We start from the raw sequence: 57,671 nt of genomic DNA, 5'->3' as shown, positions 1-57,671 counted from the left end.
GATGGTACGTCGCGGAGCACGACGGAACCTGCGCCGATGCGAACGTTGTTGCCAATTAGCAGATTGCCGAGTACCTTGGCGCCGGCACCGACAACTACATTTTCGCCGACGGTAGGGTGACGCTTGCCGCTTTCCTTGCCTGTTCCGCCAAGGGTGACACCTTGGTAAATTAGGGCAAAATCGCCGATAATCGCTGTTTCGCCGATCACAACCCCCATACCGTGGTCGATGAAGACGCTTTTGCCGATCGTTGCCCCTGGATGAATTTCAATTCCGGTCAAAAAACGAGCAATGTGCGAAATCAAGCGGGGGATGAAGGGAAGTCCCAGCACGTAAAGCCAGTGTGCGAGGCGGTGCAGCACTAGGGCCTGAAGACCGGGGTAGCAAAACAAAACTTCCAGCCAGTTGCGAGCGGCAGGGTCGCGATCGAAAATTATACTGAAGTCAGCTCTAAGGGTCTTTAGCACTTTCAGAGTTACCAATTTTGGTTAAACACGCCACTTTCAATTTTACCGGATGGGGGGAGAGTAGGAGAGGGGGAGAGTTTCTGAGTGGGGAATTGGGCATGGGCAATGGGAACCATTGGTCTACTAGCACTAAATTCGCTCCATACATGTTGCATTTGTAATCGAGTTGACGCTTGAACTCGTAAGAGCCCCGATCGGATATCGCCCCCGCCAGCTTGCGATCGGGCATCATCCCCAAGACATTCAAGTCTTCAATCTTGATTAAATTGAAAGTCTTGGCTAAGTAAGTTGTTAACTCGTGCAGGAAATCTTTAGGAATACAAGCTATTTGCGCGTGAATTCGGCTGATTTTTTTTAATTTTTACGCTGATTTTTTGAACCTTTTGCCTGCTGCGACGCTTGACGTTGTAAAGTAGCAAGCTTGGTTTTCGCACTGGCTATCAACGGTTTTGGTGCATTAGACCTCCTGCGAAAGTCTGATATAATTGTAAAACAGATAAAAATTCAACAATCAAAAATGAATTACGAAAAAGTTAAAAATTCAGGTAGTAATAAATATGTAGTGATTAGATATTTATTGGCTCAAAATATAGTTGTAATGATGGATAAAATATTAAATAGCACCAATATGGTTTTCTAACTTTTTAGAAAATGAAAGAGTCTTTCTTACAAGACGAGAAAATAGAAAAACTCTTTATTACTCTAAGTTTCTCTTGATGTTGGCCATATCAATTCTATCGGTCATTTATTACTTAAAGCATAAAACTGTGCCTATTAATAGCTGAAATATGTTTGTTCTACAGCGGGCGTGCTATCGATGGCATACTGCTATTGTGCAACGCCGCAGTTTTCATTTCGGTAAGGTAGAGGCTGAAAATCTCAAAGGAACTTTTAACTCAAAACCTGGCATAAAAAAAGGGAATAGAGTTGGTAAAGCGGGCGGTTGCAAACCGCTGTCTCAATCACGAATAAGGTGCGGGCGGAGGATACGGAAATTAGTCTAGATTATTTGTTTCCCTAGTCCATAGGTTGCTAGTTCCTAGCACGAAAACCCCTAGCTTGTTGCTCGTTCCCCGTGCCCCGTTTCCTGTTTCTTCTAATAACGTGGCTTGTAATTGCGAGGCGGCGCTAATTGCGCTAAAGACCTACTGCGAACTGCTCACGCCGGAATAGAAATCACGAACTCCGAACCCAGCCCGAGGGAGGAATTCACCACTAATGTACCTCCATGTTTTTCCACAATAATTTGGCGGGCTATAGACAATCCCAATCCGGTTCCTTGACCCACAGACTTGGTGGTGAATAAGTGGTTAAAGATGTTTTCCTTGACTTCGTTCGACATCCCCACTCCATTATCCTTAATCCGAATCACAACCTGATTTTTGGATTCGCTCAGAGCCGTGTGAACCGTGATTTTATTGGGTAGAGCTTTAATTTCCTGAAAACTGCGCCCTTTATTTGACTCCTCCAGAGCGTCAATGGCATTTGCCAGTACGTTCATAAATACCTGGTTCAACTGTCCCGGAAAGCATTTGACTAGGGGCAATTTACCGTACTCTTTCACTACTTCAATGGCGGGGCGGAACTCGCTGGCTTTTAAACGGTGCTTGAGAATTAACAGAGTGCTTTCGAGTCCGTCGTGAATATTGAAAGAAACTGGTCGATCGCTATCTGCCCTCGAAAACGTTCTCAAACTCGTACTGATATTGCGGATGCGCTCGACTCCTTCCTGCATCGAGCCAATCAATTTGGGCAAATCTTCTCGCAAATATTCTAAGTCTATATCCTCAATTTTTTCTTCAACTTTAGCTCCTGGCTTGGGAAAACTATCTTGATATACATCGATTAGCTCGAACAAATCTTGTAGGTATTCTTGAGCCGGTTGCAAGTTGCCGGCGATAAAGCCTACGGGATTGTTAATTTCGTGGGCTACCCCTGCGACTAAATTGCCGAGAGCAGACATCTTCTCACCCTGTACCAATTGCAACTGCATCTGTTTGAGATCCTGGATAGACTGCTCTAGTTTTTGGGCATATTCCTGAGATTGTTGATACAGTCGGGCGTTCTGTAAGGAAATTGCAGCTTGCGAGCACAGGATGTTGAGGATGGCGACGCGATCGCCCGTGAATACCCCTGTTGCTAAATTATTTTCTAAATACAAAATCCCCATCATTTTGCCTCGCTCGCCGATCGGAGTGCAAAGCAGGCTCTGAGCTTGGTGTTGGATCAGGTAGGGGTCAGATGCAAATCTTGGTTGAGTGCTAGCATCATCAAAAACTAGGGTTTCTTTTGTACGTTTGACGTAGTTAATTAGGGTTAGAGGAATTACTTCGCTCTCCTCCACCGGAATCGATCGCAGAAGGCAGTCTTGACCGTTTGTGCAGTGGACGTTTACCCTCCAGTTTCCCTCTTCCTTCAAAATTAATACTCCGCTTTGTGCTCCGGCATTTTGCACTACTACTTGCATCAAAGTAGTCAGCAATTGCTCTAGTTCTATTTCACTAGAGAGAGCTTGAGAAGCTTTGATAACTGTCGGCAAATCTACTACCCCCCAACTGCTGGTGCTACCGACAAGTGTTCTATCTCTGTTAGATAGGGATGATTCACTGCTGGAGGTGTGAGTTGTTTCGGTCGGATTCTGGCGACTTCGATCCGGTTGCAGGATGGGAGCCAGTAATTGGGGATAGCGCTGTTCTAGATGGTCAACTTTTGCTTTGGCTCCCCACTTGGCGTAGGCATAGTAAGCATCAATTAGATAAGGTTGGGCGAGTTTTTCTTTGCCCCATTCTAAGTAGAATTTGGCTGCGAGTTCGTGAGCTAGTGCTTCTTCATTGATGTACTCGTTTTCTTTAGCGAGGGCGATCGCCTTGTCGTACATCTCGATCGCTTCTATTTTTTGGTTTAAAACCCGATGCCGTTGGGCCTCTACTAAATAGAATTTATGCAGGTGATTCATGGGGGCATGATGCGCCCATTTTTTGATTTTTTCTTGATTAGCTTGTACTCGGTCGAGAAGTTCCTGTTGTTCTGACTCTGGAGTCTCAGAATACACCGCCAATCTCACTAGAGAATCGTAGAAATAGAAGATGGCAATAATGAACTGTCCTGTTGCTGCATCTAAATAATTTTCTGCTTGATTAAGATTAAACAGTGCTTGCGAGTAATTTTCAAACGCATAACAAAGCACAACTTTGTTCACATAAAAGTAAAGAAGTGCCATCTGGTCGTTGTTACGCTGATGAAGTGGCAGCATTTTTTCTTCGTCGTATGCTTCTCCTTTAAGAAGACATGGATTTTGGTTTTTTCCCATCATGTTTAAGACGGATTGCCACCAAATTTCCTGATAGTGCAGCGATGTTTCTTGCTTAATTTTAAGAATTGCCTCCCAGTAAGTTGCTATCTCTCGCTCAACAAAGGTCAGTTCGTTGCCAAGAAAATACGAGTAGTAGCTGTACGCCATGATGGCATAGCCAGCATATTCTAACTCTCCTGTTTCCAGCCCAGTAGAGAAAGCTGACAGCAAAGGTTCTAAAGTATTTCTGAGGTGTTCGTTCCAATGTAGAACACCAGCATTTACCGCGTGGCACGTCTTAGTTGCAATTTCTTTAGCATTCAACTTTGATACCAGACTTAAAGCTAATTGACCGAACTGATAGCTTGAATCTATATCTCCTACAACTCCGCCGAGAAGCAAACTATATACGGCATAAGCAAAGGGAGACACAGAAGCATTGCCATATTGAACGGATAAATCGATCTGTTTGCAAACTACTAAAGGCACCAGTGAAGGAACTCCAAAGTAGCAAGGAGAAAATATGCTTGACAGAATTCTTATAGTTGCTAGTTGATGAGGATCGGTCATCTGAGGAAGATCGATTAAGTCTTCCATTCGCGTTCCACTCAAAATTGACGCAGTTTCCCCTAGTGCTTGCCCAATATCAGATGGGTTTGGCGAGGAAGGAAATTCTACTCCCAACAGCTTTAAGACTTGCAGCCCCGTATTAACTGCTTCTAGCAGTTTGTTCTGAGCCATATAAGCTAGAATCTGGACTTCGTACACCTTCACTTTGTCCAGTAACGATATAGCTTGTTGCAATACTAAATCAGCCAATTTCTGCATTCCTTCAAAATCGCCGTTCAGATATGCAGCTTCTGCTGCTTCTTCATGCAGCGCCAAAGTGAGTTGATACTGACTCTCCCAGCTATTAGTTGTCAGTAATTCCCTTCCGGAGTTCAAATATTCAGTAGCAGCAGCGTAGGCTGTTGAAGCTTTAGCTTTCTTTCCAGCAACCAAATTTAATTGGGCTAATTCATGGCGTTCTGCCTGTTCAGTAATTAATTCTGCTCCCACATTTAAGTGGTTGACAATATCGAAGATTCTTTCTTCTCGATCGGCTGATGGCGTATTCTTTAATAACAGTTGACCGATTTTTAAGTGAGTCGATCGCTTTTGGTCTGAGGGAATCAGGGAATAGGCAGCTTGTTGCACTCGGTCATGCAAAAACTTGTATTTCGCTAACTGGTCATTAGTAATTGCTAATTGGTCACATTTACCATTGCTAATTACCGATTCCCCATGACCCTCTGCTTGATAAAACTTATAAATTTCACTAATTGGTAAAATCAGTCCTTCTTGCAGTGCCTTCCATAAAGCGGATGCGGTTTCTACTGGAGATTTTTCATCAACAATTGCCAATGTCCCTAAATCGAACTGATTGCCAATACAGGCTGCTAACTTCAAGACTTCCTGTGTCTGGGCTGGCAACTTTTGCAACCCAAGCGCCACAAACTCAACCACATCATCGGTGATTGCTAGCGATCGCACTCTGGCAATATCGCATTGCCAATAGCGGGAATCAAAGTTAAATTCAATCAGTCCATCTTCGTGTAAAGATTTAAGAAATTGCGTGACAAAAAATGGATTGCCTTTAGTTTTCTGAGCAACTAATTCTGTCAGTGGTGCTGCTAACGCTTTAGAACAATTAAGAGTATCGGCAACCAGAGAATTTACATCAGAGCGATCGAGCGGCGCTAAGGTAATTGTATTCACCTTTGCTTCATTTTTTTGAATCTCCGCTAACGTCAGCATCAACGGGTGGGCTGGAAAAACTTCGTTATCCCGATAAGCTCCTATTAGGAAAAGATAGCGTTTATCTATATCGCTCATTAGCAGTTGCATCAACTTCAACGATGCCCCATCTGCCCATTGCAAATCGTCTAAAAATATAACCAGGGGATGTTCTTTTGTTGTGAAGACTTGAATGAATTTCTCAAACAACAAATTGAAGCGATTTTGAGCGGCACTGCCAGCAAGTTCTGGGACTGGCGGTTGCTGTCCAATAATTCTTTCTAATTCGGGAATTACTTCCACAATCGCCCCAGCGCTATCGCCCAAAGCTGCCAAAATTTCCGATTTCCACTGCTCGACTTTGGCATCTGTTTCCGATAGCAAGTGCCCAATTAAATCGCGAAAAGCTTGGACAAATGCCCAGAAGGGAAGATTGCGTTGAAATTGGTCGAATTTGCCTTTAATAAAGTAGCCGCGCTGCCGCACTATAGGTTTGTGAACTTCGTTGACGACGGCGGTTTTACCAATCCCGGAGAAACCCGAAACGAGCATCATTTCTGTGTTGCCTGCACTCACCCGGTCAAAGGCGGCTAGCAACGAGAATACTTCGCTTTCTCTACCGTACAATTTTTCGGGGATGATGAAGCGATCGCACAAATCTCGCTGCCCTAAATCAAAGTTAACGATTTTTCCTGTCTGTTTCAACTGGTACAAGCAAGTTTCTAAGTCGTACTTGAGTCCCAGGGCGCTTTGATAGCGGTCTTCAGCATTCTTCGCCATCAGTTTGCTGATAATAAGAGACAGCACCAATGGAACGCTACTGTTAACTTTTGAGGCTGCCAGCGGTTGTTTGGCGAGGTGGCAGTGTACCAAATCCATTGGATCGTCTGTTTGGAATGGTAATTTTCCTGTTAGTAATTCGTAGAATGTTACTCCTAGCGAGTAGAAATCTGTGCGGTAATCAATGCCTCGGTTCATCCGCCCAGTTTGTTCGGGAGATATGTAGGGTAATGTGCCTTCGAGGACGTTGGGATTTTGAATTTCTTGAGTTTCGCGCGGCAGCAGGGAAGCGATACTCAAATCAATCAGCTTGACTTCTTTGCTGGTGGGGTTAATTAGAATGTTGGCGGGCTTGAGGTCTTTATGGATGACTCGGTGGCGATGAAGTCCGTCCAGGGCGCTGGCTATTTGAATCGCCACGGGAAAAAACTCGTTAACGGGCAAGCCTTCTAGATGTTCCTCGCTCGCGGATGCAATACTTGAGAGGTAGCTACTTAAGGAAATTCCGCCAAAGTCTTCCATCACCAGAGCATAGCGGTTATGATAGCTCTCCAGGCTGTATGCCTTGACAATGCCGGGGATATTTAAGTTTTTAGCAATGACGTACTGGTTGCGGAAGTGAACCAGTTCGTTGAAGCTGGGAAAGTCATTTCGCAGCAGTTTGATCGCGACGGGTTGCCCGTTTGAACACCGAATGCCGCGATAAACTAGAGTTCGATTTCCGGCGTATATTTGCTCGTTAATGTGATATCCTAGGAAAAGTTTTGTGATTTCAGTCATATCTACGTATTCCTATTGCTTCTGTCAAACCAGAAGCTTCTGAGAGTTACTATCTACTATTTTGGCTCGCTCTGCTGTGGTATTCAGTGAATTACATTTTTCTTAATATACTTTGTGGCTCAACTTATGAAAGCGCAAGTTTAAAACAATACTTGAATTTTTTATGCAAGAGATGTTTATAGTTGAGTTAAGACTAAGTAGAAGATGAAGAAGGCTAAGGCTGATTGAAAGCCAGCAGTTGATAGAACAGGAATTTAAGGGGCTAATCAGGTAATTAAGAGTATTTTTAAAACCGATGCTTGAATGCGATCGCCTATTAAATCTTAATGTCTAGTTTAGGTAAGAATTTAATGTCATTAGTACAATTCGGGCGGAGCGGAATTTCAAGCGGGAAGCATAAGAAATTGAGTTTGTGTGTCAGATTTGGGATAAATTGGGATTCGGAATTCATGAGCTCGCCAGCCGAATTACAGCATATCCCATGTAAATGTAGATCGCGAGAAACCGGGTTTCTAGCAACAGAATCAATCATGATGCGAGAACTTTAAAGAAACCCGGTTTCTGGGGTGTACTTCATAAACCTGGAATACGCTGTATTTGTCCAGATGCCAAAACAAGCTGCGCCAATATCATAAGTGAATCAGGCATTTAATGGCAAAATTCATAAGCAGACTATGGAACTAGCCCAAGTCAATTATATTTTGCCGCTCACATACTTACAATTACCAATTACCCCTTTGATTTTTTTACTTCCAATACCTGCGCCAGTGAAACAAATTCTCCCACAAATTTTGCATAAAAGTGTTGCTGCCCAAGCGCTGCGACTCCCAAGCAGCAGCAGTTTGACCGTTAATTGCCGAAAAACTCGACCAAATATAAGGAAGTTCGCCGATCGCCTCAACCTTCATCCCGTGACGCACAGCCAAAGCGATCGCGTGAATCAACTCAGCAGCTTGCGGCCCCACAATACTCGCTCCCAAAATTTCTCCGTTGCGACGCCCGACAATCTTACAAAAACCAGTTGTCTCGCCGCACATTTGAGCTCTTTCAACATTCTTAAAATATTCCCGACAAACAATGAGATCGTCTCCAAACCTGCGCCTTGCTTGCGCTTCAGTCAAGCCAACCCTCGCCAATTGCGGATCGGAAAAAATAGCCCAAGGAATCCCGCGATAATCTATTTGAAACAGCGGCAAAAACAAAGCATTTTTCACAGCAACCGCAGCTTCGCAATTAGCGATGTGAGGGAACGGATAACCCCCAGCAACATCGCCGATCGCATAAATGCGGCGATTAGTTGTTTGCAGCTTTTCATTTAAAATCACCCCCCGATCGCTGAATTTAACCCTAGCCGCTTCGAGATTTAACGATGAAAAATTGTGTCCTCTACCTGCAGCCAGAAAAATCTCCTCAGCTTCGATCGCCCTAGACCCAGCTTGAATCCACTTTTTACCCTCAATCTCCCTAGCTTGAGTCACCTCAGTAGCAGTCAGAATCCGCACTCCTTGAGCTTCCATTGCAGCTTGAACCAAGCCAGCAGCCTCTCGGTCTTCTTTCGTCAAAATGTGCGAACCCTTCACCACAAGCGTAACAGCAACCCCTAATCGAGCAAAAGTTTGAGCCACTTCGACACCGCTGGGATCGGCACCGATTACAGCCAAACTTTTAGGCAACTCGGGAAGTTTTGCTAATTCCCCGACAGTTTCGGAAGTAAAAAAGCCAGCAGAAGAAAGTCCTTCTATATTGGGAATCGTCGGCAGAGTTGGACAAGCCAGCAAATAACAGAGCGATCGCAATTTCCTGCCGCCGACAACAAAAGCCAAATCCGGTTTGGCAACAAACTCGCCGCTGCCGGAAATAACATCGACACCGCGAGCAGCCAAAACGCCGAGAGAATCAATTTCTGACAGATTAGAAACAACACCCTCGGCCCACTTGAGAACCCCGTCAAACCGCAATTTGATCGGCAGGGACGAATTAGCCGCTTCCCAGCGAACCCCCAATTGCTGGCGGCAGATCTGCTGGGCAAAACGAGCAGCCTCGCTCAAAGTTTGGCTGTATCTCAAACCAAGGTCGATCGACTCTTTCCCCCCGGTCGGCAAATCTTGCAAATTACTGAGGGGTTCCACCAAAGCAACGCGAGCCCGGAAACCAGTTGCAGTCAAAGCTGCATAGCGTCCGGCAGCAGTTCCACCAATAATCACTAAATCATAATCAAGCATAAATAAAGAAGTCAGTAGTCATTAGTCAGCAGTCAGCAGTCATCAGTCAGCAGTCAGCAGTCATCAGTCATTAGTTAGTAGTTTAGGACGATCCGCGCGCTGGGTCAGAAACCCGGTTTCTTCCTAGATACTTCGCTACAAAACGCAAGATTTATCATAGAAACCGGGTTTCTTGGGGATGTCCGCTCAAACGACCAATAAAATCGGTTTGTCAACTTTTATTGTTTGTTAACAATCAACAGTCAACAGTCAACCGTCAACCGTCAACCGTCAACAGTCAACCGTCAACCGTCAGCTAACGACTAATGACTTCAGCAAGTCCAGCAATCAGCCGCAAATTGTCAGCCCTTGAGCGCACAGCCACCCGAAAAAACCGATCGCCCAACTCAGGAAAACTCAAACAATCTCGAATCAGAATCCGGTGTCGTTCCAACAAACTTTTTTGAATTGAAGAAACGGACACCGACGACTCAACCAACAAGAAATTAGCCGCCCCTGAAAAAGGCTGCAAACCCGGCAAATTAGCCAAACCCTCAAACAGCTCTCGGCGAGCAACAGGCAGCCAATCCCAGGTTTGCCGCTCAAAAACAGTATCTCGCACAGCAGCAGCAGCAGCAGCAGCAGCCAAAGCATTCACAGGCCATGGATCGCGCTGCAACTGCCAGCGGCGGAGGATATCGGGATGGGCGATGGCGCAGCCCAACCGCAGTCCCGGCAGAGAATAGAATTTAGTGAGCGATCGTAAAATCACCAAATTTGGAAACTCCTCAACAGCATCGATCGAACTCTCCTGTTGTTCCGGTGGCAGAAAGTCCATAAAGGCCTCATCTACCACCACCAGACCCAACTGCTCCAAATAAGGCACAATGGTCGATCGACCAACCAGCAAACCCGTAGGATTGTGCGGGTTGTTCAGCAGCAAACCTCGTCGACGGGCATCGAGAGCAAGAGGCACCGGGAGACGCAAACAAGGGGAGACAAGGGAACGGTTAGAAACCGACAAATCATCCCTTACTAACCCGCTTCCAGCCTCCCCGTCCAGCGATTTCCGATCCAACTGAGATGTTGCACCATTCTCAATTACTTGTTTAGGAACAGGCAAGATGCCTGTGAAGCGAGAAAATTCCTCTCTCGCTTCATGGGCATCTTGCCCGTTCTTGACAATAGTGCAAGATTGAAGATCCAAAGGACATTTGAGCACCTGCGCCCCGAAAGCCGAAAGAGCCCGCCAGTAATCCCCAAAAGCCGGAGTCACCAAATAAGTCGCCTCCAGCTTCGACAAATCCCAAGCCGCCCAAGTCAACAATTCCGCCGAACCATTCCCCGGCAAAATCCAATCCGGGTCAACATTAAATGCCTCCCCCAAAGCAGTCCTCAGATCTCCATAATCCGGGTCTGGGTAAGCCGTCAGACTGCTCAAGTGTGCTTGAATTGCATCCAGGGCAGACTCAGGAGGGCCCAAAGGATTGATACTCGCAGAAAAATCGAGAATAGCAGAGGGAGGGCAGCCTGCCAGTGCGGCTGCCCAAGTTAAATTACCACCGTGTACAGGTCTAATCAAGGCTCAGTTCGCCAGCTATTCAGCGTTTTTCGGCGGTGCAACTCTGTCCTTAAACAACTTCCCTGCGGAAAATGCAGGAACTCTGGTTGCCGGGATTTCCATCTTGTCGCCAGTTTTGGGATTGCGACCCTCGCGGGCCTTGCGTTCCCGCGACTCAAACGAGCCAAAACCGACCAACGTCACCTTATCGCCATCGGAGACAGCTTCCATGATTGCTTCTAAGGCTGCACTCAACACGGCATCTGCCTGTTTTTTAGTGACACTAGCCTTTTCTGCCACTGCATCAACCAATTCACCTTTGTTCATTGCGCACTCCTTCTGGGTTTGCAAAATACGTCAAACAGATTTCAATTATTAGCTGTGAGTTATCAACTGAATTGGGGTGTGGCTTGGGAGGTTTCGGTTGTTCCCTATGGCTCCTGTCCGCTTCCCCAATTAAAAACTCCTGCTGAATACCAATTACTCTAGGGTAATTGGTCAGAAAAGGAATTTTTGTTTCTAATTGCTGAAAACCTCACAGCATCTAATTTTCACTGCATTATTCTAAAGTCTTGCCGACCGTTATGGATCGGTGGAACCTTTAATTTATATGGATTTGGACAATTTTTTTAATTAATCCCAAAATTTACGTAAAAAAATACCACCTTGGAGAGAAGATTTCTCGCCTAGGTGGATTTCAGAGCAAAAAAAGGAGAAATAGAAAGAATAAAATGTCATTTGTCAAGGGCTAAAGGAAAAATTTTTTCCTTCTTCCTTCTTTGTTTCCCCTCTTTCTTTCCCCGGTGGGACAGGGGTGTTTCATTCTCCCGAAACCTGCCAGGGACTGAAGCCCCTGTCTCATAGCTGAAGTCGTCTTCAGACGACTGAAAGAGTGATTGATAGTCCTCTTGCATAGGACTAATGAGTTCTTTAGTCCTATGCAAGAGGACTTTAGCTGTGAGACAGGGGTTTCAACCCCTGTCGGACTGTCGGACTGTCGGACTCAGGGGCAAGAGCGTGGAAAGTTGACATTAATGCCTGTTTCCTTCCTTCCTACTGCCTCGGTTGGACGGGCTGACCGCGCTGCAACAGTTGGCGGGCGTCGGGACTAATGTTGTTTTGGTAGCCAAAGTTCGATCGATCGCTGTCGTCCAAAATCTGCGGTGTCAGCAATACAATCAACTCCGCCCGCTGGTTGGTCTTATTGGTGCTCCTGAACAGCGAACCGATAATCGGCAAATCTCCCAAAATCGGAATCTTGTTCGCTTGAACCCGTTCTTCATCGCGGATAATCCCCGAAACAATCAAAGTCTGACCGTCCCGCAGGCGAATTAGCCCGGATTGCAACGATCGCTCGCCCAGCAGCGTGATCTCATTGGTGTTCGCGCCAGTCGAAAGCTGTCTAGGGTTGCCAGTGGGTGTCCTGATAATCGGGTTCACCCGCAGAGAGACAAAACCATTATCGTCAACCCGATCGATCGCCACCCCCAACTGCAAACCAGCCCTGTCTTTGACGGCCGTCACCGTTTGGGTACTTGTATTTCCGGTAGTCTGCGTTTGCGACGTGATGTTAGTTATCACCTCATCAGTAATATTCACATTCGCCGTTTCTCCTTCTTGGACAACCAGAGTCGGATCGGTCAGGATTTTGGCATTGTTGCTGGTAATAGTTGCCCGCAACGCCGACAGGAACCTCCTCGGATACTGGAACAGCGGGAACAAGCCGAACTCTGCACTTCCTGAGCCTGTCGTCGATCCAGGCTCATAATCCGTAATTCCAACTCGCGTGGGGTCATTAGTAACTGGGGCTGTCGGCTGGAGGAACACACCTTTGGCGGGGCCTTGGAGACCTTGACCTGTAAACGGCACTATACGCCGGCCGTTCGCATCGTAGAAAACATCCGGGGTTCCTAGCGGGTTGGGGACGATCGGTCGACCGTTGATCCCGTCAAGGGCAGTCCCACTGGGCGGATTGATGCCGCCAAAATTGAGACTTGCCGCCCCATTGTCATTGACGAAGAAATTATTATTAATTCCGAAAGAGAAACTGCTGTTAGTTATGTTGTTTCCCACCAAGTTGATATCGATCACCTTGACGTTGACAGCCACTTGACGGCGGCGCAAATCTAGCTGTGTCAAGAAAGCCACAGCCATGTCAACTTTGCGCGGATCTCCCACCAAAGTGATGGAATTGAGCCGAGAATCCGCCAGCACCGACAGTCCCCTCAGCAGCAGCGGCCCCGTGCCTTCCCTAGCGCCGATCGCCTTAATGTCGGGTTCCCGAATTTCCACATCCCGCGCCGCATTTCCCTGGCCCACGCTTTGAATAGTCACCCGAGTAATCGGCAGTTGAGTTTCCGCGCCTTGAGCGCTCAAAAAGTTAGCTGCATCCGTAGACCGAACTTGATTGAGCCGCAAAGTCCGAATGATAATATTGCGCGAGTCGATCGGCAAGCTAGTACCGACAAAAATCGTCCGCCCCTGGCGGTTAGCTTGCAGCCCGCTGAGCCGCAGCACGTAATTAAAGACATCTTGTACCGACTCATTTTCGATGTCCAAAGAAATCTTTGGCCCTTCATCTGAGCCGGAGGCTCCCGGCTGACCGGGCACTGCGGGCTGGCCCGGTTGAGCAGGGGCTCCGCCACCTGTAAAAGCAATGTTCAAGCCAGCAGCGCGGGCCAGCAGAGCTAAAACGTCCCGGACTGGGGCATCCCGCAGCACCAAGCGGGGGATGCGTTCTCCCGAACTCAGTTCAATATTTCCCGCCCCGGGGGCGATGTTAGACACTGCGATATCTCCCAAGGGCGGAGCAACTGCCCGCGGTTGGAAAGGCGCAGCCTGATTGGTCTGGGATTGTATTTCGCTGGGGAGGGGGGGGCGATCGTTTCTGGTAACAGTAACTTCGGGATTTGGCAGCAGCACGCCTGGGTTTTGCGAGGTGCGGACTGGGGGAGCCGGCGGGGGAGCTGTTTGGCTCAGCGGCAGTCCCGGAGGCGGCGGCGGTGCAGTTTGGGCTGACTGTACTGTACCGCCCTGTCCGGCAACGCTGAGGACGATGCTTTGGCCTTGTCCCGGAACAATTTGTCCGTTGGGAACTCCGTTGGTGCCAGCTACTACAACGCGGATGCTGTTAGCTTCTACCTGGCTGATTTCTACTGAAGAAATTCCCGGAGCGGGGTTATCTTGACGGAAGCTGTTGCCTTCGGGCAAGCGGAGCTGGGTGTTGATAATTGTGGCTTGGTAAGTATTGCCGTTATTGATGGCGAAAACTTGCGGGCGATCGCCCTTTTCTGTCGCCAGGACAATATTTACCCCATTATTTCCTTGACTTACTTGCACTCCTGTGACTTGAGTCGGCGCTGCCAAGACGGGGGCTTGGGCGATCAGAACTCCTGCAACGCTGCATAAGAGTCCTCCACTTAACCGTAGATGCTGTTTCACGTTCTCTCCTCAACTAAAATTTGTATTTGTTGTTCGCAGCCTTTTGTCGCTAGCTGCTAAACTGACTGAAAGATTCTCTAATCGAGCCTTTTTTGAAGGGAGAAGTTAGAATTAAATTCGGCAGAAACTATAATTTTTGATTGCCATCTAAAATAACTTTTTCTGGCTTTCATAATATTTTTTGATTCAACCTTGTCTCTTCTACCTTCTACCTTCTACATAAGTTCCTTTTAGATAAGTGCTAAAAAAGCGACTTTTTTGGAACCATAGCTAATATCCGCCCAAATACCGCTACTTAGCACCAGGACTCGGAGCCGGAGTTGGCGGTTTTTCTTCTTGCTTTAACGGCAGCAGTGCGTGCAAGTCAAAAGCAGTTTTAATTTTAGTTTGCGGCTGATCCACAGGGATTATTTTCCCTTTCAAGAAGTCAACTTGAAGTGCCTGAGTTGATACTAGCAATTCAGATTTCAAATTCCTCACTACTAACAGCGACTGCATCAACTCCAAGTTACGCATAAAATTGCGGGTTTGAGCGAAAGTGCCTTCAAACTCTACCTTAAATTTTTTGCGTCTGAGCTTGCCAGCCAGGGACGGCCCGAAGGACGTATCCCTGAGAATATCAGGGTCTACAGTGCCCGGCGCAGCGGTTGCTGCTGCTGGCGGGATGTCCGGCTCAAATTTGGTAATTTTAGCCTTGAGGTCGTCCCCTTGCACGCCGGCGTTGATTCTATTAACCAGTTGGGTCATGTCAAACAGCAGCGTGGTAACGCCCGTGTCGCTAGCAAACATTGCCGTCACGTTAGCCCGGCGCTGTTTTGCTTCTTCTTGCTTTGCTTCTGCTTCTGCCTTTTTTTGAATTAGAGTTTGCAATTGCAGTTGCGTTTGCCTGCTTTCGGTAATTTTTTGCTTGAATTCGCCGCTTTTTTGGAATTCGGGCAGTACGAACTGGTAGACGAGGTAGCCGGCAATTCCGAAGCCAAGTACCGCGATGCCTATTGCTTGGACTTGGGGCGTCAGCTTAATGCCGAATATTTCCTGAGTCCCTGTCTCTTCTGCTTTGCCGCCGCTGGGAATAAACTCATTTGCTGCTGTCATGGTTGTTTCACTTCTCCTTTTTGTGGTTCTAGCACTCCTTTTTCTTGAAGTGTTTCTATCCGTATTGCTAGCCCGTCTGCTTGCTTGCTCCGCAATTCGGGGAGCAACTCGGAGGCCCCCGTCGGGCTGAGCGTCGTTTCAATTTTATATTCCACCACCGGCCGCAGTTTGGGAAGTTCTGCTGCTCCTGCGTTTGGGTTGCGCACTTGTAATTGTGTGGGGTTGTTTTTTAATGTAGCCGTTACCAGTCTGGTGTCGGTGTTGAGGAAGAAAGGAGAGCGCTGGACTAGCAGCATAAAGTCGTTAACTTGAGCAAAGGTACTGGCTATCCCTGAAATTTGTACTTTTGCTGCCTGGGGCGCGACGACAGGAGTGGGAGTGGCAACCGGGGTAGGGCTGGCTGGGGACGGACTCGCCCCCGGAGATGGACTCGCTCCCGGGGAGGCGGCGGGAGTTGCTGCGGGCGGGGGAGGTGCTGCAACGGGGGAGGGACTGGGGTCGATTTGCTCGATTTTGGAAATTTGCACTCCGGCGGGAGTGCGGACACTGAGGTCTTGCAGCATTGCCGACCAAGGTTTAATTTGGTCGAATACTCCGGCTAATGCTTTGTATTCGGCGGTAACTTTGTCGGTTTCGGCGTTGATGGCTTTGATGGCGTTGGCTTGAGTGTTTAACTTTGCCAGTTCTTGGTCGATGGTTGCTTGTTCTGTGGCCAAGTTGGTATTTTCGTTAGTCGCCCACCACCAAGCGCCCATGACTGCGGCGTTGATGCCGAAGGCAAACAGCAGCGCCCCAATTAATGGGAGTTGGTCTTTGGCTCCACCGGAACTTTTTTTAGCTGAGCTTTTGGCTGCTGCGACTGGTTTGTAGTCCGGGCGGTCGTTGAGAAAATTAATATCTAGGCTGTACATGGCTTCACTCGATTTTATAGCAGAAGGAAGAAGGGAGAAGGCTTTAGTTATCGTCGCGAGAGAAGGAAGGAAGGCTTTAGTTATCTAGTAGGGAAGGAAGAAGCAATTTTCCGCAAGGGTTTGGGAAATTAAGAACTTCCTCACCGTCTTGGCTGTTGCTAGAGATTTTAATTTGAAATTTTAGATTTTAGACACAGCGCAAGATTGCCGGTAAAAGTGAAGGATTTATTTAGGGAAGAAAGAAACAACTTTCTGCCTTCTACTGAAGGAAGCGGCTGCTTCTACCTCCGATATTTTACCTTTTACCTTCTACCTTCTACCTCCAATATTCTACCTTCTGCCTTCTGCTTTCTTCTTTCGGAATGGGCTTTTACCTAAAATTCTCAAATCGGTTTTTCTATCAAAAACTGTTAGGTCACATAACCTCCCTCAGTCCTAAACCTAGGGCGACTCCTAAACCTGCTCGCTGTTCTGGGGTAATTTCTTCGCTGATTTCGAGTCCTAGGGTTTCTATGGGATCTACTTGAGATGCGGGCAAGCTTAATCTTTGCATAAAAAATTCGTCTAGTTTGCCGATCGCAGCTCCCGGGCCTGCTAGCAGCAGTTGCGCTACTTCGAGTTCTTCGCTCTGGTTGAGGTAAAAGTCTACTGAGCGGCGCAGTTCGTCTGCTAGTTCTCCCAATACTTTAATCATCGCATTTGTGCCGGGATTGGCGTCTCCGGACGCGCCCATTGTATCTGTGACTGGCAGGGTCATGCCTTGCAGTTCGCTGGTGTCTCTGTTTGGCGGCAGGTTCATGGCTTGGTTGAGGGCGGTCTGGATTTGGTAGGTGCCGATCGGGATGGTACGGTTGAACTGAGGTATGCCGTCCACTACTATAGCTAACTCGGTACTGTCAAATTCTATGTCGGTCAGGACGGCGGCTTCTTGGGAGGAAAATTGTTGCAGTTGTTCTTTGAGGGTGCGGATCAGGGCAAAGCTGGTCACTTCTAGCACGTCTATAACCAGTCCGGCTTCTTTAAAAGTTTCGATGTATGTGTCGGTAACTTCTCTGCGGGTTGCTACTAACACGACCTGCACTTTTTCTACGCCGTCGTCATCTACAAATAGGCCGATTTTTTGATAGTCTACGTCGGCGTCTTCTCTGGGAAACGGCAAGTACAGTCCTGCTTCTGCGTTCATGTAATCCCGCAGTTCTTCTTCGTTGAGCTCTGCGGGAACTGGGATGAGGCGGATGACGGCTTCGCGGCCGGGAATGGCTGTTGCTACTCGCTTGGCTTTAATTTTGTTTTCGGCGAGGACGGTACGTATTAGTTCTGCCATTCCCGGCGGATCTACTATTTGTCCTTCTTGTATGTAGTCTTCTGGAACTTCTGTTGAGGCTAGGATGCCTAATTTTAATGCCTGGGCTTTTTTTTCGAGCTGAATGATGTTGATGCGGTCTGGGGCTATTTCGATCCCGATTCCTGGCTGGCGTTGGGAAAGTAGACCTTTGAAAAAGTTAACCATGTGATTGGGTCGCCGGTAATTGCTATTTTTTTCTTTTGTAGTTGGCCAGCCTGATTCAGCGCGCCGGCGTGTTGGAGGGTTGGTTTCCAACTGCCGAAAGAGTGCTGTAATCTCGGTATCCCGCCTTCTTCTGCGCAGATCCGTCTGTGTTGCGCGATCGCTAGTTCCGATTTTATGCTATCCAATTTACTTGACAATAGCTATTCTGCTGCGAATGTCAATAAATTCCTGCTCGATCGACCGAAAACCTGCCGATTCTGCACAAAAACAGACTATTTCGCTCGCCGTGCCCAGGTACAAAACTCTGTTACTGACTCATCGCGCTTGATTCGGGCGATTCCCTACCCTACCCTACGGGAACCCCTGCGGGAAGATAGCTGCGCTTCACGCTTTTTTTGTCTGACGATTCCCATAACTCTCAATTTTTATTCTATGAAACGTAAATCTTGGCAACTGTTTGCTGTTTTTGGGCTGGTGGGGCTGCTGCTGGCTGCGGTGGTGAGTTGCAGCAAACCGGCTGTGAATTCCCAGGCAAATAATACGCAGGAAATCGAGTTCTGGACTATGCAGCTTCAACCTCAGTTTACTGAGTATTTCAACAAGACGATCGCCGGTTTTGAAGCCCAAAATCCGGGGGTGAAGGTGCGTTGGGTGGACGTTCCTTGGTCTGCTATGGAAAGCAAGATTTTGGGGGCGGTTTCGGCGAAAAATGCGCCGGATGTGGTGAACCTGAATCCCGATTTTGCTGCGCTGTTGGCGGGACGCAATGCTTGGCTGGATTTGGATTCTCGAATTCCGCAGCAAGTTCGATCGCTCTATCTCCCAAATATCTGGAAAGCTAGTGTACTCGACGGCAAGAGTTTTGGCATTCCTTGGTATCTCACGACTGGGGTGACAATTTACAATACGGAGTTGTTGAAGAAGGCTGGAATTGCTAAGCCTCCTGCTACTTATGCCGAGTTAGCCACTGTTGCCAAGCAGGTGAAGGAGAAGACTGGTAAGTTTGCTTTTTTTGTGACTTTTGTGCCGGAAGATTCGGCGGAAGTTTTGCAATCTTTCGTGCAGATGGGTGTGCCTTTGGTTGACGCTAAAGGCAAGGCTGCTTTTAATACAGCTAAGGGGAAAGCTGTTTTTCAGTATTGGGTAGATTTGTACAAAGACGGACTTTTGCCGCAGGATGTTTTGGTGCAGGGACATCGCAGGGCGATCGAGCTTTATCAAGCCGGGGAAACTACTTTGTTAGCTTCGGGACCTCAGTTTTTGAAGGCGATTTCTGAGAATGCTCCGAGTATTGGTGCTGTTTCGGCTGCTGCGCCTCAAATTACGGGGGAAACCGGCAAGAAGAGTGTGGCGGTGATGAATTTGGTTGTGCCCCGCGACAGCAAGCGCCCTGATGATGCTGTCAAGTTTGCTCTGTACGTGACTAATTCTCAAAATCAGTTGGCTTTTGCTAAGGCTGCTAATGTTTTGCCTTCTACAGTTGAGGCTTTGAAGGACGGTTATTTTAAGAGCGTTCCTGCTGATGCGCCTGCAGCCGATCGAGCTCGGGTTATTAGTGCTTCTGGGTTGAGTTCCGCCGAGCTATTGATTCCGCCTTTGAAGGATGTTAAGAAGCTGCAAAAGGCGATTTATGACAATTTGCAGGCGGCAATGTTGGGGGAGAAGTCGGTAGACCAAGCTGTGGCTGATGCGGCTAAGGCTTGGGATCAAAGGTAGTTTTGAATTGAAGCTGGGGCGGGATTTTTTTTGAGTTCGCCCCTTGCTTTTTTCTGCTACTTGACGTATTATTAAATAATGCAAATCCGTGCCGTCATATAAGCATAAATCGGCTTTTAAATGTAAGGTGCGTCGCCTCGCAGAGTTTCCAATCATCGCGAAAAATTTGATTGCGACGCACCCTACGATTAGCAATCGCGCTTGCTTTTAAGGTTGAATTGTCCAGTCTTCCTGCACTAAATCAGGCACTTGCGAAAAATCTCGGTAGTTGCGTGTAACGAGGATAGCATTATTAGCAAGTACAATAGCAGCAATTCGCAAATCTTGCGTGCCGATGCGTATTCTTTGACGGCGGAACTCAGTATAAATAGTGAAAGCATTCTGGTCAAATTTCAGAATGTTGAGATTTTTGAAATCATCTAATGTATCCCATAACCTGGTGTAAGCCAATACTAATTTGTCCGCTTGCGAAGGTTCAGAAGCGTTTTTAATAACCTTGAACCTGCCGCGAATTACTTCCTCTACTGTTACGATAGTTACAGCAAGGTTTTCTGCGTTAACCTCGACCTGCTGCACCATCATTGGATGATTCTGTTGCCAAAGGGAGAAACAATCCGTATCAAGTATGTATCGGCTCATTTGGTCTCAACCGCAGCGTCAATTTGACTGTAATAAGCTTCAGTTTCTGCATCGAGTTCGCGGCGATATTCTTCTATGTGTGCCAATACCTCATCGTATTGCGGATCGTTTTCATATTTACCAGCTAACCTCACCCAAGGATTGTTCGATCGACTATTCGTGAGTTTGACAGAGACGATTTCAGCTTCGGCTAGCTGGGCATTTACTAAATCGTGAAGGTTTTGCAGTGCTTGCGATCGCGTCTCGCCAAAAGCTTTACATTCGGGCCATCCCAGCAACGCTGCACTGACTGTTCTGTCTGATTCGTTTTTAATGATTATGTGAGCAGTTGAGCTGTCGAGGTTGCCCCCAAAGTTAGTGCGATCGGCTGCGCGAATGTCGCAGGTAGCGTTACCTGTTAAGAGTGTTTTTGTCTTGACTGTCTGCTTGGTGTTTTCCTGGTGCGGCTTTTCTCTTTCTGCCATGATAGAGGCCTTCAGTGCTGCTGTATTGTTTTCCTGACGCTGCTTGATTATGTTTCGCCTGAAAAGCTCCTCAAATAGTAAAGTTTGCTCTTGGGCTGGCAAAGCTTCTATATATTCAATTAGCGTTTGTACCGATATAAGGCTGCTCATAAACTTCTCTCTAAATTTTTCTAAACTCACTTGTATTGTAACAAAACTTTGGCATTGGGCATTGGGAATTAGCCATTAGGCATTAATCTTTTTTAATCTCGCCCCTTGCTTTTTTCTGCTACTTGACGTATTATTAAATAATGGGAATATGTGCCGCCCTATATAAGCAGATATCAGCTTTTAAGTTCTTATCGAATGATGAAATTACCGCCGCTTCACAAGGCGGAGTCGGAGGAGAACTCTGGATAGGTATATCTCGACTATTTTAGAAATAAATGTTTTTGGATAAGAACGATCGCTCATCCCATAACTCAAGTTTCTTTATCCCGTGCGATCGCTTTTCTCAATTCAGCTTGATTGATGATTTGTACGAATACAGCCTGAATTCCTCAAATATTCAGAAATTTGACTTGTGTTAAAATCAAAGCTCAGATCGGAATAGGAGAAAATTCTTATGTCAGCGATGACACTCAAAGATTTAAACCAAGTTCAAAAACTTTTTTCCGAAGCGGGTTTAGATTACAAAATTGAACTAGAAGACGGGAGACTTTCCATTGTGGGGCCATCAGACATCGTATCCAGTGAAATCAGCAGTATTTTGATTCGCTTGCTGGGTAACTGGGTTTATCCCCGTCGCTTGGGGAGAGTCTTTGACTCTGCAGGCGGTTTCATCATGCCGGATACGAATGTCAAAGCACCGGATGTTTCTTTTGTGCGCGCCGCCCGCTTGCGCCAAAGTCCGCGTTATTTTGGAGAACTTGTCCCGGATTTGGTGGTTGAGATTAAATCTCAGAGCGATCGCATTAAGCCTATAGAAACCAAGGTTTTGAAGTTTATAGAATTGGGTGCGACCGTCGGAATTCTGATCGATCCTGATGAAGAAACAGTGACTGTTTATCGCTCTACAGGTGAACCGACTGTTTTAGGAAATGGCGATATCTTAACAGTAGCAGAACTTTTTCCCGGTTGGGAATTGCCCGTTTCGGAATTGTGGCCTCCTATCTTTACTGAGGAAGAAACACAAGGTTAAAGAAAAAAGAGCGTGAAGCGAAGCTATCCCTTTCCCCGCAGGGTTTCCCGTTCCCCGTAGGGGTTCCCGTAGGGTAGGGTAGGGAATTGCCCGCTCTACTTATCGAGCTTTTCCTTCATCGCGATCGCTGTTCCAAATATTCATCAGCGGTGGAGATAAACGCTAATGAACTTGTCCAGCTAGCTCAATCGGTGAATCTTGATGAGTCAATCGATAGGCAGCACTTTCTTCCAGCAATTGCCGAATAAAATGGGGGCTGTGAGCGTTAATTGAATGTAACAGATTTCTATACAAGCGGCAGGCAACCTCATCATTCAAAATGCGACTGTGGAGTATTCTTGTCCAATCAGAGGCAACAACAATTAATTGTGGGATGACACTGATAAATGCTTGTAACTGCTGTTCCATTTCAAAAGATTCTAAAAAATGAATTAGGCTAAACATGACCTCCGGCTGTTGGCAGCGATCGTCTAAAATCAGATGTAAATCTGGTAAATTTTTGCTCTCAGGATGCTTCGCTAATTCCGCTAAAGCATTTTCAAAAGCTGTTACTTCTTCAGTCGATCGCATTAATTTATTAGCGGCCAACATGGTAATCCAGCTATTTTCCTTCATCAGCTACTTACTCCCTTTTCAAAAACGCCCAACCAAGCTAACTTATTTGACTGGATAACTTGCTGTAAGCTGCGCCTAATTTGTGGCGTGTAAAGTCCCTGACGGCGATAAATTGCTCGCGCATCGCTAATTTCTCTAGCTAGTGCTTCCCTGGGTAACAAGCTGAGATTCGGAGATTGTCCGTAAGAGATAGTCTGGCGATGACGACCTCCTTTACCGGGCAAAGGGTGTTCCATCATTATAGCAATACCCATTTCTCTGCTGTAACCAAGAACCTTTGCTGCCATGAATCCATTAGAAGGAATGTGATGTGGTGTCAGATTATCGCCTCTTCGTCCAGCTTTAAGCAGGTCTCCGTAACATCCAACTGCGCCTTCCCCTGGGAGAAGTCTGTTTGTATAATTAGCTATTTCTATTCTCCTATTCGCTGCTAACGGACATGATATTACGACAAGAAATCCAGTGTCTGTGAAGCACCTCTTGCCAGTTTACCGGAACAATTCATCTTAAGGCAGGATGCGTTTAAGCTTGGGATTGTTGTTGTTGCAGAAAATAGCCGACGAGATAAAGGGAACCGCAAAGGATTGTTAGGTTGTCGCCTGCAACAGCAGCATCTAAAGCTGTTGTTAAGTCGGGGAATGCTTGACAGAGAGTTAATTCGGGGCAGATAATTTGAGCTAGGCTGGCTAATTCTGCGGGGGATGATGAGTTTTGATCGGGTACGGGTACTAGGTAAAGTCGATCGCCCTTTTTGAGTAATGCTTTCAAAATATCATCGCAGTCTTTAGTCGCAAGAATGCCGATTACCCAGTTAATCGGTGACGGGTGATTGTTCAGGCGATCGACATATTCACGCAGGGCGATCGCTGCGGCTGGATTGTGCGCGCCGTCAATTAATATATTGCGGTTTTTCCAAGTTGTCTGCTGGAGTCTTCCGGGCCATTGGGTTTTGGCGATACCGTTTTCGATGGCGGTTGGGGAAATTTGCCATCCTTGGTTTTGGAGAATTTGCAAAGTTGCGATCGCAATTGCTGAATTCATTAGTTGAATTTTTCCCAGCAGCGGCAATCGATATTTTATTTTAACCGCATTTTGATTTAACTGATATTCTGCGAATCCTTGTCCTAAATCTATTGCTGGTTTTACCCAAGTTGCCGGACAGTCTAATTCTTGAATGCGTTTTTCTACTACTATTCTAGCTGATTCTGGCAATTCTCCGATCACTGCCGGACATTTTGCTTTAAGAATTCCCGCTTTTTCCCCAGCAATATCTGCCACGGTGGGGCCGAGTATTTGCCAGTGTTCGAGACTGATAGAAGTGATGACGCTAGCGAGAGGTGTTTCGCAAACGTTAGTCGCGTCTAATCTACCGCCCAATCCAGTTTCTATGACTGCGATGTCTGTTTTTTGTTCGGCGAAATACAGCCAAGCTGCGGCGGTGATTATTTCAAATTGAGTCGGAGTTTCGGTGTTGTTTTCGGTGGCGGCGACAACTCGTTTGAGACACTTTTGCAATTCTGTTGGGGAAATCGGTTTTTGGTTGATGCAAATTCTTTCTGTCCAATCGATTAAGTGCGGGGATGTGTAGCGCCCGACTCGATAGCCTGCTTCTGTTAGTACGGAAGAGAGATAAGCGCAAACGGAACCTTTGCCATTGGTGCCGGCAATGTGGATAATGGGTACTTGTTGGTGGGGGTTGTCTAGTTTTTGGAGAAGTTGGTGAATTCTTTCCAGCCCGAGGTGGACGCCGAAATGTTGGTAAGATTGGAGGATAGATTCTGCATTCATTGATAATTTCCCAGTCCGCGAAGGCGGACTTTGTTTGTGTAGAAGCGATTTCAATCGCCGATTGCTATAAAAGATTTTCAATACTATAGATTAAAAAGATGACTAGGAATATTATTTCTTTGTTTTCGGGTTGCGGCGGGTTGGATTTGGGTTTTCGTTTGGCTGGCTTTAATCCGGTTTGGGCAAATGAATATGATAAGTCTATTTGGGATACGTATAATTTCAATCATCCTGAAACTATTTTAGATCGCAGAGATATCCGAAAAATCAAATCTGACGAAATTCCCAACTGTATTGGGATAATTGGCGGCCCTCCTTGTCAAAGTTGGAGTGAAGCCGGGGCGAAACGAGGGATTGATGACAGTCGGGGTCAACTTTTCTGGGAGTATATCAGAATTGTGCGGGACAAGCAGCCTTTGTTTTTTTTAGCTGAGAATGTTAGCGGAATCTTAGCTCCCAGAAACAAAGAAGCTTTCAGTTATATATTATCGCAGTTTGAGGAAATCGGGTATCGGGTTTCGTACAAGTTGTTAAATGCTAAAAATTTCGGTGTTCCGCAAGATAGGCAAAGGGTGATTGTTGTTGGCTATCGGGAAACTCTGGGTTTTGGTTTTGAGTTTCCCGAACCTGGAACCGAGGTTTTGACGCTGAAAGATGCGATTTTTGATTTGCAGGCGATCGCCCCTATGTCAGTTAAGGGTAAATTAGATAATTATCACGATTCTGTCCCAAATCACGAATGTGCGGATTTGGGATTTTCCAGCCTTTATATGTCGCGCAATCGAGTGAGAAGTTGGTCAGAACCTTCGTTTACAATTCAGGCAAGCGGCAGACACGCGCCTCTCCATCCTCAAGCTAGTAAAATGATTTTGGTTGGCAAAGACAAACGCATTTTTGATCCCAATTCGCCTCTGCCTTACCGTCGGCTTTCTGTGCGAGAGTGCGCGAGAGTCCAGACTTTCCCGGATGAGTTTATTTTTAAGTACAAGTATATTGCTGATGGATACAAAATGGTCGGCAATGCTGTCCCTGTGAATTTGGCTAGAGTTTTGGCAAGTAAAATTTTTGAGGATATTAGAAAGTCTGGCAGATTAGCCCCCTCGAATTTACACTAATATTCTTGGTTAGTTGTTCCATTGGTCATATATGGTAAAATTCTTGGTATTTTTGACAATAAATACTTGATTTTCTTTAATTAAGTCTCCCGTACATAAAACGGGCAAGCGTTCTTGATAAGATTTGATGGCGAGGATGTAGTCTTTGTCTGTAAGTTCCATTTTAATTTTCCGCAGTTGGTCGGCAATCACACCTAATAAAGTAATCTCGCCACTTAATTGGTCGGCGTTAGGAGTGTGAATTTGAATCACGATTCCCTGAATAGTTGTATTAGGAAGCCCGGTAATTAAATCGGCTAAAATTTCCAGTTGAGAGCGCTTTTCGATGATTTCCAATGTCTCTAGCATCAAGTTCATTGACACGGGAAAGTCAGGAAGAGTGGAATTTAAAGGTAGAACGATTTGAGGGGCTTCTGGCTTGATATCGCTGCTTGTCCAAATAATAGCGCGGCTGTCAATTTGTTGTGCTTGTTTCCAACCTTTTGTTTCTAAGTAGTAGCTGATTTGCTGAGGTTGGAGATTTTTGAGCAATTCAATATCCTTTATTGTCACATTCATAGTTGTCTCCCGGTTGCGATACGCTGCATGATAGTTGTCAGAGTCTCAGCCGAAAATATATTGGTTCTGGGTATTGAAATAGTGACGGTTTCTTTATTGTCAGTAGGTGCGGCACCTTCTAATGATATCCAATAAGCGCAGCGTTTTAAGCAGAGTTCCGCTTCTGTTTGTTGCAGCCAGTCATTTACTTGATCTGGAACAATGACCACAATTATAATTCTAGGAGGATAGGCGTTGCTTGTACTCAATTCTTCGTAGTTTTTAATGTTCAGGGGATAGCGAAGGCTATTTTCGTTGAGGATATCTCTTGAGGTACATTTGACTTGAAGGTAAAGAATGGGAAAGTTTGGTAAACCTGATGCTGCTATTCCCGTGATAATTAGGTCTACACCTAGCTTGTCTAGAGGAGTAGTTGTTCGCTGGCAGATGCACCCTGCTGCTGAGGCAACGGCGTAAACGTAGGCATAGCTAAATTCTTCTTTTTTGGTGTTGATATCCATTAAACTGCTAATTCAGTCTTATTTCCAATAGGATAATGATATAAAACCATTAATTGATGTTCGGACAGGCATTATATTGCCAAAGCCAGATTTGTTAAATCGCTCACTTATACTACTTCAAAAATTCCGGGTTCGTATTCTTCAATGATGGTGAATAATAACAGCATTATATCATCATCTGTCATTTGAATTTTGTCAACTCGCCGAGATTGTGCTGAATCGCATTTGTCCCGCGAATATGAGACAAGGGAGAACCTCCGTACAAAAAGCTGTTCAAACTAACTTGATAATTTTGCTGAACTGCTAAATCCAGCCACAAATTGTTAATCGCATCTCCGGGCTTGTAGTCGGGAATGTTGTGCTGATAGTAAGGAAAACTGTCTATACAAGTATTGAAAAAGTTCTTGCGCCCGCAATGCTTTAAATACTGATATCGCGGTTTGAATTCTGTTTGATTTTCCAATACTGTATATATAGTATCTGCGAGAGATTCTGGGTCGAATTTGGCGTAAAGACCGGCACCTTCGGGGAAAACTGGCGAGTTTCCTCTGGCGTATTGGTTGAATTCTTCAAAACAAATTACTGGTACGTTGCAACTCATGGCTTCGGTAATGCCTCGGTTTTTTCCTTCGAGAAGGGAACCGAGGACGAATGCTTGCGCCCGCGAATAATATGTGGGAATTTCGCTGTAGTAGTCAACTCTCGGCACTAAGTTAATGTAGTCGGAGGGATTGCCTAAAATTGCCTCCACTTGTCGCCATTCTTTTAATGCGTACTCGTCGAGAGTATTCAGGTTGCTAGCATCAAATTCGTGGCCGGTGACTACTGTTAATTTAATCGGTTTTTGCGGATATTTTTGGCGGTAAACTTTTAAGGCTTTGGCAATAATTGGCAAATTTTTTTCTTCGGAAATTCGGGCGACGGCGAGGAGGTCGATGTCTTTGGCGGGGACGTTGCGCGGGGAAATTAAGTATTCGTTGATGAAGTCGGTGTCTTGCAGTGGTATGATTGGTTTGTGGGCGCGATCGACATAAGTTTCGCGAAACCACTTTTCTCGCTGCGGGTTTTTATATAAACTCGAATAGGCGTCAGCGATGGGGGCCCAGGAGTAGGAGATTCCGGGGGAATAGGCGAAGGAGAAAAATACTGAGGAAAGTTGGGGAAATAGTTTGTTGATGAGTTCGACTGCTTCGCTGAAGTAAATTCCTTTGATGAAACGCCCTTCGTAAAACAGCGGGGGAAGCAAGACATAGAAACTGACGGTATCGAAGCGGTGGGGTTGGTCTTCAAATATCTCCCAGCTAAAGGCGTCTAAGTCTGCATAAATTTCGGCGATTGGTTTGTTGATGTGGGGGTTGCGTAAATATGGTTTTTGTCGATCGTAGTTTCCGCGTACCATATAATTCTGAGTGTGAGTATCTAGCTTTTTTTATTTAACCGCAGAGGGCGCAGAGGGCGCAGAGAAGAAGAGAGATATTCACAATTAATCTAAGGGTTGTTCTAGTGATTCATTGTCGCCAATTGTGAGGGCTAGTTGGTAGATTTGGCGGCGGGGGAGGGATGTTTGTTGCGCTAGCTGGCGGCTGGCTTGGGAACGACTTATGCCTTCGGCAATTAATGTTTGCAATTCTGCTTTGATGGCGTCTTCGGAAAATATTGGTGCGGTTGTTTGGATGCCGGCAATTACGAGGGTAAATTCTCCTTGGGGTTCGCGATTGGTGTAAAGCTCGATCGCACTTTCTATACTACTACGCCAAAACTCTTCGTGCATTTTAGTTAACTCTCTCGCCAGCACAATCTGTCTGTCGCTTCCCAAAGTATTTGCTAAATCTTGTAAAGTTTGCCGCAATCTGTGCGGAGATTCGTATAATATTATAGTGCGGGATTCTATTTGCAAAGCTTCTAAACTTTGTTGGCGTTCTTGACCTTTCACGGGTAAGAAACCTTCAAATACAAATCTCTCTGTGGGTAATCCTGATGCAGTTATCCCAACAATGCAAGCGGTCGGGCCGGGAATCGGAATAATGTTAATATTAGCATCGGCGCAAGCTTTGACTAACTCGGAACCGGGGTCAGAAATTCCCGGCATTCCGGCATCGGTGACGAGGGCGATATCTTTGCCTAAATGCAGTTTGTCGAGGAGTTCGGGAAGTCGCTGTTGTTGGTTGTGTTCGTGATAGCTGATTTGGGGCGTTTTGATTTGGAAATGCTGCAAAAGTTTGCCTGTATGGCGGGTATCTTCGGCGGCGATGAAGTCTGCTGTTTGCAAGATGCGGATGGCGCGAAATGTCATGTCTTCCAGGTTGCCGATCGGGGTTCCTACGATGTAAAGTGTTCCTGTGGTGGGATTTGCTTGCATTTTAAGATGGGGATTTTTTAACCGCAGATTAACGCAGATTAACGCAGATATGAAAACGGGATTGTTTTTGGGATTGGCGACTTTAGATTTAGTTTATTTGGCCGGGAAGCCTCCGGGTGAAAATCAGAAAGTTGTTGCTTCTGATTGTACCATTGCTGCGGGCGGGCCGGCGGCAAATGCTGCGGTCACTTTTAGCTATTTGGGGAATGCGGCGGTATGGGCTGGCGTTTTGGGTACTCACGCGATCGCCCAATTAATTCGTGCAGACTTAGCGGAGTATAATGTCAGGATAATCGATTTGGAACCCGGGCGATCGGACTCGCCGCCAGTTTCCTCGATTATTGTAACTGAAGCAACGGGCGATCGATCGGTAATTTCGATCAATGCTACGAAATCGCAAGTTGACAGTCAAACAATTAACCCGGATATTTTAACATCAGTTAGTATTGTACTGCTTGACGGACATCAAATCGCAGCCAGCCAAGAAATTGCTCAACTTGCCAAGTCAAAAAACATTCCCATTGTCCTCGACGGCGGCAGTTGGAAGCCCGGATTAGAAGAAATATTGCCTTTCGTTGAATGGGCGGTATGTTCGGATAACTTTCATCCACCCGACGGCGACAATTCAGAACAAGTCTTTGCTTACCTGTCAGCAGCCGGAATTCCCAATATTGCCATCACTCGCGGCGAAAAATCAATTTTATACCTCAGCAATGGCACTTGCGGCAGTATAGAAATACCTCAAATTCAAGCCACAGACACTTTAGGCGCTGGCGATATTTTCCACGGCGCTTTCTGTCACTACATTTTGCAAAATAACAACTTTACAGATACTCTCGCTGCCGCAGCTAAAATTGCTTCCCATTCCTGCAAAAACTTCGGAACCCGCGCCTGGATGAATAAGGATTAATTTTCAATTAAAATTAACCAAACTATCCGGTTAAAACGGCTGAAAGCTAGAAAACTTGAACTGGCAACACCTGTTAAGTTAAAATCTTGACAGCAACCTCGACAAAATTTGTGAACTTCTCTCTTCTCTTCCTTCCCGTCATGCGCGCCTTCGCGGTTCGTTAAAATTGCTATATTAGTGAAACAACCTCAAATCAAACCAAACAGTCCTAAAACAACATACCCGAATCATGCCTGACACCCAACCTCTAAGTATCACCCTTCCCCCTTTGCGGATTACCCTAACAGAACAACAGCAAGTTAACCTAGAATGGCTGACACAAAACTTGCCAAATCTACTCACCCCAAGCAAACAAGAAGTCCCAGACAATATGAAACAGTGGGTGGCGGCCAACAAATTATTAAATCAACCCGACGACGAAATCATTCAAGCGCTAATAAGTACCGGCATAGATGCGGAAACAGCCACCGCAGAAGTTAGAGAAATATCATCTCATCCCTACTTCCAAGCAGGCAGCCATTACGTGCAGTTATTGCAGAAATTAGAATCTCATCTCAGGATTAACAATCAATTAGCTGCATTGTCTTCCAAGTTTGGCACAATTGAACGCAAAAGCAGTCTTTCACGAGAGTATTTTCTCGAAAATTACTACGCAAAAAATACTCCCGTAATTATTACTAACATCATGCACAACTGGAAAGCGTTGCAGTTGTGGACGCCGGAGTATTTGCAGCAAAAATATGGCGATGCAGAGGTACAAATTCAAGCCAACCGCAATTCCGACCCTAATTACGAAATTAAGATAGAAAATCACAAAAAAACTGTTTTTTTCCGGAAATATGTAGAGATGGTGGTCAATGGCGGGCCTAGCAACGACTACTACATGGTTGCTAACAACCAAACTCTGGAAAGAGAGGAATTTAAACCGCTATTTAACGACATTGAAATATTCCCAGAATACCTCAATCCCGCCGATACAAAAGGCAGAGTTTTCTTTTGGTTCGGGCCGCAAGGTACGATTACGCCCCTCCACCATGACCCAGTTAATTTAATTTTAGCTCAAGTGTCGGGTCGCAAACTAATTAAATTGATTTCTCCGCAGCAAACACCTCTGCTTTACAATCATGTCGGTGTTTTCAGCAAAGTTGACGGCGAAAATCCCGATTATGAAAAATACCCGCTTTACAGAGATGCAAAAATTATTGAAGTGATTCTGGAACCGGGAGAAGCTATCTTTATTCCTGTCGGTTGGTGGCACCATGTAAAATCATTGGAAGTTAGTATTTCGGTTTCGTTTACTAATTTTGTGTTTCCCAATTATTATGAATGGAAATATCCTCATATTAATTGGTAATTGCTAATGATCGTTCCCAGGGGCGGACAAGCGGGCACCGCCCTACAAAAATCTGCGTTAATCGGCGTTTATCTGCGGTTCAAAAAAAAGAAATTCATGAAAACTCTCGAAGAAATCAGCGAAATTTCCCGATCGATCGCCTGGAGTGCATCAGATATCCTACAATCCTATTATCGGGAGGATTCCAACACTCCTAACCTCGACATTCAAGAGAAAAAAGATGGCCCCGTCACCGCCGCCGATGTCGCTGTCAATTCTTACATTCTCGACGAATTGCAGTCGGCTTTAGGGAATGCAGAATTTGGCTATCTCAGCGAGGAAACTTACAAATCTTATTTAAAAACCAACGGTCAAGTTCCGTTACCCCAAAGTTGGGTTTGGATTATTGACCCTTTGGATGGAACGCGAGATTTTATTGACAGGACAGGTGAATTTGCCGTTCACATTGCTTTAGCGTTCGAGGGAAGACCGGTATTGGCAGTTGTGGCTTGGCCCGAACAGCAAAAGATTTATTACGCCATCCGCGATGCGGGTGCTTTTATGGAAAATCGGGACGGTTCTGCGCTAAAATTGCAAGTTTCGGCGCGAAATATAGTGGCAGATTTACCTATAGTAACTAGCCGCAGTCACCGGGACGATCGCTTTAATCAATTATTGCACAAACTGCCTTGTCAAAATCAAATAGCTGTCGGCAGTATCGGCTGTAAAATTGCGACAATTGTCGAACAAAAGGCTGATGTTTATATTGCGCTTTCGGGAAAGTCTGCGCCCAAAGATTGGGATTTGGCGGCGCCGGAATTAATTTTGACTGAAGCGGGCGGCCGATTTACTCGTTTTGACGGTTCTGCTTTGCAATATAACCGGGGAGATGTGAGTCAGTGGGGGGGATTGTTGGCGAGTAACGGTTGCTGTCACGCGGCTATTTGCAGGGAAGCTGAGGAGATTTTAGCAGGGATAGATGCGGGTTTGCGGTAGTCAAAAGTTTAGTAGGGTGCGTTAGAAGACCGTATTTTCTGCACGACTAATTGTTTACGCACCCTAAAGTATGTATCAAAATTATCAAAATTGCTGAGTTTGAAATTTCAGTACAATTGCACTTACGTTTCATAAATATTGGTGGTAAATCAATAGCGCATTTTTTCAGTAAAAATACTTAAGTATTTTTCACGTTTTTATCAAAATTTTAATTAATCAACTATTTTTTAAGAAAAATTTACATTATATCAGTAAAAAAACTGTTATGGTGACGACAAAAGATCGGGACTCACCGGGTTTTTACGGAGAAAGGGTGTGTCTGTATAAATAAAAATTGATAGATAGTTTCGGACGCAAGTCACGAAAGGGCGGAATTTTTGTATTTTTTTGAAGCCCCAGTCAGGTGGATTATGCCCAATTTAAATATTCCAGTTTCTGTAAGCTCGATCGCCTTTATCGACACTCAAGTTGAAGATTATCAAAGTTTGATGGCCGGAGTAAAACCGGGTACGGAAGCAGTCGTTTTGGATGGGAACCGGGATGCGATCGACCAAATTACAGAAATTTTAAGCCATCGTACCAATATTGACAGCATTCACATTGTTTCTCACGGTGCTCCGGGCAGGTTGCAACTGGGTAATGGCTGCTTGAGTGCAGATAATGTGGAAACTTATTCCGAGAAATTGCAGCAGTGGCGGAGTGCTTTAACTGTTGATGCGGACATTCTGATTTACGGTTGTAATGTCGCATCAGCACCTCGCGCTTACCCGAAAGTCCGCCAGGGAATGAATTCCCCAGCTCAAAGCTCAAGTCGGTTGAAACCGACTGAAAACAAGCCGGCTATTGACTCCTTTTCAGAGGACTTTCGCTATGAGACAGGGAATTCATTCCCTGGCGGATCGGATGAATACGCCATAGATGATAAATACGCCATAGATAATAAATACCCCATAGATAATGAACACGCCAGAGATATAGACGGTTTCGCCTTCATTCAACGAATTGCCCAACTCACAAATACAAACGTTGCTGCTTCGCAAAACCTCACCGGAAGTGCAGCAAAAGGCGGCAACTGGTTCCTAGAAGTAACAGCAGGGAAAATTGCCGCACCTTTAGCATTTCGGCCAGAAGTGCTGGCGGCTTACAACCACGTTCTCTCCAGCTTCAGTACGGCTACTAACTTTAGTGCGGGCTTGGCGCCGACGGCAACTCCTTTATCAATTGGTACGGGCGACTTTAACGGCGACGGTTTCCCCGACTTAGCCGTAGGAAACTTGGGTTCGAGAGATATTTCCATATTGTTGGGGACAGGTACGGGCAGCTTTGGTACTGCTACCAACTTATTTAATCCCGGCAACGAGGTTCCTAATTCCATTGTAGTGCGCGACTTGAATGGAGACAGCAAACTCGATTTAGCTGTAGCGAATCCTATCAATGGCGCTAATGGCAATTTCATTTCCATCCGGCTGGGGACAGGTACTGGCACTTTTGGCAATCCTACCAACTTCGGTTCAGGGATAAATCCTCGATCGATCGCAGCGGGCGACTTTAATGGAGATGGCAGGTTAGATTTAGCCACAGCCCCTTTGAGTGGTAACAACCTTTCAATTCTTTTGGGAGACGGTACTGGTAGCTTTAGCACTCCCGCTACCATTATTAATACCGGAGCATCTCTTACTATTGCCACAGCCGACTTTAACAGCGATGGCAAACTCGATTTAGTCACCTCGAACAATAGCGCCACTAACAATATCTCAGTTTTGTTGGGAGATGGTACGGGCAAGTTTAGCGCCCCCGTTAGCTTTAGCGCGGGGACTGGGAATCACTTTGTCGTTACAGGCGATTTTAATGGCGACGGCAAACTCGATCTCGCTGCATCGAACAGCAGTTCTAACAACGTTTCAGTTTTGTTGGGGGACGGTACTGGCAATTTTGGTACTGCTACCAACTTTAGTGTCGGATCGTCTCCCGAATCTGTAATTGCAGGCGACTTTAACGGCGACGGCAAAATCGATTTAGTCGCGTCTAACGGCGGTTCTAACAACGTTTCAGTCTTGTTGGGGAAGGGTACGGGCAGTTTTGGGACTGCCGTCGATTTTAGTGTAGGAACATTTCCTCGGTTGATTGCTGCGGCAGATTTTAATGCTGACGGCAAGTTGGATTTAGCGACGCCGAACTTTACCTCTAAAGATGTCTCAATTCTGCTAAATACACCCAATACAGTTAATTTCGGGGCTGCAACTTACAGCGGTACAGAAGGAACTACGGATACAGTAGTTAATATCCCCGTTACTGTCAGCGGCGGCACTCCTTTTAGCGATGTAATTGTACCAATTGCGATCGACCCCAGCAGCAGTGCCACCCAAAATTCAGACTACACCATTTCCCCTACCTCAATTACATTCCCCGCAGGTGCAACAGGTGCCGCACTCACCAAGAATATTGCAGTTACTATCAAACCCGACAATCTCCCTGAGAACCCCGAAACCGCAATCCTCAACTTTGGCACAATCACCGGAGGGATTGCAGGTACAACCAAACAAACAACATTAAATATTGCAGCCAACGGTACTGTTTCTTATGCCATTGCCGCCGGTACTGCCAGCACTGCCGAAGGTAATAGCGGCACAAAACCTCTGACTTTCACTGCGACTCGCAGCGGCAACACGGGCGGGGCCAGTAGCGTCAATTATGCGATCGCCGGCACAGCTACAAAAGTCAGCGATTACAACAACATCGGCGGCACTTCTGGCGCAACTGCTGCTACTGGCACAATTAATTTTGGGCCCAATGAAACATCCAAAACTATTACTCTGGATGTATTAGGCGACACCCAAGTTGAACCCGACGAAACCATAGCCGTCACCCTTTCAAATCCCACCAGCCCGGGCGTAACCCCGACAATTACCGCTGCTACCGCTACCACAACTATTACTAATGATGACAAAGCTGGCTTTACTATTAACCCAACAGGATTAACTACAAGTGAAGTCGGCGGGAAAGCTACTTTCACAGTCAAACTCAATTCTCAACCGAGTGCTAACGTTACATTTGGTTTGAGCAGTTCCAATATTGCCGAAGGAACTGTTTCGACTAATAGCTTAACTTTCACTCCCGCTAACTACAATCAACCGCAACTAATAACGGTGAGTGGTGTTGACGATTTGGTAGCTGATGGCCCTCTAGCATACAAGATAGTCACGGCTGCTGCTGTGAGTACCGATGTTAATTACAATAACCTCGATCCATCCGATATCACCGTCACCAACAGTGACAATGAAACTCCGGGAATTACGGTGAATCCGACGGCGGGATTAACTACTGGTGAAGATGGCACTAAGGCCAGCTTTACTGTGGTTTTGAACACTAAACCAACTGCTGATGTAACTATCGGTTTGAGCAGTGACAATGTTGCCGAGGGAACAGTTTCCCCTGCTAGTATAACTTTCTCTCCGGCTAACTGGAATACAGCGCAGCCGGTGACAGTAACAGGGGTTAACGATAGCATTGTTGACGGCAATATTGACTACAAAATTGTCACGGCTGCTGCTGTTAGTACAGATGCCAATTACAGCAACCGAGATGTAGCGGATGTTAGCCTCAGCAATCAGGACAATGATACCGCTGGTATTTCTATTACTCCCACGGCAACAACTGCTACAGAAGGCGGCGCGAATGGCAGTTATGCGATCGAGTTAACGTCACAGCCTTCCGCCCCGGTAACTATCACTCTCACAACAGGTAATCAGATTCAGGCGATCGCCCCTGTGAATTTCACTGCCGATAATTGGAATGTCGCTCAACCCGTTACGGTGAAAGCTGTTGACGATACAATTGTGGAAGGGGCGCACAGCGAAAATATTACTCACAATGTGAGTAGCGCTGACGTTAAGTATAATGGGATTGGGGTTCCAGGGGTGACAGTGGCGATCGCTGATAACGATGTAGCGCCACCGCCGCCGACACCAACACCGACACCAACGCCAGTCATAGTCGAGCCTCCCACACCGACACCAACACCGACGCCAACGCCAGTCATAGTCGAGCCGCCCACACCAACACCAACACCGACACCAACGCCAGTCATAGTCGAGCCGCCCACACCAACACCAACACCGACACCAACGCCAGTCATAGTCGAGCCTCCCACACCGACACCGACACCGACACCAACGCCAGTCATAGTCGAGCCTCCCACACCGACACCGACACCAACGCCAACGCCAGTCATAGTCGAGCCGCCCACACCGACACCGACACCAACGCCAGTCATAGTCGAGCCTCCCACACCGCCGACACCGACACCAAGGCCAGTTATAGTCGAGCCGCCCACACCGCCTGCTGGTATCATCAACACACAGAATAATTGGTGTGGCTTAGAAGCTGGATTGAACAAACTTGAAAACATCCTTGACGACCAGCTAAATACAATTAAACTACCCATAGTTGGTTCCCTCAAGAACATTGCCCCCAATTTTATTGACAGCTTCAAAAATAAGCTAGTAGATGCGGTTAAAAATGGGGTAAATCAAACTACCGATCAGTTAGAAACTACTCTGGGCAATGTACTCGGATCTGATTTCAACGTCAAAGTCAATCGCAATTCTACTCAAGATGAAAGCACTTTACTAATTACGCTGGGTAAAGCATATGAAAGCGATGCTAATTTAGCTCAAAATTTAGGGATGCCTGGATTAGGTTTGACTGCGGATGGGAAAGCTAAATCGACAGCAAAGTTTGATTTGGCGATCGCTGTGGGCGTTCATAAAGATTTTGGTTGTTTCATAGATACCGACAAAACCAAGCTTACAGCTAATTTTGACGCCGGAATAGATGACAAGTCTAAGGCACAAGCTAATTTAGGCGTTTTACAACTTGACCTGAATAATAATCCTCAAAAACCCACTAAAGCTGAGGCTAAATTTGCCGTCAATTTGAAAGATTTGGATAATTTGGGAGGTGCGAATGATGGCTCTCGCTTAACACTCTCCGAACTTGGTGGCAACTATCAGTTGTCAGATTTGTTCAATGCTACCTTAACTGCTAACGCTAATCTCGGTCTTCAAGCTAAAACTAGCATTAACAACAATCCTGCTTTTCCTTCCTTAAGTTTTGACCTGGGCGCTAATTGGCAGGCTATTAATTATACCAACGGTCAATTAACTGCACCGCAAAAGCCAACAGTTAACATCGATAACGCATCTTTTAACTGGGGGCAAACATTACAAGGATTGGAAAGGAGTTTAACTCAGCTTCAAGACAGTCTCAATCAAAATTTACTGGAAGTAAAACTGCCAATTTTAGGGCAATTGAAAGACGTAATTCCCGGCGATTCTAGTGTTTTTAATTTCCTGAATACAGTCAAGGAGAGTACAATAAATGAGTTGAAGTTAGTGAGCGATCGCAGTCTCCAATCTACCCTAACTTCTCTTGTCCAAGACTCGCTAGATGGGAATTTCAATTCAGAAGCATTAGGTGCCAAATTAACTTCTCAATTTAGCCAGAATTTTTCTCAAGAAGTTGCCCGGAATCTGCAACAAGCCTTAAAAAAATATTTCCCATCCAAAAAACTCTTTGGTTTTTTAGATTTGCCTAGTTTGATCGTACTTGGCAAAGGTACTCCAGATGACATTAATCTGCAAATTTCCCTAGATCGAAACTATCAATTTCCAGATGTTAACCTTTCTGGAGACTTAGGACTTCCAGCATTAGGTTTGGACGTAAATGGCAAAGCACAATCCAAATTTGACGGTAACTTATCATTAGGATTTGGCGTCAATAAAGATTTTGGCTTCTATGTTGACACCAACCAAACCAAACTGGACGCAAATGTAGAAGCTGGTCTAGATAATAATTTCAATGCCAAAGGTAAATTAGGCTTTTTCCAAATTGACCTTGCCAACGATAACGACAGTCCTACCAAAGCCGAAGCAAAATTTGCCGTCAAATTAAAAGATTTAGATAATTTGGGAGGTGCTGATGATGGATCTCGCCTAACGTTCCCAGAACTGACTAGCAACTATCAGTTGTCAGACTTATTGAACCCTACCTTAAATAGTAGCGCTAATCTCGGTCTGCAAGCTAAAACTAGCGTTAACGGCAATGCTGCATTTCCCTCCTATGACTTCGACTTAGCAGTTAATTGGCCGATCGTCAATTACGCTAACGGTCAATTAACTGGGCCGCAAAAGCCCACAGTTGCATTTAACAATATGCAACTAGATTTGGGGACGTTTGTCAATAATTTTGCCAAACCTGTTTTCGGTAAAATTTCCGATGTCATTCAACCATTTCGACCAGTTATTGAATTTCTGGATCGAGACACCAAGTTGTCTCAAATAGGCCTAGCTGGGCTATTAGATCAAAATGGAGATGATAAAGTCAATATACTAGAACTGGCAGTAGGTGCAGCCAAACTGTTGGGTCGCCAAATCAAGATCGATACTCGCTTTGTAGATGCGGTTCACAACGTTGATAAAGTTATTGAATTGGCAAACAAAATAGCAGATTCTTCCGATAAAATTGACTTGGGTTCCTACACTTTAGGCAATCTAGATGCTTCCGATAGCAGTGCTAATCTTCAGAATGCTTACCCGGCTCTAACCAGTTCTGCAACAGAAATTGTCGCTCGACAAATTAGCCCCAAAATAAGTGGCAATGTCAACGAACTCTTAAATGCTTTAAAAAATCTTGAGGGCTTTGATTTGCCTCTCTTGACCAACCCGGAAACCGCGATTCAATTGCTGATAGGTAAACCGGATGTTCCGCTATTCACCTATCAGATGCCCAAACTAGAAGTTGGCTTTGACATTAACCAAACATTTCCGCTTCCACCCTTGCCACCGTTCATTGTTGGTTTAATTAAAGGCAATTTTAGCGCTTCAGCTAATCTAGGATTTGGGTACGATACCTACGGATTAAGTCAGTGGAAAAACTCTAATTTTGCTGCGGATTCTGCTGACAAAGTTTTGGATGGATTTTATGTTAGCGAGCGCCAAAATGCTGACGGTACAGGGCCAGATGTTGACCAACTTAGTATTGATGCTGGCATTGACATAGGTGGTGGGATAGATACGAAAATTGCCGAGGGTTATCTCACAGGTGGAATTGAAGGAAAAGTCCGCATCGATCTGAGAGATATTGGAGAATTCCAGCCCAAAAGCGGCGGTGACGGCAAAATTCGAGGATCGGAAATCGCTTCCCGCATCAGCCAACCTTGGGAACTGTTTGATGTAACAGGAAAAATCCCTGTTTCCTTCGGTGCTGAATTCAAACTTTTGTTACCAAAATTCTGCGAAAAAACTATTCCAGCAGTCAAAATTTTTGGCAAAACTATCACCCCTAAAATCACCATACCTTACCCTTGCGGATTAGATTACAAAACAGTCTACGATAAAAAGATTGAGGCATTTGAGTTAGCCAAGTTTGGTGTAGAGCCAACTCTTGCAAGTCCACGATCTCTTACAGTGCCGTCGCCAACTGGTGTCACCAGGGGACGTATTCCTGTAGTGCCGTTGCCAACTGGTGTCACTAGGGGACGTATTCCTGTAGTGCCGTTGCCAACTGGTGTCACTAGGGGACGTATTCCTGTAGTGCCGTTGCCAACTTCTCCCACCAGGGGACGTACTCCTGTAGTGCCACAATCGCAGTCGGATGATACCGGAAGTACAGGAGGTACTACATCAGGTATGGTGGCCACAAGGGGTAGAGCTGTTAACAGTTACCTCACGGGAGCAAAGGTCTTCTTTGATGCTGATTTCAATGGAATTCAAGATGATAGGGAACCGTTTGCAATTACTAACGTTGATGGCAGTTTCGATCTGGAAGTTTCTCTCTTCAATTTCGATCTAAATAACAGTGGCGATCTCGAACCAGAAGAAGGCAGAATTGTAATGATAGACGGTATCAATACCTCTACTTATTTGCCGCAGAAAACGCCCCTATTTGCCCCACCAGATGCTATTGTCGTCACTCCATTAACTACTCTATTGACCGAGTTATTTCTGCAAAGCACTGACCCCAATCAGGCACAAATTCAGGTAAAATCTGCATTGGGACTGTCGTCAGGAATTGACTTGACTAGCTACGACCCGCTACAGGCAATTACTCAAAACGACCCGAACGGTTTGGCGGTTTATGCAGCCCACGCTCAGGTACAAAATACCATTGTTTTAGTCGCAAATTTAATTAGCGGTGCTTCAACTACCGCGAAAAATGAGATTGCCGATCGCGTAATTTCCGCCATTGCCAATCAAATTAAATCTGGCACTGTCGATTTAAGCAATTCCACCCAATTGCAGGCGATTATTCAGTCGGCGACGAATCAACTGCAAGTACCGCAAGTATCTAGTATTGCTTCGGATGCTGCCCAAATTATTGCAGAGGGAAATCAGCGAATAAAGGCGATCGCATCCAGCAATTCCTCGCCCTCAGATGCCGCGACAGATATCGCCCGCATCCAAAAAGTCGCCCAAGGAGAAGTAGCCCAAGATTTACTGCAAGTCGCAGCCGGAAATAAAACGATTCAATCGGCAATTTCCGAAAATACTGGTGCATCTCTAAATACCAAAATTCAGTCCGCGACAGCTAACAATCCCACAGTCCGCAATACTTTAGATACTGATGACTCCAGCGCACCATCTACACCAGATGAACCATTTCCAGAAAGCGGTATTGAATTCGTTAAAGATGGGGAAAATACTACCGAAAGCACAGATGGCGATGATACCATTATCGGCAGCGCTAGCGATGATATATTGCGCGGTAAAAAAGGAAATGACTTGTTGTTTAGCCTTGATGGCAACGATTGGATCAATGGCAATCAAGGCAACGACGTAACAGATGGTGGAATTGGTGACGATACCCTTTACGGCGGAAAGGGTTTTGATACTTTGACTGGTGGTGCGGCTACTGACTTCCTTTCTGGCAATCGAGGTGAAGATATCCTGATTGGTGAAAAGGGCGACGATACTCTCTACGGCGGTCAAGGCAATGATATTCTGCTAGGAGGTCAGGGTAACGATTTCCTCAGTGGCGATTTGGGCGATGATACCTTAGTAGGGGATGTAGGGAGCGATCGCTTCTTATTATCTACCAATTCCGGTATTGATACTGTTGCTGACTTTGAAGTCGGTCAAGACTTATTAGTATTGGGTAATGGGTTGATTTTCTCGCAATTGGCAATTGCCGAAGATAGCGGTTCAACTGTAATCCGGTTTGCACAAACAGGGGAGATTTTAGCTACTATCAGCGGAGTTTCTGCAAGCAGTATCAGTGCCGTTAATTTCGGATTGCTTTGAAATTGAATGCGCCGGGGAGCAATCCCTTATCTCCTGGCCATATTCACTCGGCGGTTGAAACCGCCGAATAATCTTCAATCCGCGCAGGCGGATTTTGTGTGTGTAGAAGCGGTTTCAACCGCCCAGTTTTTTTCACATCAGCAGCGCTGATATCGCATTCCCGGTAACTGCGAAACTAATCCCAACAATTCCAACTGCAAAAGTATACTAGAAACTCTTCCCGGTTCCAATCCCGCTGCTTCCACAATTGTATCAAAAGAAATCGGCCCAGATACGATCGCACTTAACACCTTAGCCAATTCCGGCTCCAACGGCGGCCCTTGCTTCTCAACCGTCGGATTTGGAGGAAACAGCGACAACTGCTCGGCTCTATCCAATTTTGGCATAGCTCCGAGCATTTCCAACAACCTGTCTTCGCTTAAGAGTCGATCGCTATTCGGCAGAATCGGATGAGCGCCTTTACTCAGCAATTCCAAACACCCAAAAGAACGCTCGTCATCCAATCTACCCGTCAAAACATACACATCTCGGCAAAAATCATTCGCTTGATAAGCAGTAATTAAAGCACCCGATTTATGCGGAGCTTCTATCACGATTGTAGCGCGGCTCAAGCCAGCAATTATGCGATTTCGGCGGGGAAAATTAGTTTTATTCGGTTGAGTACCCGCCGGATATTCGCTAATTACCAATCCCTGCTGCAAAATGCGATCGCACAACCTCTCATTTTGTTTGGGATATACAATATCTACTCCCGTCCCCACTATTGCGAAAGTCCTTCCTCCCGCCTCCAAACAGCCTGTATGAGCCTCTGTATCAATGCCAGCCGCCAATCCCGAAACCACAGTAAAACCGCTTTTAGCCAAAGCCGTACTAATTTTGCGAGTCCACCTTCGGCCGTATTCCGAAGGGCTGCGAGTACCAACCATTGCCACCGTCGGCGTAATTCCTTGATTCTCTTTGCGATCGACTAAACCGCGATAATACAACACTGGTGGCGGATTGGGAATCTCCAATAATAAGCGCGGATAATCTGGATCGGCGGGCGTCCAAAAACAGGGATTTTTGATAAGATGTTTTTCGATAAATTCTTCGGGATTTAATTTTGTTCGTTCTTGCGAAATGGTTTCAATTATCTGCTTGCCCAACCCTTCAATTCGCATTAAATCTACTGGTTTTGCCGTCCAAGCTTCTGCCAAACTATTGAAATTTTGGTGCAATCTTTGCAACAAAATCGGCCCGATACCGTTAATTTGCGACCATGCTAACCAGTAAGCGCGTTCTTCTAACAACGAGTTGCCCTCAACTTATCTGAGAAAAATTTTATCATTTTTGGTTGAATATAGTAGGAAACTGCAGAGCCTTGTCCTGTAGTTCCACAGATTTAAAAGTGTTATATAAATATTTTTACGAACCGCGAAGGCGCTAAAAACGCGAAGGAAATTAAGACGGAAGTTGACAATTACTGGCTAAGCTTTCCAATCAACGAAACGGGCGTAAATATAAGCAATAATTTCTCCGATTACCGTCCGAAAACCGTCGCTAGATTTCCACCATTCTTGTGGGTCGTAATCTTGCGGTTTTGCAGCTATAATCCCGACTTTAATGTCAGGATTTAGCACTTCTTTGAAAACAATCCAACTTCTGCGGGCGTGAGGGCCAGAAGAATAAAGATTAATTGAGTCAACTTTTAGCGCAGAAGCAGCCAGCCAATCCCGAAGCGCGATCGCAGAAGCAGCAGTGCGGTGTTTGACAACACTCGCTGCTGGTACTGCTACTACTTTGTTTTTATCAAATCCTAGCGCAATACAAGTCGCAGCAGTTAGTGCGGCATAATTTTTATATTCAGCGAGATAGAAGCCTTTACTTAAAGGAACTCCTGTGGTAATTAATTGGCGGTATTCGCCTTTTTTGAATTCAGCGAGCGCACTTTTTATCGCATAATCCGGCAACCAGCCTTCGACAACCAAGATATCTGCTTTAATGGGCGCATTTACTGCCAAGAATGGATGAATATTTGTGATAATTAAGAGCATTGCAATGATTAACCCCATGATAGCAATTACCCAACCTTCTCTGGTAATTGCCCACATTTCTTGGCGGCGGATTAGACGAATTCTCATTTTAACTCGATCTAGATGTTTTCGGCTATGGAGTCAGATTCGGCGAGACTGGGGAACGGGGAAATAGTGGGAAAGTGATATGGGAAAGTGATATAATTTCCCAATTTTCCATGCCCGATTCCCAATGCCCCATTCCCAAATTATTGGTGTTTCAAATACTCAAAAACGCTCTTATCCCCGATATCCTGCGGCATCGGTTGAAAAAACTTTCGCACCGCAAAAATGATAAACAAAGCCGCCCAAACTGCCAGCAAAAATTGTTCATTTTCGGCTGACAAAAAACCGAAAATATGTCCTAAAATTAAGAGCGGAACTCCCGGAGTCAAAAACTTAGTTTCCAGGCGGTTGAAGCAGAAAGCTTCTTTAAAATAAATGCCATTTAAGGCGGCAAAAGTAAAGCCAATTCCCCACAACGTGGCTGGATGTTCGTACACTGCTAAAGCTAGGGGTTGGCTGCTTTGTACGGCGACAAACAGTGCTGCCGCGCCACCGATCGCCCAAAACGCCTGTAGTGTTCGGTGTAGCGCAATCATGTAAATGTGAATCGTTGCCAAGCTGACGCCTAAAGCTATCCAGAAACAAGCAAAAATAGGTGTTACAGCTTGGATTGCAATCGGGTTGTCGCCCTGTTGCAGCACCAGAGTAGTGCCGATCGCAAAACACAGCGCCGCCACCCCCAATCCTACCCGGTAAATCAACACTCCCGCGCGATCGTTTTGAGTAATCGTAAACTCGCCGAATTGTCCTTGATAGACTGGCGATTCATCAGGCGATTTCAGTAGTTGCATTACACCTTCCTCCTCTCAGACACGAATGTACTTCTGCCAAGATATACTTTATTGATAAACCGAGCCAGCGAGACCGAGCGATGCCTAAATTTAACAAGCCTAAACTTAACCAGCCTAAAGTTAACAAATCTAAAGTTAACAAATCTAAATTGGACGATCGCCCCGATCGAAGCAAATCCCTTCCTCCGCAATCCGAACTTCCTCCAGTTCAGCTTGATGAAACCATTGTAGCAGGCAGAAGACCGAAATCGGTAAACGACTTTCAGCGCCTGCTGGAGGAATTATCCGAATTGAGCGCAACCTACGAGCCCGCAGCATTGCGCCATCTCCCGCCAAAACCTGAATTTAATGCTGAGCAATTTGAAATTAGAATTAGCAAAATTTTTCGCGTTCAAGATATTGATGTCAGCAGGGAAAACTTAATGAAATATCTCGACTACCTCAAGCAAAATCTTCACTTTCCATGCTACGTTACCGGCATAGAAGATTTTGAATGGGAAGAAGGATATGTCATCGGTGAAGGGAGCAAAAAAGAATATGCAAGGCTCAAAAAAACTCAACCTTCTTATACCGATACCTTTACAATTACTCGGTTGGAGGATTTAGTTCTTCAGGAAGACGACATTTTTGTGAAAGTCGAGCGCGTCGGCGATTGCAGAACATTTACTTTGCCTTTATCAGATTTAGAATCAGTTGATGCAAGTTCCCCAAACAATCAGTTGTTAGATGATTATGCTGTGTGGTTTATCAATTATTAAGGAAGTTTTGGAAGAGGGAAAAAGTGGTGGAGGAGAAGAGGGTAAAAGCGGGAGAGTGGAAGAAGGGGAGAGTGGGAGAGGGGGAGACTGGGGGATGGAAAAATCTTCCTGATTCCTGCTTCCTGATTCCTGCTTTGTTCTTCCTTCTTCCTGCTTAATTAAATTGAAGCCGCAAAGCGCGATCGCGAAACCAAAGCCAAAGCTTCAACCAGACTGCGAACAGCCGCGATCATCGCCACTTCGCTATTAAGTTGACTGACAGCAGAACCGACACCAATACCAGCAGCACCGGCTGCAATAGCGAGGGGTGCGGTGACGCTGGAGATGCCGGAAGCGCAGAGTACGGGGACTGATACGGCGCGGGAAATTTCAAAGGCTGCGGCTAAAGTAGGCGCTGCTTTTTCAATTAATCCCAGGGTGCCGGCGTGAATTGGTTGGGCGCTGGTGCCGCCTTCGGTTTGGATGATGTTAGCCCCAGCTTTGACTAATTCTGTTGCTAATTGCACTTGTTTGTCGAGTGCCAAAATGTGGGGAACTGTTACAGAAAGAGTGATGTTCGGAAATAGCGATCGAGTTTCGCGAGTCAACTGCAAAACTTCCTCAGCTTCAAAGCGGCGACCTACTGCGTAGAAAGCATCAAAGTTGCCAATTTCAATCAAATCAGCGCCAGCTTCTACCGCAGGCACAAACTTTTCCGGTTCCACAGCAGATACACAAACTGGCAAATTTGTCAATTGTTTTGCCATCAATACCAAATCTCGATCGGCAGCAATATCGACAAAGGAAGCACCGCCGAGATCCGCTGCTTTGACGACAGCCGCAACGTTCGCGGCATCAAAATTATTTAAACCGCTGATAATTTTCAGGGCGCGACCTTGCTCAAATGCGCGCTGCAATTTAGAATTTACACTCATCGTTAGTTTTCCAACTCAAAAAATTTCTTAGACTCATTTTGACACGGATTAGAACAAATTTTGATTTTTTATTCTTAATTTTTAATTACACCCTTCAAAAAGAATGCAACTCTACGCAAAGTCCCAACTCCTACACAATCAGTCATTCCCAATTACCCAATCTAAAATCTAAAATTTAAAATCTAAAATCGAATTACTTCCCGGCTGTTGAAATTTGTAAACATTTGATAACTCGTACTCAACCGTCAGAGAGAGATTCTCGAATCCGAGATCCCTTTTCTTTCGCCGCCGTCGCATCGCCCAACACACCGCTTTCAGTCAACTCTCGCGTCAGCCAAGCAAAAGGCAAATTGCCTTCCATACTCAGCAAACTGTCGATCGGCAAATTCTTCGGATATTCTGTAACAGCCAGTTCCATTTTCACCTGCGACGGCAAAATCGACAACATCAAACTCGTTTCTGCATTACCAGCGTGAATCCCAAACTCCAACTCCTTCAGACTGAATAACAGTCCAGGACGCACGCTTCCCAAAAAAAACTGGTTTCTCGTTGTAGCGATGTTTTTGCGTCCTGGACTGAATAATTCAGCAGCAACATTCGGAACCCGCCAAACAAACAGCGAAAAAACAGAGACATCCCGATCTTTGCGATGAATGTCCCGCGCCGCAATTTCCATTACCTGCGGCTGTCCGCCGCGGCAATTGATTAACACTAACTTCCGCAATCAAGCATGGTAAATACTGTCTGCCATTTCGCCGATTACTGCTAAAAGCATCTCAGCAATGAGCATAATTATACCGGGAAAATGGCAGTGTTCGTTCGCCTTGCCAGACTACAAAGGCGGCAAAGCCTAAGCGGGAATATTTGCATCTAACTTTGCCAGCGCTTTGCTTGTCACTGCCGCGCTGGGACATCTACAATTAAAGGTTAATGGTAGCCGTGCTGTTCGATCCCACCTAGCGACTGAACTATCGCAGTATTTTCCCAAGCCAGCACAGACGGAATTTCTGTGCGAGTTAGAGCTGGAAAAAAGCGCAATCTTAGAATAAAATTGTGGGTAAGGTGGCGACAAGAGTAAAGGCAACTAAGGCAATCAACTAGCCTGAAAACTAAAAAGTAATTCCCCAGAGAGATAACTAATTATGTTTCTAGGTAGATGCTATAATTTGTAGCAGATGCATTAAGAAGGCGCTGATATACGCTCGCCAGCTCAGACAGAAAGACGTAGAGACGACTAATAGATGGAAGCTTGGCCAACCCCAGAAACTAATTTAACTGATATTCCGATCGCCGATGAACTGTCGCGCCGCATCCCTCGATCGCACGATCGAAAAGCAGAAAACCGAGCGCTGCAAACGCTGGCCAAACAATTGGCAACCTCACCCCACAGGCTGCTCAAAACACTGGTTGGGATCGCTAAAGATTTGTGCGGCGCAGGAAGTGTCGGAGTCTGCTTGCTCACAGAAAATACCAGTTCCGAACAAATCTTTCAGTGGGTGGCTGTGGCGGGCGCGTGGGAAGCCGCAGAAGATAAAAACACACCGCGCAAATTGCGTTTGTCGGGAACTCGTTTCGATCGCCAAACTCCCCAGCTTTACTTCGCTCCCGAAAAATACTTTACCGACTTGCAACAGCTAGAATTGCCGATCGCCGAAGCGCTAGTCGTGCCGCTGCAAGCAGAAAATCAACCGCTGGGAGCAATATGGATTGTATCTCACGATGCCGACCGCCAATTCGATGCCGAAGACTTGCAGATCGCGATCGCCCTAGCAGACTTTGCCGTTGCCGCCGTACAAATCGATCGCGCCAATCGAACCAAAGAAGCTTTGAGAGAAAGCGAAGAACGCTGGCAGCTAGCCTGTGCCGGCAACAACGACGGCATTTGGGATCGCAACCTGCAAACCAATTACCAGATCCTGAGCGATCGCTGTTTAGAGATTTTGGAACGCGGGCCCGAAGAAGTCAAGGACTTGGGCCAATTTTTGAGCTACATTCATCCCGATGATTTGGAGATAATGCAAAGCAATTGGCAGCAGCACTTGCATCGAGAAACCTCACATTACTCCTGCGAGTACCGCGTTCGCTGTCGGGACGGGCGCTACAAATGGGTTTTAGCCAGAGGGCGAGCCATTTGGGACGAATCAGGCAATCCCGTGCGGGCCGTGGGTTCCCTGACAGATATCACCGATCGCAAACAAACTGAAATTGCCTTAAAACAAAGCGAAGAACGTTTGAGCGTCGCCATCGAAGGCTCAGGCATGGCAACCTGGGATTTTGACGTGCGAACACATCGAGTAATTTGGTCGGCGACCCATTTCAGCATTTTGGGCTGCGAACCCCTACCGGGCGGCGAAGCAAGCGCCTCTGTGTGGGAAAAATGCGTGCATCCAGACGACTTACAACAAGTCATGCAAGCAGCCAAAACAGCTCGGCAAACGAGATCGCTCTACTCCCCCGAATACCGCATCATCCGGGCAGACAGCGGAGAAATCCGCTGGTTGAGGGCGTTCGGGCGCTATCTCTACGACACCGCGGGCGAAGCAGTGCGGTTTATCGGAGTATTATTTGATGCTACCGATCGCAAAAACGCCGAACTCGCCCTGCACCAGAGCGAGCAAACCGTGCGCCGTCAACTTGCAGAGATAGAATCGCTCTACCAAACAACTCCCGTCGGTTTGGCCGTTTTAGATACAGATTTGCGGTTCCTCCGGATCAACCAGCGGTTAGCAGAAATCAACGGCTTGTCCGTCGAAGCGCACATCGGCCGCACCGTGCGCGAAATAGTCCCCGAGTTGGCAGACACAGCCGAACCTTTGTTGGGCCGCCTTCTCGAAACCGGAGAACCGATGCTGAATTTGGAACTCACGGGTGAAACCAAGGCTCAACCCGGTGTTGTTCGCACTTGGCTCGAGAATTGGTGGCCGCTCAAAGACAGGGGGGGGGAGATTGTCGGGATTAATGTCGTGGTACAGGAAATTACCGATCGCAAAATCACCGAACTCGCCTTGCAAGAAAGCAACAACCGCTTTCATTTAGCTGCAAGGGCGATCGACGGCATCGTGTTTGAGTGGGATTTCGCAGCGAACACGGTTTACCGTTCCGAGGGGCTGTACTCCCTCGTCGGTGTACGCCCAGAGGATGCACAGACAACACCAGAGTGGTGGAGAGAACGCATCCATCCCGTCGATTTGGCGCGCATCCAAGCGGAGACGGCAGAACTCTTGAGTGTTGAGCGCTACGAAAGCGAGTACCGAGTCCGGCACGAAGACGGGCGCTGGATCGATGTTTGGGAACGCGCCTGTTCGATCCGCAACCAGCAAGGTGAAGTGACCAAAATAGTCGGCTTCACAACCGACATTACCAAGCACAAACAAGCAGAAGCAGCACTGCGCGATCGTGAAAACCACCTGCAGTTGATTCTCGACAGCGCCAAAGACTACGCCATCTTCACCACCGACACCGACGGACACGTTACCAGTTGGAACGCAGGCGCCCAGAGATTGCTGGGCTATAGCGAAGCTGAAATCGTCGGGCAGGACGGAAGAATCATCTTCACCCCAGAAGACTCTGCTGCCAGAAAGCCGGAAGTAGAAAGGCACATCGCCCTGACTCAGGGAAAAGCAGAAAACGAGCGCTGGCACGTCCGCAAAGATGGCAGTCGCTTTTGGGGCAGCGGACTGGTGATGCCCCTGCGCGACGCAGCAGGCGACGTGCAAGGTTTGCTGAAAATCATGCAGGACAAAACCGAGCGCGAGCAAATAGAAGAAGCACTGCGGCAAAGCGAAAATCGCTACCGCAGCCTCGCCGATGCCGTCCCCCAATTAATGTGGATCAACACTGCCGACGGCAGGTTAGAGTTTTGCAACCAACACTGGAAAACCTATACGGGCATGAGGCCAGAATTGCCGCTGGCTGCACCGGTGCTGCACTTATTTCATCCTGAGGATCTGCCAGCAGTTGTCGCCATCCGCACTCCTGCGATAGAAGCAGGGGAAGCCTACGAATTTGAGTGTCGGGTACGCAGGTTTGACGGTACTTACCGCTGGCATTTAGCGCGACTTGTTCCCGTCAAAGACAGGAAGAGACAGGTGGTGCAATGGGCGGGGATAGGGATTGATATTGACGATCGCAAACGAGCCGAAGAAAGCTTAGCAGAAAGCGACCGCCGCTTCCGCTTCCTGGCTGAGTCGCTGCCCCACCTGATTTGGAACGTAGACTCCGCCGGAGAAATTCGTTTTACCAATCAACAAAAATGGTTGGAATATCTGGGAATGTCTTACGAGGAAGCCGCTCACAACAATTGGGAGTCTCTGGTGCCGCCGTCCGATGCGGCAGAAGCTTCTGCCCGCTGGCAAGAATGTCGAATCACCGGAGAAGTTTATCAAGTTGAGCTGCGCCTGCGGCGGGCAGCAGACCAAATGGAACGCTGGCATTTGTCCCGCGCCGTGCCAATTCGCGGCGCGGGAGGCCAGATTGTCGAGTGGATCGGCACGAATACCGATATTCACGATCGCAAACAAGCCCAACTCAACGAGCAGTTTCTCTCCGATCTCGAACTCCGCTTGCGGCAGCGCTCTAACCCCGCAGAAATGTTGTGGGAAGCCATGCACAGTGTGGGAGAATATTTAAATGTCGATCGCTGCATATGGCATGAAATCGATTTAGAAGCCGATCGGGCAATTGTCCGGCAAGACTGGCACCAGTCCGACCTCCCCAGCACCGTCGGCATCTATCAAATCTCAGACTTTAAGACGGCAGAACTGAAAGCTCTCTCCATGGCAGGTCAAACACTTGTCATCTCAGATATCGCTAATGACCCGAATACAGCGCATTTATTCGATAACTACGGTGCCGTTTGCATTCGCGCTTTGGTCGATGTTCCCTGCCTTCAGGAAGGGCGCTGGGTGGCTCTTTTGCTGGTGACATCAAAGGTGGTTCGGCACTGGCGGCCCGATGAAGTGTGGCTGATGCAAGAAGTGGTGGCTCGCCTCTGGACGGTGATCCTGCACGCGCGAGCCCTGCATGAGCTGCACGAAAGCGAGGCTCGGTTCCGCGCTCTAGCTGACAACATCGCTCAGTTGGCCTGGATGACAGATGCCACCGGCTGGATTTTCTGGTACAACCAGCGCTGGTTTGACTACACGGGCACCACCCTAGAGGAAATGCAGGGCTGGGGCTGGCAGCAGGTGCACCACCCGGAACACGTCGATCGCGTTGTCGAAAAATTTAGGCACTGCATGGAAACAGGTGAACTCTGGGAAGATACTTTCCCTTTGCGCGGCAAAGACGGATCGTACCGCTGGTTTCTCTCCCGCGCCGTGCCGATTCGCAACGATCGAGGCAAGGTGCTGCGCTGGTGCGGCACCAACACTGACATTACCGATCGCAAACTTGCCGCAGCGGAACGGGAACGCCTTCTGGCGCTGGAAAAAGCCGCGCGGGAAGAGGCAGAACAGGCTAACCGCGTCAAAGACGAATTTTTGGCTGTTTTGTCCCACGAATTGCGGACTCCCTTAAACCCGATTGTGGGCTGGACGAAGCTGCTGCGATCGAACATTCTGACACCGGAAAAGCAGCGTTACGCCTTAGAGACGATCGAGCGCAACGCCAAACTGCAAACCCAGCTTATCGAAGATTTGCTCGACGTGTCGGGGATTCTGCAAGGCAAGGTCAGCTTGAATATTGCACCTGTGGATTTAGCCGGGGTGATCCGCGCTGCTATTGAAACGGTGCGTCTGGCGGCGGAAGTCAAATCGATTCCAATCAGCACTCGATTTGCACCGAATCTCGGCCCGGTGTTGGGGGATGCGGGGAGACTTCAGCAGGTAGTCTGGAATTTGCTGTCAAATGCCGTCAAGTTCACGCCGCCGGGAGGCAAAATCCAAGTCGTTCTCGATCGGGTGGACACCAACGCCCAAATTACTGTAACTGATACGGGAAAAGGTATCGAACCTGATTTTCTGCCCTATGTATTCGACTACTTCCGGCAAGCTGACAGCACGATGACGCGCAAGTTTGGCGGATTGGGTTTAGGATTGGCGATCGTCCGCTATCTCGTCGAACTCCACGGCGGCACGGTGAAATCCTACAGTTCTGGCGAAGGCAAAGGCGCAACCTTGACCGTCTGGATACCCCTGATGCCCGTGCAACCTCACAGAAATCCTGCGCCAACTCCGCCGCCGGAACAATCCTTCAATTTGAGCGGTATCAGGGTGTTAGCGGTCGATGATGATGCCGATGCGCGAGATTTGGTGATTTTTATGCTTGAGAATTGTGGGGCAAGTGTTACGGCAGTTGCTAACGCCGCTGATGCCTTGGCGGTTTTAGCTGAGTCTGTGCCGGATTTGCTGTTGAGCGATATTGGAATGCCCGACACTGACGGTTATATGTTGCTGCGGCAGGTTCGGGCTCTGGCGCCCGACCGAGGGGGACTGGTTCCGGCGATCGCCCTCACCGCTTATGCTGGAGAAATTGACTATCAGCAGGCCCTGGCTGCGGGGTTCCAGCGCCACATTGCTAAGCCTTTAGACCCCGATAAGTTGGTGCAGGCGATTTTGGATTTGCTCGATCGTTCTGGCAAAAACATTTTTTAAGGTCTTTTTGTGTCTGAAAAGTCTTTATTTAACGAACCGCGAAGACGCTAAGAATGCGAAGGAAGAAAGGAAGAAGAAAGGAAGAAATAAATAATATCAAATCCGGTTAGATCTGAGATGTTTGACTATTCTCAATCAGGATTTTATGAGCGTTGCTCTGAGCAGCGGCACACAAGAAAATCTATCTATTATGGAACAGGCCGGAAAGCCGATTCTTGACAATGGTGCAATATCTGAGATCTCGCCAATTTTATAGCCGTTCGATCGCGCATCGTCTCAAACAAAAAAACCCCACCGATGGAGGTTTTTTGATGATTGTTGGCGATCGTCGAACAGGTTAAAACATCCTGTCCCTGCATCATGCCCACAGCCCTAAGACTCGATTATTAGCGGTAGTCGGTGCGAACGGCTGGATCGCGATCGCCTGTTGTAGTGGTATAGCGGACATTTTCTTCGCGTTTGCGGGGAATCAAGCCCAACAAACCAGACAAGCCTAGCAATCCCAACCATCCCCAATCAAAATCGCGATCGGTTTCTGTATTGTAGACATCAGAGCGAGGAGTGGTTGTGGTGGTGGTGCTGTTAGTACCGCCAGTTGTATCTGTCTGAGCAGAAGCAGGCAGATGAGCTGGTGCTATGGCTAAACCAGCAGCTATAATACCTGCACCGATTGCTTTGGATAAATCAGAACGTTTCATAATTCAAAAGCTCTCTGCGTTGGGAAAAATCTTTAACTATCACAACTATATCGATCGGCTTTTAAAGTTAAATCCACCTGTAGCAGTAAACATTGCTAAGTTCCACCTATTACTACAGATTGATATCAAATTTTTAGCAGGGGCACGAAATTAAAAATTGCTCGCGGAGGCACTCGGACACTAGAAATCGCGGGTCTGACACCTCACTAGGTTGTCAGGCACTCCGGCATTTCCCGACAACAGACAAGGTGTTGTTGACAAAAAAAGGTAAACTCAGATATTGCACAAACAATTGCACAGAGAACAGTTAGAACTCGATCGACGGAGATAAAAACTTTTGGGAATAGAGCTACGCAGCTACGTATTTCTAGACAATTTGCAGCCGCAGCACGCAGCATACATAGGTACAGTCGCCGCCGGATTCTTACCGCTGCCGGGGGATGCGTCGCTGTGGATAGAAATCTCGCCCGGTATAGAAATTAACCGAATTACCGATGTCGCCCTCAAATCTGCCTCCGTGCGCCCGGGAGTGCAGATAGTCGAACGCTTGTACGGTCTTCTGGAAGTACACTCGAGTCAGCAGGGGGAAACGCGGGCTGCAGGTAAAGCAATTCTAGAATTCATCGGAGTCCGCAGAGAAGAATGTATCAAACCGCGAGTGATTTCCAGTCAAATTATTCGCAATATTGACGCCCACCAAACACAATTAATCAACCGCACCCGCCGCGGACAGTTGCTGCTGGCGGGACAAACGCTTTACGTCTTAGAAGTAGAACCGGCGGCCTATGCAGCGCTGGCGGCAAATGAAGCAGAAAAAGGCGCATCTATTAACATATTAGAGGTTCAGGCTGTCGGTAGTTTCGGACGGCTTTACCTCGGCGGCGCAGAACGAGATATTATAGCAGGTTCCCAGGCAGCGATTGCGGCGGTGGAAAGTGTGGCTGGTAGGGAAAATCCAGCAATTTTTGGTCGCAAGGAATAGCCGTTAAAGGAGATGTAATTATGGCAAACAAACAGCATTTAGCGCTCCTGAAAAAAGGTGCAGTTACTTGGATTGAGTGGAGAAATCTCAACCCGAATATAGAACCGGATCTGAGCGAAGCTAATCTCGCACAAGCAAATCTCAGGGGGGCGCATCTTTGGCGGTCGAACCTTTTGAAAGCAGACTTGTTTAAGGCTAAGTTAATTGCGGCCAACTTCGCCGAATCTAACCTCAGTTTAGCAAATCTTTCCGGAGCGCAACTGTTAGAAACTAATTTGATTAAAGCTAACTTAACTGGCACAAACCTCCAAGAGGCTGACCTCAGAGGAGCTGATTTGAGCGGTGCTAATTTAATTGGGGCGGACATTAGCGGTGCCAATCTCCAACAAACTGATTTAGGCGATGCGAATTTAATCGGTGCGGTGATGTTTCGAGTTAATGCGATCGGTGCAAACTTCAATTGTGCTAATCTGAGTCAAGCCAATCTCCCTCAAGCCGAATTGATTGAAGCACATTGTTATGCAGCGAATTTCTCTAAAGCTAACCTCGGAGAAGCTCACTTCACTGGAGCATATCTTTTCAGGGCAAATCTCAGTTTTGCAGAGTTGACCGCTGCGGATTTTCGGTGGGTAAACCTCGGCAAAGCTGATTTGAGAGGGGCGAATTTGACCGGGGCAAATCTCAGAGGTGCGAACTTGGCGGGAGCTAATCTGGGCGAAGCTCTTTTGAAAAGAACAATCATGCCTGACGGCAGCATTGTTGCATAAATATTGGAGAATATTTATTCCTGTAAAATAACCGCGATCGTCAAAAAAAGCCAGTTGTGCGTTTACCGAAAGGATTGCCAAAAAGTGAATTTTGGGGCGGGTTCAGACTTTCTCTCTAATACAAATCCGAGATGAGAGTAAACCCGCCTCGGCTCAAAACTCGCAACTGTCGATCGATTAATTTTTGCGGACAGGGGATACTTGATAAAGTCCTCTAACTGGCCCTGGATCTGTCTGTGAATCTTGCTGCTGTGTTGGAAGTGTAAACTGATCTTGGAGCCCGGCGGGAGTGGCGAAACAGCCGCTGGGTTGAGGTGCTAGCTGGCAAGCCGCAGGCAGTGCCATGACTGAGGCATCGAAGGGATTGACGGCATCCGGGACGCGGAGAATTGGATCGCTGGAAACTTGGCGCTGCATTATTCGTCGGTAAAAGCCGTTGACGCGACTGGCATCCCGCTCAATTTCTTTTTCGGGAAAGGCAACGACTCCGCTGGGGGAACCGATGCCTAAATAGTCGCCAAAGTAACCTTGCAAGCTGACGTTTTGGTAAAAGTCTCCTGAAGCTTCAAAGAATTGTCGGTTGAAGTCGTCGGCAATCGGGTGAAATCGCTCTGTTTGTGCTTGGGCTGGTTTGACGGATGCCAGTGCGGCAGAGGCGACAGCGAGAATCAACGCGCCGCTCAGGCTTTTTAACTTTTGACTCATATATTTGGGCCTCCTTAATTAATTCCGATTCCACTATAAACTGATTATCGGCGGATTATTTGTGTTTTTTACACGGTGTAAGTTATGGATGCTGCGGATTTAAAGTTATTGCGCGATCGACTTCTAGATTTGTTGTGCGAGTTTGCTTATCGTGAAGGCGATTTTGTGCTGTCTTCAGGGCAGAAAAGTTCTTATTACATTAACTGCAAACCGGTGACGCTGCACGCTGAAGGTGCTTTGGCAACGGGACGTTTGCTGTTGTCGATGCTGTCGTCGGACGTGCAAGCGGTGGGCGGTTTGACTTTGGGTGCTGACCCGATTGTAACTGCGGTGAGCGTAGTTTCGGCTTTGGGCGATCGACCTATACCAGCTTTAATTGTCAGAAAGGAGACAAAGGGACACGGGACAATGGCGTATATTGAGGGCCCACTGTTGCCAGAGGGGACGAATGTAGCGGTTTTGGAGGATGTGGTGACGACGGGCAAGTCGGCGATGCAGGCGGTGGAACGGTTGCGGGCGGCTGGTTATAAAGTCGATCGCGTGTTGTCGCTGATTGACAGAGAGCAAGGTGGTGCCCAGTTTTATCGCGAGGCGGGATTGGATTTTCAAGCCGTTTTTACGATTAACGATCTTCAAAAGTGGATGGCTAGCAAAAAATAGGGAAAAGTGCGATCGCCAGCCTCCTCCTCAGAAGAATCGCGTCAACCGCCGAACATTTAATAGCGAGAAGGGCGGGCGATCTCATCAAACTCACAGCACTCGATACCACAAAAAACCAAAAATGTCAACTCAAGTAGAACTCTAAATTTACTCTTATCAATTCAGTTTTCTACCAGCATCAGGTCAACTAACCAATAATAAACTAGGGATTGACGGTAACAAAAAAAATACTCCAAAATCAATCTCTATCTTTGGCACATAAAGATTTAATAGCAATTCTTTTATTCGGCGCTATTGCACTGAATGAAAACAGCGCTGAGATTATAGCTATAGTCATTTTAAATAACTATGAGATACTCTTTCTGCACAATAAGCACGAATAATTTCATCAAGAGATGTGCCAGGAGACGCATACATTTTAGCTCTCTTTAATGCACTAAAATCATGCTCAATATCATTTAAGTCAGGAGAGTATTTTGGTAAAAATATTATCTGATGACCCGCCTCCTCAACCAGGGTAAACGCATCTTAACTTTAACCCAAAATATGCTACACTTATATCCGATGAATTTTTAGGTAGTTTATTGTAGTTTATTCGTGCTATCAATGGCAAGAGGTTTTAGTAAAGCTGTAACTTCCCAACAAAAACAAACAGATTCATTGCCGTCAATGAATATTTTAAATACCAGTTTTTTAGAGCATTTTGCCAATTTGAAAGACCCAAGAATAGAAAGAAGTAAAGAACACTTACTCAAAGATATTATAGCGATTGCGATTCTAGCTGTCTAGACTCGGTGCCGACGGATGGGTGGCAATAGAAGACTATGGTAATGCCAAATATGAATGGTTGAAAAGCTTTCTAGAATTACCGAATGGTATACCATCTCATGACACATTTAGTCGGGTATTTGCCAGAATTGAACCGCAGCAGTTTCAAGAATGTTTTTTGAGTTGGGTAAATGCCATAGTCGGGGAATTAGAACTAAACGTAATTGCCATTGATGGCAAAACAATGAAACAATCTTATGACCGAAATGACCAGCAAAAAGCGCTACATATAGTTAGTGCCTGGTCTTCATCTCATCAACTGGTTTTAGGACAAAAAAAAGTCGATAAAAAATCTAACGAGCTAACAGCGATTCCGGCATTAATAGAAATGTTAGAAATCGCCGGAAGTGTAATAACCATAGACGCTATGGGATGTCAAAAAAACATAACATCTCTGATTATCAAGAAAAAAGGAGATTATATTTTAGCTTTAAAAGGGAATCAAAAACTCCTGTATACCGCCGTAAAAGAGTGGTTTGAAGTAGCTAAAAAAGCAGATTATTTAGGCAGAGACTACAGTCCGGCATGAGCAAGTAGAAGCCGGACATCATCGAGTGGAAAAAAGACAAGTC

General features: G+C 46.5%; 41 protein-coding genes and 1 pseudogene (1 of these 42 running past the window's edge). 14 read left to right on the top strand and 28 right to left on the bottom strand.

All coding sequences use genetic code 11. From position 1 onward, the window contains the following. The 10 genes from cysE to pilM all read right to left on the bottom strand — a co-directional run. Positions 1 to 467: the 5' portion of a serine O-acetyltransferase gene (gene cysE, locus QUA80_RS10370; protein WP_333423835.1), read on the bottom strand. The gene continues 340 nt to the left of window position 1, outside the view; the window shows 467 of its 807 coding nt (coding positions 1-467); the start codon lies at positions 465 to 467; the stop codon falls past the left edge of the window. Beyond that, positions 451 to 771 carry a transposase gene (locus QUA80_RS10365; protein WP_333423908.1) on the bottom strand — a complete coding sequence of 107 codons (321 nt, stop codon included), beginning with the start codon at positions 769 to 771 and terminating at the stop codon, positions 451 to 453. Before QUA80_RS10365 ends, cysE begins: the two co-directional genes overlap by 17 nt. Before the next feature lie 855 nt (positions 772 to 1,626). Continuing rightward, entirely contained in the window at positions 1,627 to 7,095 is a 5,469-nt protein-coding gene (locus tag QUA80_RS10360; RefSeq protein WP_333423833.1) for an AAA family ATPase, read from the bottom strand. A 746-nt stretch (positions 7,096 to 7,841) separates the two neighbouring features. Next, positions 7,842 to 9,317: an NAD(P)/FAD-dependent oxidoreductase gene (locus tag QUA80_RS10355; RefSeq protein WP_333423831.1), complete on the bottom strand. Its 1,476-nt coding sequence runs from the start codon at positions 9,315 to 9,317 to the stop codon at positions 7,842 to 7,844. Positions 9,318 to 9,612: 295 nt separating this feature from the next. Continuing rightward, on the bottom strand, positions 9,613 to 10,878 hold the full coding sequence (locus tag QUA80_RS10350) for a threonine-phosphate decarboxylase (RefSeq protein WP_333423829.1): 1,266 nt from the start codon (positions 10,876 to 10,878) through the stop codon (positions 9,613 to 9,615). Between the two features lie 15 nt (positions 10,879 to 10,893). Further along, the gene (locus tag QUA80_RS10345; RefSeq protein ID WP_333423827.1) at positions 10,894 to 11,208 is read right to left on the bottom strand and encodes an HU family DNA-binding protein; all 315 of its coding nucleotides are present in this window, start codon (positions 11,206 to 11,208) and stop codon (positions 10,894 to 10,896) included. Between the two features lie 702 nt (positions 11,209 to 11,910). After that, positions 11,911 to 14,298: an AMIN domain-containing protein gene (locus tag QUA80_RS10340; protein ID WP_333423825.1), complete on the bottom strand. Its 2,388-nt coding sequence runs from the start codon at positions 14,296 to 14,298 to the stop codon at positions 11,911 to 11,913. A 291-nt stretch (positions 14,299 to 14,589) separates the two neighbouring features. Further along, on the bottom strand, positions 14,590 to 15,393 hold the full coding sequence (locus tag QUA80_RS10335; protein ID WP_333423823.1) for a pilus assembly protein PilO: 804 nt from the start codon (positions 15,391 to 15,393) through the stop codon (positions 14,590 to 14,592). Next, positions 15,390 to 16,304, bottom strand: a complete 915-nt coding sequence (locus tag QUA80_RS10330; RefSeq protein ID WP_333423821.1) for a PilN domain-containing protein — start codon at positions 16,302 to 16,304, stop codon at positions 15,390 to 15,392. The genes QUA80_RS10335 and QUA80_RS10330 overlap by 4 nt, the downstream gene beginning before the upstream one ends. A gap of 415 nt (positions 16,305 to 16,719) precedes the next feature. After that, entirely contained in the window at positions 16,720 to 17,814 is a 1,095-nt protein-coding gene (gene pilM, locus QUA80_RS10325; protein WP_333423819.1) for a type IV pilus assembly protein PilM, read from the bottom strand. Between the two features lie 432 nt (positions 17,815 to 18,246). Between pilM and QUA80_RS10320 the strand changes: the two genes are divergently transcribed. Next, a complete protein-coding gene (locus QUA80_RS10320) occupies positions 18,247 to 19,530 on the top strand; it encodes a sugar ABC transporter substrate-binding protein (RefSeq protein WP_333423906.1) in 1,284 nt (427 codons plus the stop codon). Between the two features lie 207 nt (positions 19,531 to 19,737). On the opposite strand, the gene QUA80_RS10315 is transcribed toward QUA80_RS10320, so the two are convergent. Then, a complete protein-coding gene (locus QUA80_RS10315) occupies positions 19,738 to 20,169 on the bottom strand; it encodes a type II toxin-antitoxin system VapC family toxin (RefSeq protein WP_333423817.1) in 432 nt (143 codons plus the stop codon). Further along, positions 20,166 to 20,783 carry a hypothetical protein gene (locus QUA80_RS10310; protein WP_333423815.1) on the bottom strand — a complete coding sequence of 206 codons (618 nt, stop codon included), beginning with the start codon at positions 20,781 to 20,783 and terminating at the stop codon, positions 20,166 to 20,168. The genes QUA80_RS10315 and QUA80_RS10310 overlap by 4 nt, the downstream gene beginning before the upstream one ends. Before the next feature lie 454 nt (positions 20,784 to 21,237). Between QUA80_RS10310 and QUA80_RS10305 the strand changes: the two genes are divergently transcribed. Then, a complete protein-coding gene (locus tag QUA80_RS10305) occupies positions 21,238 to 21,813 on the top strand; it encodes a Uma2 family endonuclease (RefSeq protein WP_333423813.1) in 576 nt (191 codons plus the stop codon). 162 nt (positions 21,814 to 21,975) lie between these two features. On the opposite strand, the gene QUA80_RS10300 is transcribed toward QUA80_RS10305, so the two are convergent. The 3 genes from QUA80_RS10300 to QUA80_RS10290 all read right to left on the bottom strand — a co-directional run bounded on the left by QUA80_RS10300 (position 21,976) and on the right by QUA80_RS10290 (position 24,216). Then, complete coding sequence (locus tag QUA80_RS10300) at positions 21,976 to 22,428, bottom strand: Imm30 family immunity protein (RefSeq protein ID WP_333423811.1); 453 nt, start codon at positions 22,426 to 22,428, stop codon at positions 21,976 to 21,978. Next, a complete protein-coding gene (locus QUA80_RS10295; protein WP_333423809.1) occupies positions 22,428 to 22,715 on the bottom strand; it encodes a hypothetical protein in 288 nt (95 codons plus the stop codon). Before QUA80_RS10295 ends, QUA80_RS10300 begins: the two co-directional genes overlap by 1 nt. Before the next feature lie 235 nt (positions 22,716 to 22,950). Next, positions 22,951 to 24,216 carry a folylpolyglutamate synthase/dihydrofolate synthase family protein gene (locus QUA80_RS10290; protein ID WP_333423808.1) on the bottom strand — a complete coding sequence of 422 codons (1,266 nt, stop codon included), beginning with the start codon at positions 24,214 to 24,216 and terminating at the stop codon, positions 22,951 to 22,953. Positions 24,217 to 24,314: 98 nt separating this feature from the next. On the opposite strand from QUA80_RS10290, the gene QUA80_RS10285 reads away from it, so the two are divergent. After that, a complete protein-coding gene (locus tag QUA80_RS10285; protein ID WP_333423806.1) occupies positions 24,315 to 25,331 on the top strand; it encodes a DNA cytosine methyltransferase in 1,017 nt (338 codons plus the stop codon). Between the two features lie 9 nt (positions 25,332 to 25,340). On the opposite strand, the gene QUA80_RS10280 is transcribed toward QUA80_RS10285, so the two are convergent. The 4 genes from QUA80_RS10280 to rsmI form a co-directional block, all read right to left on the bottom strand. Then, positions 25,341 to 25,889, bottom strand: a complete 549-nt coding sequence (locus QUA80_RS10280) for a hypothetical protein (RefSeq protein ID WP_333423804.1) — start codon at positions 25,887 to 25,889, stop codon at positions 25,341 to 25,343. Next, positions 25,886 to 26,389, bottom strand: coding sequence for a DUF4365 domain-containing protein (locus tag QUA80_RS10275; protein ID WP_333423801.1), 504 nt, complete (start codon positions 26,387 to 26,389; stop codon positions 25,886 to 25,888). Before QUA80_RS10275 ends, QUA80_RS10280 begins: the two co-directional genes overlap by 4 nt. A gap of 181 nt (positions 26,390 to 26,570) precedes the next feature. Further along, complete coding sequence (locus QUA80_RS10270; RefSeq protein ID WP_333423800.1) at positions 26,571 to 27,788, bottom strand: glycosyltransferase; 1,218 nt, start codon at positions 27,786 to 27,788, stop codon at positions 26,571 to 26,573. Positions 27,789 to 27,872: 84 nt separating this feature from the next. Then, the gene (gene rsmI / locus QUA80_RS10265) at positions 27,873 to 28,748 is read right to left on the bottom strand and encodes a 16S rRNA (cytidine(1402)-2'-O)-methyltransferase (RefSeq protein WP_333423798.1); all 876 of its coding nucleotides are present in this window, start codon (positions 28,746 to 28,748) and stop codon (positions 27,873 to 27,875) included. Between the two features lie 49 nt (positions 28,749 to 28,797). Between rsmI and QUA80_RS10260 the strand changes: the two genes are divergently transcribed. The 4 genes from QUA80_RS10260 to QUA80_RS10245 all read left to right on the top strand — a co-directional run bounded on the left by QUA80_RS10260 (position 28,798) and on the right by QUA80_RS10245 (position 41,286). Further along, positions 28,798 to 29,658 carry a PfkB family carbohydrate kinase gene (locus tag QUA80_RS10260; RefSeq protein ID WP_333423796.1) on the top strand — a complete coding sequence of 287 codons (861 nt, stop codon included), beginning with the start codon at positions 28,798 to 28,800 and terminating at the stop codon, positions 29,656 to 29,658. 229 nt (positions 29,659 to 29,887) lie between these two features. Further along, entirely contained in the window at positions 29,888 to 31,012 is a 1,125-nt protein-coding gene (locus tag QUA80_RS10255; protein ID WP_333423794.1) for a cupin-like domain-containing protein, read from the top strand. Between the two features lie 96 nt (positions 31,013 to 31,108). Then, the gene (locus QUA80_RS10250; protein WP_333423904.1) at positions 31,109 to 31,987 is read left to right on the top strand and encodes an inositol monophosphatase family protein; all 879 of its coding nucleotides are present in this window, start codon (positions 31,109 to 31,111) and stop codon (positions 31,985 to 31,987) included. A 410-nt stretch (positions 31,988 to 32,397) separates the two neighbouring features. After that, positions 32,398 to 41,286: a DUF4347 domain-containing protein gene (locus QUA80_RS10245; protein WP_333423792.1), complete on the top strand. Its 8,889-nt coding sequence runs from the start codon at positions 32,398 to 32,400 to the stop codon at positions 41,284 to 41,286. Between the two features lie 137 nt (positions 41,287 to 41,423). Here the strand turns inward: QUA80_RS10245 and dprA are convergent, their stop codons facing one another. The 3 genes from dprA to QUA80_RS10230 all read right to left on the bottom strand — a co-directional run bounded on the left by dprA (position 41,424) and on the right by QUA80_RS10230 (position 44,194). Then, positions 41,424 to 42,575, bottom strand: a complete 1,152-nt coding sequence (gene dprA, locus QUA80_RS10240; RefSeq protein ID WP_333423790.1) for a DNA-processing protein DprA — start codon at positions 42,573 to 42,575, stop codon at positions 41,424 to 41,426. 177 nt (positions 42,576 to 42,752) lie between these two features. After that, positions 42,753 to 43,406, bottom strand: coding sequence for a YdcF family protein (locus QUA80_RS10235; protein ID WP_333423788.1), 654 nt, complete (start codon positions 43,404 to 43,406; stop codon positions 42,753 to 42,755). A gap of 140 nt (positions 43,407 to 43,546) precedes the next feature. Further along, positions 43,547 to 44,194: a DUF2301 domain-containing membrane protein gene (locus tag QUA80_RS10230; RefSeq protein ID WP_333423787.1), complete on the bottom strand. Its 648-nt coding sequence runs from the start codon at positions 44,192 to 44,194 to the stop codon at positions 43,547 to 43,549. Positions 44,195 to 44,274: 80 nt separating this feature from the next. Between QUA80_RS10230 and QUA80_RS10225 the strand changes: the two genes are divergently transcribed. Next, entirely contained in the window at positions 44,275 to 44,952 is a 678-nt protein-coding gene (locus tag QUA80_RS10225) for a calcium-binding protein (RefSeq protein WP_333423785.1), read from the top strand. Positions 44,953 to 45,110: 158 nt separating this feature from the next. Here QUA80_RS10225 and QUA80_RS10220 read toward each other — a convergent pair whose 3' ends face one another. After that, on the bottom strand, positions 45,111 to 45,866 hold the full coding sequence (locus QUA80_RS10220) for a DUF561 domain-containing protein (RefSeq protein WP_333423783.1): 756 nt from the start codon (positions 45,864 to 45,866) through the stop codon (positions 45,111 to 45,113). Positions 45,867 to 46,104: 238 nt separating this feature from the next. Next, entirely contained in the window at positions 46,105 to 46,578 is a 474-nt protein-coding gene (locus QUA80_RS33765; protein WP_445302227.1) for a creatininase family protein, read from the bottom strand. Between the two features lie 529 nt (positions 46,579 to 47,107). On the opposite strand from QUA80_RS33765, the gene QUA80_RS10210 reads away from it, so the two are divergent. After that, a complete protein-coding gene (locus tag QUA80_RS10210; protein ID WP_333423781.1) occupies positions 47,108 to 52,459 on the top strand; it encodes a PAS domain S-box protein in 5,352 nt (1,783 codons plus the stop codon). 188 nt (positions 52,460 to 52,647) lie between these two features. Here the strand turns inward: QUA80_RS10210 and QUA80_RS10205 are convergent, their stop codons facing one another. Both QUA80_RS10205 and QUA80_RS10200 read right to left on the bottom strand, forming a co-directional pair. After that, positions 52,648 to 52,821 carry a hypothetical protein gene (locus QUA80_RS10205; RefSeq protein ID WP_333423780.1) on the bottom strand — a complete coding sequence of 58 codons (174 nt, stop codon included), beginning with the start codon at positions 52,819 to 52,821 and terminating at the stop codon, positions 52,648 to 52,650. A gap of 24 nt (positions 52,822 to 52,845) precedes the next feature. Then, on the bottom strand, positions 52,846 to 53,157 hold the full coding sequence (locus tag QUA80_RS10200) for a WGxxGxxG family protein (protein ID WP_333240631.1): 312 nt from the start codon (positions 53,155 to 53,157) through the stop codon (positions 52,846 to 52,848). A 337-nt stretch (positions 53,158 to 53,494) separates the two neighbouring features. On the opposite strand from QUA80_RS10200, the gene QUA80_RS10195 reads away from it, so the two are divergent. Then, positions 53,495 to 54,139, top strand: a complete 645-nt coding sequence (locus QUA80_RS10195) for a hypothetical protein (protein ID WP_333240629.1) — start codon at positions 53,495 to 53,497, stop codon at positions 54,137 to 54,139. A gap of 20 nt (positions 54,140 to 54,159) precedes the next feature. Further along, positions 54,160 to 54,906, top strand: a complete 747-nt coding sequence (locus tag QUA80_RS10190) for a pentapeptide repeat-containing protein (RefSeq protein WP_333423778.1) — start codon at positions 54,160 to 54,162, stop codon at positions 54,904 to 54,906. A 177-nt stretch (positions 54,907 to 55,083) separates the two neighbouring features. On the opposite strand, the gene QUA80_RS10185 is transcribed toward QUA80_RS10190, so the two are convergent. Then, the gene (locus QUA80_RS10185) at positions 55,084 to 55,611 is read right to left on the bottom strand and encodes a hypothetical protein (RefSeq protein ID WP_333423776.1); all 528 of its coding nucleotides are present in this window, start codon (positions 55,609 to 55,611) and stop codon (positions 55,084 to 55,086) included. A gap of 84 nt (positions 55,612 to 55,695) precedes the next feature. Between QUA80_RS10185 and pyrE the strand changes: the two genes are divergently transcribed. Further along, positions 55,696 to 56,271 (top strand): orotate phosphoribosyltransferase, encoded by a 576-nt coding sequence (gene pyrE, locus QUA80_RS10180; protein ID WP_333423774.1) that lies wholly within the window; start codon positions 55,696 to 55,698, stop codon positions 56,269 to 56,271. A gap of 333 nt (positions 56,272 to 56,604) precedes the next feature. On the opposite strand, the pseudogene QUA80_RS10175 reads toward pyrE, so the two are convergent. After that, positions 56,605 to 56,787, bottom strand: a pseudogene (locus tag QUA80_RS10175) (transposase); the annotation flags it as partial. Between the two features lie 90 nt (positions 56,788 to 56,877). Here QUA80_RS10175 and QUA80_RS10170 point away from each other — a divergent pair. Both QUA80_RS10170 and QUA80_RS10165 read left to right on the top strand, forming a co-directional pair. Beyond that, entirely contained in the window at positions 56,878 to 57,060 is a 183-nt protein-coding gene (locus QUA80_RS10170) for a transposase family protein (RefSeq protein WP_333423772.1), read from the top strand. A 19-nt stretch (positions 57,061 to 57,079) separates the two neighbouring features. Continuing rightward, on the top strand, positions 57,080 to 57,628 hold the full coding sequence (locus QUA80_RS10165; protein WP_333423769.1) for an ISAs1 family transposase: 549 nt from the start codon (positions 57,080 to 57,082) through the stop codon (positions 57,626 to 57,628). The last annotated feature ends 43 nt before the right edge of the window (positions 57,629 to 57,671 follow it).

This window comes from Microcoleus sp. F4-D5, from assembly GCF_036704885.1.
In the GTDB taxonomy this organism is placed as follows: domain Bacteria; phylum Cyanobacteriota; class Cyanobacteriia; order Cyanobacteriales; family Microcoleaceae; genus Microcoleus.
The sequence above is the reverse complement of the archived record's forward strand: the minus strand, read 5'-3'. Positions and strand labels throughout refer to the sequence as shown.

What these genes read in the sequence shown, in the direction of transcription:
- QUA80_RS10330 (WP_333423821.1), bottom strand. Translation starts at nt 16,304, where the DNA reads ATGTACAGCCTAGATATTAATTTTCTCAACGACCGCCCGGACTACAAA.
- QUA80_RS10270 (WP_333423800.1), bottom strand. Translation starts at nt 27,788, where the DNA reads ATGGTACGCGGAAACTACGATCGACAAAAACCATATTTACGCAACCCC.
- QUA80_RS10200 (WP_333240631.1), bottom strand. Translation starts at nt 53,157, where the DNA reads ATGAAACGTTCTGATTTATCCAAAGCAATCGGTGCAGGTATTATAGCT.
- QUA80_RS10185 (WP_333423776.1), bottom strand. Translation starts at nt 55,611, where the DNA reads ATGAGTCAAAAGTTAAAAAGCCTGAGCGGCGCGTTGATTCTCGCTGTC.
- QUA80_RS10335 (WP_333423823.1), bottom strand. Translation starts at nt 15,393, where the DNA reads ATGACAGCAGCAAATGAGTTTATTCCCAGCGGCGGCAAAGCAGAAGAG.
- QUA80_RS10360 (WP_333423833.1), bottom strand. Translation starts at nt 7,095, where the DNA reads ATGACTGAAATCACAAAACTTTTCCTAGGATATCACATTAACGAGCAA.
- QUA80_RS10205 (WP_333423780.1), bottom strand. Translation starts at nt 52,821, where the DNA reads ATGATGCAGGGACAGGATGTTTTAACCTGTTCGACGATCGCCAACAAT.
- QUA80_RS10255 (WP_333423794.1), top strand. Translation starts at nt 29,888, where the DNA reads ATGCCTGACACCCAACCTCTAAGTATCACCCTTCCCCCTTTGCGGATT.
- QUA80_RS10250 (WP_333423904.1), top strand. Translation starts at nt 31,109, where the DNA reads ATGAAAACTCTCGAAGAAATCAGCGAAATTTCCCGATCGATCGCCTGG.
- rsmI (WP_333423798.1), bottom strand. Translation starts at nt 28,748, where the DNA reads ATGCAAGCAAATCCCACCACAGGAACACTTTACATCGTAGGAACCCCG.
- QUA80_RS10260 (WP_333423796.1), top strand. Translation starts at nt 28,798, where the DNA reads ATGAAAACGGGATTGTTTTTGGGATTGGCGACTTTAGATTTAGTTTAT.
- QUA80_RS10190 (WP_333423778.1), top strand. Translation starts at nt 54,160, where the DNA reads ATGGCAAACAAACAGCATTTAGCGCTCCTGAAAAAAGGTGCAGTTACT.
- QUA80_RS10290 (WP_333423808.1), bottom strand. Translation starts at nt 24,216, where the DNA reads ATGAATGCAGAATCTATCCTCCAATCTTACCAACATTTCGGCGTCCAC.
- pyrE (WP_333423774.1), top strand. Translation starts at nt 55,696, where the DNA reads ATGGATGCTGCGGATTTAAAGTTATTGCGCGATCGACTTCTAGATTTG.
- QUA80_RS10300 (WP_333423811.1), bottom strand. Translation starts at nt 22,428, where the DNA reads ATGAAGGAAAATAGCTGGATTACCATGTTGGCCGCTAATAAATTAATG.
- QUA80_RS10355 (WP_333423831.1), bottom strand. Translation starts at nt 9,317, where the DNA reads ATGCTTGATTATGATTTAGTGATTATTGGTGGAACTGCTGCCGGACGC.
- QUA80_RS10225 (WP_333423785.1), top strand. Translation starts at nt 44,275, where the DNA reads ATGCCTAAATTTAACAAGCCTAAACTTAACCAGCCTAAAGTTAACAAA.
- QUA80_RS10220 (WP_333423783.1), bottom strand. Translation starts at nt 45,866, where the DNA reads ATGAGTGTAAATTCTAAATTGCAGCGCGCATTTGAGCAAGGTCGCGCC.
- QUA80_RS10305 (WP_333423813.1), top strand. Translation starts at nt 21,238, where the DNA reads ATGTCAGCGATGACACTCAAAGATTTAAACCAAGTTCAAAAACTTTTT.
- pilM (WP_333423819.1), bottom strand. Translation starts at nt 17,814, where the DNA reads ATGGTTAACTTTTTCAAAGGTCTACTTTCCCAACGCCAGCCAGGAATC.
- QUA80_RS10285 (WP_333423806.1), top strand. Translation starts at nt 24,315, where the DNA reads ATGACTAGGAATATTATTTCTTTGTTTTCGGGTTGCGGCGGGTTGGAT.
- QUA80_RS10230 (WP_333423787.1), bottom strand. Translation starts at nt 44,194, where the DNA reads ATGCAACTACTGAAATCGCCTGATGAATCGCCAGTCTATCAAGGACAA.
- QUA80_RS10170 (WP_333423772.1), top strand. Translation starts at nt 56,878, where the DNA reads ATGGCAAGAGGTTTTAGTAAAGCTGTAACTTCCCAACAAAAACAAACA.
- QUA80_RS10235 (WP_333423788.1), bottom strand. Translation starts at nt 43,406, where the DNA reads ATGAGAATTCGTCTAATCCGCCGCCAAGAAATGTGGGCAATTACCAGA.
- QUA80_RS10245 (WP_333423792.1), top strand. Translation starts at nt 32,398, where the DNA reads ATGCCCAATTTAAATATTCCAGTTTCTGTAAGCTCGATCGCCTTTATC.
- QUA80_RS10280 (WP_333423804.1), bottom strand. Translation starts at nt 25,889, where the DNA reads ATGAATGTGACAATAAAGGATATTGAATTGCTCAAAAATCTCCAACCT.
- QUA80_RS10320 (WP_333423906.1), top strand. Translation starts at nt 18,247, where the DNA reads ATGAAACGTAAATCTTGGCAACTGTTTGCTGTTTTTGGGCTGGTGGGG.
- QUA80_RS10275 (WP_333423801.1), bottom strand. Translation starts at nt 26,389, where the DNA reads ATGGATATCAACACCAAAAAAGAAGAATTTAGCTATGCCTACGTTTAC.
- QUA80_RS10295 (WP_333423809.1), bottom strand. Translation starts at nt 22,715, where the DNA reads ATGGCAGCAAAGGTTCTTGGTTACAGCAGAGAAATGGGTATTGCTATA.
- QUA80_RS10315 (WP_333423817.1), bottom strand. Translation starts at nt 20,169, where the DNA reads ATGAGCCGATACATACTTGATACGGATTGTTTCTCCCTTTGGCAACAG.
- QUA80_RS10310 (WP_333423815.1), bottom strand. Translation starts at nt 20,783, where the DNA reads ATGAGCAGCCTTATATCGGTACAAACGCTAATTGAATATATAGAAGCT.
- QUA80_RS10210 (WP_333423781.1), top strand. Translation starts at nt 47,108, where the DNA reads ATGGAAGCTTGGCCAACCCCAGAAACTAATTTAACTGATATTCCGATC.